Below are 57,671 nucleotides of genomic sequence, written 5' to 3'. Positions count from 1 at the left end.
GACGTGGTGCACGATCAGCACGCCCTGCTGGTGCAGGACCCCCAGGTAGACGCTCTCGCCGCTGGAGCGGGCCAGGTCGTCGGTCCACACCAGGGCGCGCGCCCGCAGCTCGTGCACGTCCAGATAGGTCGTGCCCAGGCGCAGCAGCTCCGCGCCCAGCTGGTAGCGCCCGGAGGCCTCGTCCTGCTCGACGAACCCCTCGTGCTGGAGGGTGCGCAGGATGCCGTGCGCGGTGCCCTTGGCGAGCCCCAGCGAGGAGGCGATGTCGGACAGGCCGAGCCGGCGCTCGCCGCCCGCGAGCAGCCGCAGCATCGCCGCCGCCCGTTCGAGCGACTGGATGTTCCGTGCCATCGCCGTCCTGCCTCCGTCCCCTCGACCGCCGACCTCGACGATGCCGTTGTTCGGCAATGTCGAACACTACCGGTCCATGCCGACCAACCGCCAATGGTTCGCAGCGATCCGTTGTGCCACCCGCATCCCGCGGGCGGCCCGCCGACATCATCGTCCGTCCCGTGGACGCCCTGACCATCAGGTCCCGGTCCCGGCTACCCTGACGGCGTGCGCCCACCGCGGAGCAGACCGCAAGGGCGCAAAGCCGACAGCCGTCGCACCTCAGGGAGCCCTTTCATGGCCTCGTTGCCGCAGACCCCTTCCGCCGACAGCCGGACCCGCGTGTCCGCCCTCCGCGAGGCGCTCGCCACCCGCGTGGTGGTGGCCGACGGAGCCATGGGCACCATGCTCCAGGCCCAGGACCCCACGCTCGAGGACTTCGAGAACCTCGAGGGCTGCAACGAGATCCTGAACGTCACCCGGCCCGACATCGTCCGCTCCGTCCACGACGCGTACTTCGCGGTGGGCGTCGACTGCGTCGAGACCAACACCTTCGGGGCCAACCACACGGCGGCGGCGGAGTACGAAATCGCCGACCGCGTGCACGAGCTGTCCGAGTCCGGCGCCCGCATCGCCCGCGAGGTGGCCGACGAGTACGCCGCCCGCGACGGCCGTACCCGCTGGGTGCTCGGCTCGATCGGCCCCGGCACCAAGCTGCCCACCCTCGGCCACGTCGGCTACGCCACGATCCGCGACGGCTACCAGGCGAACGCCGAGGGCCTGCTGGCCGGCGGCGCCGACGCCCTGATCGTGGAGACCACCCAGGACCTCCTGCAGACCAAGGCCTCCGTGCTGGGCGCCCGCCGCGCCATGGAGGCGACCGGCGTCGAGGTGCCCCTGCTGGCCTCCATGGCCTTCGAGACCACCGGCACCATGCTGCTCGGCTCCGAGATCGGCGCCGCGCTCACCGCGCTGGAGCCGCTCGGCATCGACATGATCGGCCTGAACTGCTCGACCGGCCCCGCCGAGATGAGCGAGCACCTGCGCTACCTCACCCGGCACTCCCGCATCCCCCTGCTGTGCATGCCGAACGCGGGCCTGCCGATCCTCACCAAGGACGGCGCCCACTTCCCGCTCGGCCCCGAGGGCCTGGCGGACGCCCAGGAGAACTTCGTCCGCGACTACGGCCTCAGCCTCATCGGCGGCTGCTGCGGCACCACCCCCGAGCACCTGCGCCAGGTCGTCGAGCGCGCCCGCACCCTCACTCCCGGCGAGCGCAACCCGCGCCCCGAGCCGGGCGCCGCCTCCCTCTACCAGACCGTCCCGTTCCGGCAGGACACCTCCTACCTGGCGATCGGCGAGCGAACGAACGCCAACGGCTCCAAGAAGTTCCGCGAGGCCATGCTGGACGCCCGCTGGGACGACTGCGTGGAGATCGCCCGCGAGCAGATCCGCGAGGGCGCGCACATGCTCGACCTGTGCGTGGACTACGTCGGCCGGGACGGCGTCGCCGACATGGCGGAGCTGGCCGGCCGCTTCGCCACCGCCTCCACGCTGCCGATCGTGCTGGACTCCACCGAGGTCGCCGTCATCCGGGCCGGCCTGGAGAAGCTCGGCGGGCGCGCCGTCATCAACTCCGTCAACTACGAGGACGGCGACGGCCCCGAGTCCCGGTTCGCGCAGGTCACCCAGCTCGCCCGCGAGCACGGCGCCGCGCTGATCGCGCTCACCATCGACGAGGAGGGCCAGGCCCGCACCCCGGAGAAGAAGGTCGAGATCGCCGAGCGGCTGATCGCCGACCTGACCGGCAACTGGGGCATCCACGAGTCGGACATCCTCATCGACACCCTGACCTTCACCATCTGCACCGGCCAGGAGGAGTCCCGCAAGGACGGCGTCGCCACCATCGAGGCGATCCGCGAGCTCAAGCGCCGCCACCCCGACGTGCAGACCACGCTGGGCCTGTCGAACATCTCCTTCGGCCTGAACCCGGCCGCCCGCGTCCTGCTGAACTCCGTCTTCCTCGACGAGTGCGTCAAGGCGGGCCTGGACTCGGCGATCGTGCACGCCTCCAAGATCCTGCCGATCGCCCGGTTCACCGAGGAGGAGGTGCAGACGGCCCTGGACCTGATCCACGACCGTCGCGCCGAGGGCTACGACCCGCTGCAGAAGCTGATGGCCCTGTTCGAGGGGGCCACCACCAAGTCCCTCAAGGCCGGCCGGGCCGAGGAGCTGGCCGCGCTGCCGCTGGAGGAGCGCCTCAAGCGCCGCATCATCGACGGCGAGCGCAACGGCCTGGAGGCCGACCTCGACGAGGCCCTGGAGACCCGCAAGGCCCTCGACATCGTCAACGAGATCCTGCTGGACGGCATGAAGGTGGTCGGCGAGCTCTTCGGCTCCGGCCAGATGCAGCTGCCCTTCGTGCTCCAGTCCGCGGAGGTCATGAAGGCCGCCGTCGCCCACCTCGAACCGCACATGGAGAAGGTCGAGGGCGACGAGGCCGGCAAGGGCACGATCGTGCTGGCCACCGTCCGCGGCGACGTGCACGACATCGGCAAGAACCTCGTCGACATCATCCTGTCCAACAACGGCTACAACGTCGTCAACCTCGGCATCAAGCAGCCGGTCTCCGCGATCCTGGACGCCGCCGAGGAGCACAAGGCCGACGTCATCGGCATGTCCGGGCTCCTGGTCAAGTCCACGGTGATCATGAAGGAGAACCTGGAGGAGCTCAACCAGCGCGGCATGGCGGCGGACTACCCCGTCATCCTCGGCGGCGCCGCCCTCACCCGGGCCTACGTCGAGCAGGACCTGCACGAGATCTACGAGGGCGAAGTCCGCTACGCCCGCGACGCGTTCGAGGGACTGCGCCTGATGGACGCCCTCATCGGCGTCAAGCGCGGTGTGCCCGGCGCGAAGCTGCCCGAGCTCAAGCAGCGCCGGGTCAGGGCCACCGCCCAGACGGTCGTCGAGGAACGCCCGGAGGAGGGGCACGTCCGCTCCGACGTCGCCACCGACAACCCCGTGCCCACGCCGCCCTTCTGGGACACCCGCGTCATCAAGGGCATCCAGCTCAAGGAGTACGCCTCCTGGCTGGACGAGGGCGCCCTGTTCAAGGGGCAGTGGGGCCTCAAGCAGGCCCGCACCGGCGACGGCCCGACCTACGAGGAGCTCGTCGAGACCGAGGGCCGCCCGAGGCTGCGCGGTCTGCTGGACCGGCTGCAGACCGAGAACCTCCTGGAAGCGGCCGTCGTCTACGGCTACTTCCCCTGCGTGTCCAAGGACGACGACCTGATCATCCTGGACGACCAGGGCAACGAGCGGACCCGCTTCACCTTCCCCCGCCAGCGCCGCGGCCGGCGGCTGTGCCTGGCCGACTTCTTCCGCCCCGAGGAGTCGGGCGAGACCGATGTCGTCGGCCTCCAGGTCGTCACCGTCGGCTCCCGCATCGGCGAGGAGACGGCCAAGCTCTTCGAGTCCAACTCCTACCGCGACTACCTCGAACTGCACGGCCTGTCCGTGCAGTTGGCCGAGGCCCTGGCCGAGTACTGGCACGCGCGCGTCCGTTCCGAGCTGGGCTTCTCCGGCGAGGACCCCAGCGACGTCGAGGACATGTTCGCCCTGAAGTACCGGGGCGCCCGCTTCTCGCTGGGCTACGGCGCCTGCCCCGACCTGGAGGACCGCGCGAAGATCGCCGAACTGCTCCAGCCCGAGCGGATCGGCGTGCACCTCTCCGAGGAGTTCCAGCTGCACCCCGAGCAGTCCACGGACGCCATCGTCATCCACCACCCGGAGGCGAAGTACTTCAACGCCCGCTGACCCACGCCGGCCCCCCCCGGCGCCGAGGCGCCCTCGACCGCGGCTCCGGTGCGCCCCGGGCCACCTCGGTTAAACAGGGCATCCCAGCGACGCACGACGTACACTGGTCGGTCCATTGCAGGCCGGTTCCCCGCGCGGGAACCGGCCTGATCGTCCCTCAAGGAGGTGCGCCCGGATGACCAGCACGATCCCCGCGCCAGTAACCCGTACGGCGGAGGGCTCGGCCCTCCAGGCCGTACTCCTCGACATGGACGGCACCCTCGTGGACACCGAGGGATTCTGGTGGGACGTCGAGGCCGAGGTCTTCGCCGGTCTCGGCCACACCCTCGACGACTCCTGGCGCCATGTCGTCGTCGGCGGTCCCATGAGCCGCAGCGCGGGGTTCCTGATCGAGGCCACCGGTGCCGACATCACCCTCGCGGAACTCACGGTGCTCCTCAACCAGGGCTTCGAGGAGCGCATCGGACGCTCCCTGCCGCTGATGCCGGGCGCCACCCGGCTGCTGGCCGAGCTGGCCGCGCACGAGATCCCCACCGCCCTGGTCTCCGCCTCGCACCGGCGCATCATCGACCGCGTCCTGACCTCCCTCGGCCCCCAGTACTTCGCCCTGACGGTGGCCGGTGACGAGGTGCCGCGCACCAAGCCGCACCCCGACCCCTATCTGGCCGCCGCGGCCGGCCTCGGCGTGGATCCGGCCAGATGCGCGGTCGTCGAGGACACCGCGACCGGTGTCGCGGCGGCAGAGGCGGCCGGCTGCCAGGTCGTCGTGGTGCCCTCGGTGGCCACCATCTCCCCGGCCCCACGCCGGACGGTGGTCGGCTCGCTGGAAGAGGTGGACCTGGCTTTTCTGCGCGGCCTGATGACACAAATGCGCTAGCCGTTCACCGAGCGTGCAGCCGCGATACAAGGAAATTCCAGCGCGGCGTCGGGACCCCTGAACTGCCGCGCGGATCAAGGAATTCGGGCCCGCCGGATGGCCGAATTCCGCCGGGCGCACGGGCCGCCCGGGGGTGTGACGTTCACCACCCCGGTCGGCCTCGACAGGCCGCACCCCGTGTGCTGTTCACCCCCTTTCGGGCGTCATCGGCGTGCCCTTGTGTCCCGATTGGGATGACGCTGCACTAATCCTTCCGCTGTCGGCTTTTCGGTGCGTCCACACCCGGTTTCGCTGCGTGATGGGGGCTCAACTCCGGTGGGCGCGAGGCGTCCTCGGGACGCCGACTAATCTCATCGCGAGAACATCGCCCTTATCGCCGTGATCCGCCGCGACACCCCTGCATGCCGGGTACACGGACGTAACAGCTCTGGAGAAACTCGAGCATGAACCGCAAGACTTTGGTGCTGCCGGCCGTCATCGGTCTGCTGGCCCCGGTCCTTGCCGCCTGCGGCGGATCGGACAGCGGCAGCGGCGGTGGGGACGCGATCGTCGTCGGTACCACGGACGAGTTCACGGCCACGAGCGAGGCACCCGCGCCGCTGGATCCGGCGTACGCCTACGACGTCGGCACCTGGAACATCCTGCGCCAGACCGTGCAGACCCTGATGATCCAGCCGCGTGGCGAGGGCGAGCCGGTCCCCGAGGCGGCCGAGCGCTGCGGCTTCACCGACGCCGGCAACGAGCGCTACGCCTGCACCCTGCGCGAGGGGCTGAAGTTCGCAGGCGGCGACACCGTCACCGCGGCCGATGTGAAGTACTCCATCGAGCGCGCCCTCAAGCTCAAGGCGGACAGCGGGGTCTCCGCCCTGCTGTCGACCGTCGACACGGTCGAGACCAAGGGCGAGCGCGAGGTCATCTTCCACCTCAACACCGCCGACGCCACCTTCCCGTACAAGCTGTCCACGCCCGTCGCGGGCATCGTGGACCAGGACGACTACGAGGCCGGCAAGCTCCGCGACGGCTTCCAGGTCGACGGCTCGGGGCCGTACACCTTCGACGCCGAGGAGGAGGACGGCAAGCTGGTCAAGGCCGTCTTCACCAGGAACCCCTCCTACAAGGGCGCCCTGACGGTGAACAACGACGAGGTCGAGCTGCGCTCCTTCGCCGACGCCGACGCCATGAGCAGCGCCATCGAGCAGGGCGACATCCACCTGATGTCCCGCACGATGGCGCCGGAGCAGATCCAGCGGCTGTCCACGGCCTCCGACAGCGAAGTCGACCTGGTCGAGATGTCCGGTCTGGAGATCCGCTACCTCGCCTTCAACACCGACGCCCCCGCCGTCGAGACCAAGGCGGTCCGCCAGGCGATGGCCCAGGTCATCAACCGCGGCGAACTGGTCAGCAAGGTCTACGGCACCCAGGCCGAGCCGCTGTACTCGCTGGTCCCGGCCAGCCTGACCGGCCACTCCAACGCGTTCTTCAACAGGTACGGCGAGCCCAGCACCGCCAAGGCCAAGGCGCTGCTGGCCAAGGCGAACGTCAGCACCCCGGTCTCGATGACCCTGCACTACACCACCGACCACTACGGCTCGGCCACCAAGAAGGAGTTCGAGCTGCTGAAGGAGCAGCTGAACTCCAGCGGCCTGTTCGACGTGAAGATCAAGGGCACCCCCTGGGAGACCTTCCGCCCCGCCGAGCAGAAGGGCGAGTACGAGGTCTACGGCATGGGCTGGTTCCCCGACTTCCCCGACGCCGACAACTACATCGCGCCGTTCCTCGACAAGGACAACTTCCTCGGCTCGCCGTACGCGAACAGCGAGATCCGCAACTCCCTCATCCCGGAGTCCCGTCGGGAGGCCGACCGCCAGTCCGCGGTCGACAGCCTGACGAGCATTCAGGACATCGTCGCCGAGGATGTCCCCGTGCTCCCGCTGTGGCAGGGCAAGCAGTACGTCGCCGCGCGCGACGACGTCACCGGCACCGCCTACGCGCTCAACTCCTCCTCCACTCTTCAGCTGTGGGAGCTCGGCCGCGGCGTGAGCGGCTGACGTCTCCCGTGCCGGGGCGCCGGGACGGCGGCCCGCGAATCCGACACGACGACAAGGCACCTGCAAGTGAACATGCGCAACCAGTGGCCGGTCCTGCCTGTGATGGCGGGGCTGGCCTCCGGCCTGCTGACCGGCTGCGGCACGGAGACCGGCGGCTCCGCGAGCGACAGCTCCTCCGTGGTGATAGGGATGTCCGACGACGTCCTGGCCACCGACCCGGCGTCCGGCTACGACCCGGGCTCCTGGCTGCTGTTCAACAACGTCTTCCAGTCCCTGCTCAGCTTCCCCAAGGGCGGCACCGACCCCGAGCCCGACGCCGCCGAGTCCTGCGCCTTCACGGACACCCGGACCAAGGTCTACAAGTGCACGCTGAGGGACGGGCTGAAGTTCAGCAACGGTGACTCGCTCACCTCGGAGGACGTCAAGTTCTCCTTCGACCGCATGCTGAAGATCAACGACGACGCCGGTCCGGCGATCATGTTCCCGATGCTGGACAAGGTCGAGACGCCGGACGAGAAGACGGTCGTCTTCCGGCTGAACACCCCGGACGCCACCTTCCCGAGCAAGATCGCCTCGGGCGCCGGCTCCATCGTCGACCACCGCCAGTACGACGCCGGCGGACTGCGCGAGGACGGCGAGGCCGTCGGCTCCGGCCCCTACAAGCTGGACTCCTTCAGCGACGACGAGGCCGTCTTCTCCGTCAACGAGCACTACACGGGCAACGCCGAGACCAAGAACTCCGGCGTCACCATGAAGTTCTTCCACGGCGACCGGACCGCCCTGCGGACCGCGCTGCGCGACAAGCGGATCGACATCGCCTACCGAGGTCTCAGCGCCGCCGACATCGCCGAGATCGAGAAGGCCGACGACAGCTCCAGCTCCGGCGTCGAGATCGTCGACGGCACCGGCGCCGAGGTCCAGCACCTGGTCTTCAACATGGACGACCCGGTCGCCGGACAGCTCGGCGTCCGCAAGGCCATGGCCTACCTGCTCGACCGCGAGGCCCTCGTCGAGGACGTCTACCAGGGCACCGCGACCCCGCTGTACTCGATCATCCCCGCGGGCATCGGCGGCCACAACACCGCCTTCTTCGACACCTACGGCGCCCGCCCCTCCAAGGCCAGGGCCGCGGCGGCGCTGCAGGCCGACGGCATCACCGGCAAGGTGAAGCTGACGCTCTGGTCGACCCCGTCGCGCTACGGCCCGGCCACCGACGAGGAGCTGAAGGCGATCGCCGGCCAGCTCAACGCCAGCGGCCTGTTCGACGCCGATGTGAAGTCCGTCGAGTACGACCAGTACGAGAAGGACATCGCCGCCGGCAAGTACGGCGTGTACGTGAAGGGCTGGGTGCCGGACTACCCCGACGCCGACAACTTCACCTCGCCCTTCTTCGGCAAGGGCAACGTGCTGGACAACAACTACAGCAACGACACCATCACCGGCACGCTGATCCCGCGCACCGGCGCCCAGAGCGACCGCACCGCGACGGAGGACGACTACGGCCGGCTCCAGGACATCGTGGCCGAGGAGCTCCCCATCCTGCCCGTCTGGCAGGCCAAGCAGTACGCGGTCGTCCACGACGGCGTGTACGGCCTGGAGTACTGCCTGGACGCCTCCACGGTGTTCCGCTTCTGGGAGCTCAGCAAGAGCTGAGCCCGCACATGCGCGAGGGCGCCCGCTTCCTTCCGGGGAAGCGGGCGCCCTCGCGTCGTTCCTGCTGCGCCTACTGCGCGCCGGGGCGCACCAGCCCGCTCTCGTACGCGTACACGGCGGCCTGCACCCGGTCGCGCAGGCCCAGCTTGGTGAGCACGTGCCCGACATGCGTCTTGACCGTGGTCTCGCTGACGAACAGGTCGGCGGCGATCTCGGCGTTGGACAGCCCGCGCGCCACCAGCTTCAGCACCTCCACCTCGCGGTCGGTGAGGGTGTGCAGGGTGTCCGGGACGGGCTCCTCACCGGACGGCAGATGCGTGGCGTACTTGTCGAGCAGCCGGCGCGTGATGCTCGGTGCCAGCATCGCCTCGCCCGCGGCCACCACCCGGATGGCCTGCACCAGCTCATTGGCGGGGGCGTCCTTCAGCAGGAAGCCGCTGGCGCCCGCCTTCAGCGCCTCCACCACGTACTCGTCGAGGTCGAAGGTGGTCAGCACCAGCACCTTCGCCGGGCCGTCCCGCCCGGGACCGGTGATCTGCCGGGTCGCCTCCACCCCGTCCATCCGCGGCATGCGGATGTCCATCAGAACCACATCGGGCTGCAGGGCCCGCACCTGGTCGAGTGCCTGGAGGCCGTCTCCGGCCTCGCCCACGACCGCGAGATCCTGCTCCGCTTCCAGGATCATCCGGAAGCCGGTACGCAGCAGCGGCTGGTCGTCGACCAGTAGGACGCGGATGGCCACGTAAGTCTCCTTCGCTAGTCCGGCCCCATTCTGCCCTGCGCACCCACGACCGACTCGGCCGCCCTGTCCGCCAGAGGCCGCGCCGCCCGGGGGAGGCTGTTCTCCACGACGGCGGCGCCGCGGTCCGCCCCGGCCGAATCCCCGTCAGATCACTCGCCCAGCAACGAACCGCGCCTGCTGCGCCACGGCCTCCGGCCCCCCGTCGGCCCCATGACCGGCAGCCCGCTGTGCCCGCCGTGGGACGGCCCCCGGACCCCCGTCAGCTCCCTGACAAGTGCGGTCGTGCCCGCCCGGGGACGCTGTTCTCCACGGCGCCTGCGCCGCGGGCCGCCCCCCGTCAGCCGCCCTGCCCTGCAGCAGACTCCGCCTGCCGAGGCACAGCCTCCGGCTCCCCGTCAGCTCCCTGACCGGCCCCGGGCTCCGCCTGCCGTGGGACGGCCTCCGTGCCCCCGTCACCCCTCTGCTGTGTCTCCGGGGGGACCGCCTCCGGGGCCTCGGCCGGGCCCGGGTCCGCTCCCTTGACCGGCAGGGGATAGGGCGGGGGAGTGCCGCCGAATTCCGGGCAGTGCTCCTGGTGGTCGCACCAGCCGCACAGCTTGGTCGGCCGCGGCCGCCAGTCGCCCGTCTCGGTCGCGGTGCGGATCGCCTCCCACAGGGCCAGCAGCTTGCGCTCCACCCGCTCCAGGTCGGCGAGGACCGGGTCGTACGTCAGGACGTCACCGCTGCCGAGGTACACCAGCTGCAGCCGGCGCGGCACGACGTTCTTCAGCCGCCACACCACCAGGGCGTAGAACTTCATCTGGAACAGCGCGCCCTCGGCGTACTCGGGCCGGGGCGCCTTGCCCGTCTTGTAGTCGACGATCCGCACCTCACCGGTCGGCGCCACGTCCACCCGGTCGATGATCCCGCGCAGCCGCAGCCCGGACTCCAGCTCGGCCTCGACGAACAGCTCACGCTCGGCCGGTTCCAGACGGGTCGGATCCTCCAGCGTGAACCACCGCTCGACCAGCTGCTCGGCCTGGCCGAGCCACCGCGCGAGCCGCTCACCCTCGGGATCCTCGGCGAACAGCTCCTGGACCTCCGGCCGGGACTCGCGCAGCCGGTCCCACTGCCCCGGGATCAGCGACTTGGCGCGGGGCGCGGTCCGCTCGGCGGCCGGGGCGTCGAAGAGCCGCTCCAGCACCGCGTGCACCAAGGTGCCCCGGGTCGCCGCCTCGCTGGGCTTCTCGGGCAGCCGGTCGATCACCCGGAACCGGTACAGCAACGGGCACTGCATGAAGTCACCCGCACGCGAGGGCGACAGCGAGGCGGGCACTATGGCGAGCGGCACGGCCCGCCCACCGTCCGCCACGCCCTGTGCCTGCGCCGCCGCCGGGGCCTCGGCCGCCACCGACGGCTCCCCGTCCTCCGTGCTCGTCTCCATGCCCACAGACCTTACGGCCCGGCACTGACAGTCACCCAAGCGGCGCCGGGCGAACACAGGGGGTGCCGGGGCCTATGGCATCGCGACGGACGCATACCATCGACCCGAGACCCTTCCGCCCGGCAGGCGCGGAAGACGCTTCGAACGAGGGGACACCGTGGACGAGAGCGGCGGGAGCGGGCAGCCGCGGTCCGGCACCGAGGAGCCGGCCAGCCACCACGCAACACCGACGGCCCCGTCCGCGAACCCGGCATCCCAGGAGCCCTCGGACCCGTCCCCGGCCCCCGAGGCGGCGACACCGCACAAGGACGAGGACCCGCACCCGCGAACCCCCGCCGACACCCCGCCCCCCGGCGAGCAGCCCCCCGCCGCGGGCGACCGCCCCCTCGCCCGCTCCGGCGCCGCCAAGCCCCCCAAGCCGCCCAAGCCCCCCGCGCCCCGCGGCGGCCTCCTGATGGGCCGCCCCTTCGGCGTGCCGGTGTACGTCGCGCCCAGCTGGTTCCTCGTCGCCGCCCTGATCACCTGGGTCTTCGGCGGCCAGCTCGACCGCGTGCTGCCCGAACTCGGCGCCGCCCGCTACCTCGTCTCCCTCTTCTTCGCGGTCGCCTTCTACGCCTCCGTGCTCGTGCACGAACTCGCGCACACCGTCGCCGCCCTCCGCTTCAAACTCCCGGTCCGCCGCATCCAGCTCCAGTTCTTCGGCGGCGTCTCCGAGATCGAGAAGGAGTCCGACACCCCCGGCCGCGAGTTCGTCCTGGCCTTCGTCGGCCCCCTGCTCTCCCTGGTCCTCGCGGGCGTCTTCTACGGCGCCATGCAGGCCGTCGAGCCCGGCACCGTGCCCGGTGTCCTGCTGGCCGGCCTGATGATCTCCAACCTCATCGTGGCCGCCTTCAACCTCCTGCCCGGCCTCCCCCTCGACGGCGGCCGGATGCTCCGCGCCGTCGTCTGGAAGATCACCGGCAAGCCGATGAGCGGCACCGTCGCCGCCGCCTGGGTCGGCCGCGCGCTCGCCGTCTCCGTACTGATCGGGCTCCCGCTGCTCACCCAGTCCGGAGCGCTCGGTTCCAACGCCGAGGACAACGTCGGCATGGACACCGTCATGGACGCCCTGCTGGCCGCGATCCTCGCCGCGATCATCTGGACCGGCGCCGGGAACAGCCTCCGCATGGCGCGGCTGCGCGAGCACCTGCCCGAGCTCCGCGCCCGCTCGCTGACCCGCCGCGCGGTCCCCGTGGAGGGGGACACCCCCCTCTCGGAGGCCCTGCGCCGCGCGAACGCCGCCGGCGCCCGCGCCCTCGTCGTGGTCGACGCCGACGGCACCCCGCTCTCCCTCGTCCGCGAGACCGCCATCGTCGGCGTCCCCGAACACCGCCGCCCCTGGGTCGCCGTCAGCGGCCTCGCCCAGGACCTCACCGAGGGCATGCGGGTCTCCGCGGAGCTGGCGGGGGAGGAGCTGCTCGAGGCCCTCCGGGCGGCTCCGGCCACCGAGTATCTGGTGGTCGAGGAGACGGGCGAGATCTACGGCGTGCTGTCGGCGGCGGACGTGGAGCGGGCCTTCGTGAAGGCGATGGCCCGGCCCTCCTGATGGTCGGCGGGCCCGGTAAACCCCGGTAGTCTGTTCACATGTCCGAACCGACCGGTGCCGCCCGCAGGCGCGGGCCCTTCAAGGTCGGGGACCAGGTTCAGCTGACCGACCCCAAGGGCCGCCACTACACGTTCACGCTCGAGGCCGGGAAGAATTTCCACACCCACAAGGGTTCCTTCCCGCACGACGAACTGATCGGCGCTCCCGAGGGCAGCGTTGTCCGCACCACCGGGAACGTCGCCTACCTCGCGCTGCGCCCCCTGCTCCCCGACTACGTCCTGTCCATGCCCCGCGGGGCAGCCGTCGTCTACCCGAAGGACGCGGGGCAGATCCTCGCCTTCGCCGACATCTTCCCCGGCGCCCGCGTCGTCGAGGCCGGCGTCGGCTCCGGCTCGCTCAGCAGCTTCCTGCTGCGCGCCATCGGCGACCAGGGCATGCTGCACTCCTACGAGCGCCGCGAGGACTTCGCGGAGATCGCCCAGCAGAACGTGGAGCGCTACTTCGGCGGCCCCCACCCCGCCTGGCGGCTCACCGTCGGCGACCTCCAGGACAACCTGTCCGACACCGACGTCGACCGTGTCATCCTCGACATGCTCGCCCCCTGGGAGTGCCTGGACGTCGTCAAAAAGGCGCTCGTCCCCGGCGGCATCCTGTGCTGCTACGTGGCCACCACCACCCAGCTCGCCCGGACCGTCGAGTCCATCCGCGAGATCGGCTGCTTCAACGAGCCGACCGCCTGGGAGTCGATGATCCGCAACTGGCACATCGAGGGCCTGGCCGTCCGCCCGGACCACCGGATGATCGGCCACACCGGCTTCCTCCTCACCGCCCGCCGCCTCGCCGACGGTGTCGAGCCGCCCATGCGCCGCCGCCGTCCCGCCAAGGGCGCCTACGGCGAGGACTACGCGGGACCCAACGCCGACGGCGGCTCCGGCCGCTGAGGCGGCCCCTGCCGCGTACAACGCGACGGCCCGCAACCCGTGGCCCCGCTTCGTCACCGGAACGGAACACCCCCGCCATTCCCCCGCGGTGTGACGTGTGGCACCATGCCTGGCACCCCCCACCGGCACAGCCCTCACGGGAGACACTCCTAGTGCAGCACTCCGCCGTCCCGGAACTGGCACACACGCACACCCGTCCGATCCACTGGCTCGCGACCGCCACCGCCCTGGCCGGCGTCGTCGCGCTCTCCTCGGTCCTGCAACCGGACGCGGCCAACGCCGTCCAGGCGTCGGGCCCGCAGTCCAGGACCGCACCCGCCGCGGTCGCGGCACCCGACCCCGAAGGCGTCGACTTCCCGCTCGAATGCGGCCCGGTGAAGGCGATCGTGGTCAAGAAGGCATCGGGGGACCTCGACGGCGACGGCCGCCCCGAGACCGTGGTCGTCGTGCACTGCGACGCCCCCATGGGCACCCCGCCGGACGGCGTCTACGTCCTCACGCGCGGGACCGACGACAAGCAGCCCCGTGTGGTGGCGACCCTCGTCGACCCGAAGGACCGCCAGACCGTCAGCGAGTTCGCCGTACGCGAGGGGGCCGTCGTCGCCACCCTGCTCGGCTACTCGGCGGCCGACGTGCCCAGTTGCTGCCCCGACGTCACCGACCGCGCGAAATGGAAGTGGGACAACGGCGCGTTCGTCCGCTCCACCCCCGCCGGAGCACAGAGCGTCTGACGACCCTCCGCGCCCGGCGCGTCACGCCGCGTCGGGCCCGTACACCTCGACCCGGTCCGCGACCCGGCGCACATGGATGCACTCACCGGGGCACTCCTTGGCCGAGTCCACGACATCCGTGAGCAGCGGCAGCGGCACCCGGGTCGTGGCGCCCTTGTCCTGGAGGAGCTCGTCGTCCGCGCTCTTCACATAGGCGAGCCCGTCGATGTCCAGTTCGAACACCTCGGGCGCGTACTGGGCACAGATGCCGTCGCCGGTACAGAGGTCCTGATCGATCCAGACCTCCAGCGCCTCGCCGACTTCGGCCTCCTGCTCCACGTCCATCTCTCCTGCCGTTTCCCACGCCGTCCGACCGGCCCCCTGCGGGACGGGCCCGCACCGGCGGCCGTTGACCGACTTCGACCCTACCTCCGCCCCACCGTCCCGCGACTTCGGCCCGAGGGTGACCCAGACCGCCCGGACGGGCACCCAGGGTCACGGCTCCGGGCTGCCGGATCCGGCCCCGGCATATGCGGCCCCGACCGGCCCCGCGACGCCTCGTACCCCGCCTGCAGCCCGCAACTCCAGCCAAACTTGACGGTGTTTGACCACTCCGGCCCGGAACAGGCTGCTTCCGGAAGACGTTGAGTGGGTATCCACACGGCGTGAGAACAGCTCAGGGTGTGGCCGACGACACACCTTGACAGTCTTTGTGATCTAGGGGTTTCAATCGACACCCACCCAGGTAGGGTCTGGAAGCGTCCAGCTCCCCTTGGAGGAGGTGAGGACCGTGGCAGCCCACGACGACGACATGAACCGCGGCATCCGCCCGGGACGAGGGTCCGAAGACCCTGCCGGGCAGATCGCCTACCTTGAGCAGGAGATCGCCGTCCTGCGACGTAAGCTCGCCGACTCTCCGCGACACACGAGGATTCTCGAAGAGCGGATCGTCGAGCTGCAGACCAACCTGGCCGGCGTGTCCGCCCAGAACGAGCGACTCGCCAACACACTCCGTGAGGCCCGCGACCAGATCGTGGCCCTCAAGGAGGAAGTCGACCGGCTCGCACAGCCGCCGGCCGGCTTCGGTGTCTTCCTCACGGCGAACGAGGACGGCACCGCCGACATCTTCACCGGAGGACGCAAACTCCGGGTGAACGTCAGCCCAAGCGTCGAACTCGACGACCTGCGCCGCGGCCAGGAAGTCATGCTGAACGAAGCGCTCAACGTGGTCGAGGCCATGGAGTACGAGCGCGTCGGGGACATCGTCACCCTCAAGGAGATCCTGGAGGACGGCGAGCGCGCCCTGGTGCTGGGGCACACCGACGAGGAGCGGGTGGTGCGGCTCGCGGAGCCGCTGCTGGACGTCACCATCCGTCCCGGCGACGCCCTGCTGCTCGAACCCCGCTCCGGCTACGTCTACGAGGTCGTGCCCAAGAGCGAGGTCGAGGAACTCGTCCTCGAAGAGGTCCCGGACATCGGCTACGAGCAGATCGGCGGTCTGGGCAACCAGATCGAGATGATCCGCGACGCGGTCGAGCTCCCGTACCTCTACCCGGACCTGTTCAAGGAGCACGAACTGCGCCCGCCCAAGGGCGTTCTGCTCTACGGGCCCCCCGGATGCGGCAAGACGCTCATCGCCAAGGCGGTCGCCAACTCGCTGGCCAAGAAGGTCGCCGAGGTGACCGGCCAGGCCACCGGCAAGAGCTTCTTCCTCAACATCAAGGGCCCCGAACTCCTCAACAAGTACGTCGGCGAGACCGAGCGGCAGATCCGCCTGGTCTTCCAGCGTGCCCGTGAGAAGGCCAGCGAGGGCACCCCCGTCATCGTCTTCTTCGACGAGATGGAATCCCTCTTCCGCACCCGCGGCTCCGGTGTCAGCTCGGACGTGGAGAACACCATCGTCCCGCAGCTCCTCGCCGAGATCGACGGTGTGGAAGGCCTCCAGAACGTGGTCGTCATCGGTGCCTCCAACCGCGAGGACATGATCGACCCCGCCATCCTGCGCCCCGGCCGACTCGATGTGAAGATCAAGATCGAGCGTCCGGACGCCGAAGCGGCCAAGGACATCTTCCAGAAGTACCTCACCGAGCGCCTCCCGCTGCACCCCGACGACGTCGGAGAGCACGCAGGCGACCGGGGTGCCACGGTCCAGGGCATGATCCAGACCGCCGTGGAACAGATGTACGCCGAATCCGAGGAAAACCGCTTCCTGGAAGTCACCTACGCCAACGGAGACAAGGAAGTCCTCTATTTCAAGGACTTCAACTCCGGCGCCATGATCGAGAACATCGTCGGGCGCGCCAAAAAAATGGCGATCAAGGACTTCCTGGAGCACAACCAGAAGGGCCTGCGCGTCTCCCACCTCCTCCAGGCCTGCGTGGACGAGTTCAAGGAGAACGAGGACCTGCCCAACACCACCAACCCGGACGACTGGGCCCGCATCTCCGGCAAGAAGGGCGAGCGGATCGTGTACATCCGCACCCTGATCACCGGAAAGCAGGGCGCGGACACCGGTCGCTCCATCGACACGGTGGCGAACACCGGTCAGTACCTGTAAAAGACAGGGCGGCTGCGGGTGCCCTCAGCGGGTACCCGCAGCCGACTGTTTTTGGGGCCACGACCGGAGCAAGCAATGACGCAAATGATCTCCCCACCAGCGCAAAGGCGTTCTAGGCTCTTCCGTACCGCCGAGTCGCGCAGTGCGGGGACGGGCACCGCACACGCACCGGAGCACCAGCGGTACTTGAGCAGCGCCCCCGACCGAGGGCGCCGCCGGGCAAGGAGGGCCGCATGACCGTACGGCGAGTAATGGGCATCGAGACGGAGTACGGGATCTCCGTCCCCGGTCACCCCAACGCCAATGCCATGCTCACCTCATCCCAGATCGTCAACGCCTACGCGGCGGCGATGCACCGGGCCCGCCGGGCCCGCTGGGACTTCGAGGAGGAGAATCCGCTGCGCGACGCGCGAGGCTTCGACCTCGCCCGCGAGGCCGCCGACTCCACCCAGCTCACGGACGAGGACATCGGCCTGGCCAATGTCATCCTCACCAACGGCGCGCGGCTCTACGTCGACCACGCCCACCCCGAGTACAGCGCCCCCGAGGTCACCAATCCGCGGGACGCCGTGCTCTGGGACAAGGCGGGCGAGCGGATCATGGCCGAGGCCGCGGAGCGCGCCGCACAGCTGCCGGGCGCCCAGCCGATCCACCTCTACAAGAACAACACCGACAACAAGGGCGCCTCCTACGGCACGCACGAGAACTACCTGATGAAGCGGGAGACCCCCTTCTCGGACATCGTGCGCCACCTCACGCCCTTCTTCGTCTCCCGCCAGGTCTTCGCCGGCGCGGGCCGCGTCGGCATCGGCCAGGACGGCCACGAGCACGGCTTCCAGCTCAGCCAGCGGGCGGACTACTTCGAGGTCGAGGTGGGCCTGGAGACGACGCTGAAGCGCCCGATCATCAACACCCGCGACGAGCCGCACGCCGACGCCGAGAAGTACCGCCGGCTGCACGTGATCATCGGGGACGCGAACCTCTCCGAGATCTCCACGTACCTCAAGCTGGGCACGACGGCGCTGGTGCTGTCCATGATCGAGGACGGCTTCATCGCCGTCGACCTCGCCGTGGACCAGCCGGTGCGCACCCTCCACCAGGTCTCCCACGACGCCACCCTGAAGCGTCTGGTCACGCTCCGCAGCGGCCGCACACTCACCGCGGTGCAGCTCCAGATGGAGTACTACGAGCTGTCCCGCAAGTACGTCGAGGAGCGCTTCGGGGCCGACGCCGACGACCAGACCAAGGACGTCCTTGCCCGCTGGGAGGACACCCTCAACCGCCTGGAGAACGACCCCATGAGCCTGGCCGGCGAGCTGGACTGGGTCGCCAAGCGGGAGCTGATGGAGGGCTACCGGCGCCGGGACGCCCTCGACTGGGACGCCGCCCGGCTCCACCTCGTCGACCTCCAGTACGCCGACGTACGCCCCGAGAAGGGCCTCTACAACCGCCTCGTCGCCCGCGGGCGGATGAAGCGGCTCCTGGACGAGGCCGACGTCGAGAGGGCCCGCACCAAGCCGCCGGAGGACACGCGCGCCTACTTCCGGGGTCGCTGTCTGGAGCAGTACGCCGACGACGTCGCCGCGGCCTCCTGGGACTCGGTGATCTTCGATCTGCCGGGCCGGGACTCCCTGCAGCGGGTCCCAACCCTCGAACCGCTTCGCGGAACGCGTAATCACGTCAAGGAGCTCCTGGACCGCTGCCGCACCGCGGAAGACCTGGTCAGGGTGCTGTCCGGCGGCTGAGCGGGTACCCGGGGCGAGGCAGCCGGACAGGGTGGAAATCCCGCCGTCCGGGAATCATCGAGGTGGCCCCCGCACGTTGTGGAAAGTGCGGGGCCGATGTCAGACCGGGCTTGTAGGGTCTGATCATCACCGATCGGCAGGAATGTCGACCTGGCGACCATGTCGGGCGAACTGAGCGGGGTGAGGGTTATGGCAACCAAGGACACCGGCGGCGGACAGCAGAAGGCCACACGCTCCAACGAGGAGGTCGAGGAGCAGGCCACAGAGGCCCAGGCTTCCGAGGACCTCAAGGAGCGTCAGGAGAAGCTGAGCGACGACGTCGACTCGGTCTTGGACGAGATCGACGACGTACTCGAGGAAAATGCCGAGGATTTCGTGCGAAGCTTCGTGCAAAAAGGTGGGCAGTAAAGGTCGTTTGGCGGCCTTGCCTTCGAATTGAAAGTGGCGGGGGTTCGAGGTGGAGGACGAGCCGAACGCGAAGGAGTGCAGAAAGTGCCGACGGGATCGGCCGCTTGATGCATTCTCGCGCGACAGGAATAGGAGAGATGGCCTCCAGGTGCACTGCAGGGAGTGCGTGGCGGAGTACAGCGCCGCGCACTACCGGCGGCGCCGGGAGGCCATGGGCAAGCCGGTTCGGGAGAAAGCCGAGGTGCCGGCCGGGCACAAGCTCTGCCGGACGTGCGGCGAGATCAAGCCGCACTCTGCATGGCACCGCAATGCAACCGCCTCCGATGGTCTGTCCACGCGCTGCAAAGCGTGCCGGGCGATCCAGGGCCGGCAAGGCCATCTGAAGCGGCAGTACGGCATCACCGAAGCCGAGCGTGATGAGTTGATCGGCTCTCAAGGCGGGGTGTGTTGCGTATGTTTGGCTGCTCTGCCTGAGCATGTGGATCACTGCCATGAGACGGGTAGGGTCCGTGGCGTACTGTGCTTCAGCTGCAACGCTGCACTGGGGCAGTTCAAGGATCGGCCCGACGTCATGAGGCGGGCTGCTGCTTACGTGGAAGGAATCGCGTGGAAGCCAACACTCGTAGCACCGGGCGTCTACCAGCTGCCTTCCTGACGCCCGGGTCCTCGTCCTTCATGGACTTTCTCTCCGAGCATCAGCCCGAAATGCTGCCCGGCAAGCGGCAACTGCCGCCCGTGCAGGGCGTGATCGAGGCGCCGCACGGGACGACCATTGTGGCCGCGACGTTCCCCGGGGGCGTCGTGCTCGCCGGTGACCGGCGGGCGACGATGGGCAATGTCATCGCCCAGCGGGACATCGAGAAGGTCTTCCCCGCCGACGAGTACTCGGCCGTCGGCATCGCCGGCACCGCCGGTCTCGCCGTCGAGATGGTGAAGCTGTTCCAGCTGGAGCTGGAGCACTTCGAAAAGGTCGAGGGCGCCCAGCTGTCGCTGGAGGGCAAGGCGAACCGGCTGTCGACCATGATCCGCTCCAACTTGGGCATGGCCATGCAGGGTCTGGCCGTCGTCCCGCTCTTCGCGGGCTACGACGTGGACCGCGGCAAGGGCCGCATCTTCTCCTACGACGTGACCGGCGGCCGTTCCGAGGAGCACGGCTACGCGTCCACCGGCTCCGGTTCGATCTTCGCGCGCGGCGCCATGAAGAAGCTCTACCGGGACGACCTGGCCGAGGACCAGGCGACCACCCTGGTGGTGCAGGCCCTGTACGACGCGGCTGACGACGACTCGGCGACCGGTGGTCCCGATGTCGCCCGCCGGATCTACCCGATCGTCACCGTGATCACCGAGGACGGCTTCCGCCGGCTGACCGACCAGGAGTCCTCCGAGATCGCCCGCTCGATCCTGGAGCGGCGCCTGGAGCAGCCCGACGGCCCGCGGGCCGCGCTGCTGTAGGCGGCGGTCCGGTCTTATCAAGGTGATCCTGTGACTCCGACAGAAAGGGACGGATAACCGGTGTCGACGCCGTTCTATGTCTCCCCCCAGCAGGCCATGGCCGACCGGGCGGAGTACGCCCGCAAGGGCATCGCACGCGGTCGCAGCCTGGTCGTGCTGCAGTATGCCGACGGCATCGTGTTCGTCGGTGAGAACCCGTCCCGCGCGCTGCACAAGTTCAGCGAGATCTACGACCGGATCGGCTTCGCGGCCGCCGGCAAGTACAACGAGTACGAGAACCTGCGGATCGGCGGTGTGCGCTACGCCGACCTGCGGGGCTACACCTACGACCGGGACGACGTGACGGCGCGCGGTCTGGCGAACGTCTACGCGCAGACGCTGGGCACGATCTTCTCCTCCGCGGCGGAGAAGCCGTACGAGGTGGAGCTCGTCGTCGCGGAGGTCGGGGAGACGCCCGAGGGCGACCAGATCTACCGGCTGCCGCACGACGGCTCGATCGTCGACGAGCACGGTTCGGTGGCCGTCGGTGGCAACGCCGAGCTGATCAGCACCTACCTGGACCAGCGGCACCAGGACGGCATGACGCTGGCGGAGGCGCTGAAGCTGGCCGTGCAGGCGCTGTCCCGGGAGTCCAACGGCTCGCAGCGGGAGATCCCCACGGAGCGGCTCGAGGTGGCGGTGCTGGACCGGACGCGTCCGCAGAAGCGCAAGTTCAAGCGCATCGTCGGCCGTCAGCTCGGCCGGCTGCTGGAGGTCGGCGGCGCGTCCACCGAGGCCGAGAGCGCGGACGGCCCGGACGACTCCGACGAGGAGTGATTCCGCCCGGCTGATCCCTCCTGCCTGACCCGCAGTACCTGCCCCGGCCGATCCCTCGGCCGGGGCAGGGGTGTCTCAGGAGGCGCGCGGCGGGGCCGTGGAGCCCCGTACGACCAGTTCCACGGGGATGTCGCCCGCCTCGGGTTCCCGGCCGTCCAGGACGGCGAGGAGGGCTTGCATGCCGCGTTCCCCGAAGAGCTCGGCGTCCAGCCGGACGGTCGTCAGCTCCGGGTCGATGGCGGTGGCGAGGGCGAGGTCGTCCAGGCCGGTGACCGAGAGGTCCTCGGGGATGCGCAGGCCGAGGCGTCGGGCCGCCTTGTAGGCGCCGGCGGCGAGTTTGTCGTCGTCGCAGACCAGGGCGGTGGGGCGGGGGCCGGGCGCGGCGAGGGCGGTCTCGGCGGCGCGCTGGGCGCCCTCGATCGAGATGGGCGCGGGTGCCGTCGTCAGTGCGGCGCCCGGGACGGCGGCCACGCGGGCGTGCAGTTCGCGGGCGCGGACCTCGAAGGTCCAGGAGGGCACGTCCGCAGCGAGGTGCAGGAAGCGGCGGTGGCCGAGGCCCAGCAGGTGGTCGGCGATCTGGCGCACGCCGTCGGCGATGTCGAGGTTGACGGTGGCCGCGCCGAGGCTGCCGGCCGGGTCGCTGTCGAGCATGACCAGGGGCAGCTGGTCGCCGCGGATGTCGGTGAGGGCGTCGGCGGCCATGGAGGAGGCGATGACGCCGTCGAGGGCGGCCTGGGCGGAGGCGAAGGGGTCGCGGGCGGGGCCGATGCCTTCGGGGGAGGGGTACAGGACGACGCCGAAGCCGTGGGCGGCGGCGACGCGGGCGGCGCCGGTGTAGACACCGGCGAAGAACTCGGTGGTGAGCGCCGGGACGACCAGCAGGACCGTGCGGGTGCGGCCGAGGCGGAGATTGCGGGCGGCGAGGTTGGGCCGGTAGCCGAGCTCGCGGGCGGCCTGGCGGACCCGTTCGGCGGTGGCTTCGGAGACCCGGCCGCGCCATTTGTCGCCGAGCACGAGGGAGACCGCGGCCTGCGAGACGCCCGCGGCGTGGGCGACGTCACGGCTCGTGGGGCGCGTACTGCCTCGTACCACCGTGGGCCTGCGCTTTCGTCTGGACGTGTGAACAGCGCACATGGTACGTATGACGAAGGACGTTATACGTAAAACCTCATGGGTCACGGCGAGGAGTGGGCGAACATGGCCGCGGGATACCTGGAGATCCTCAGGGCGAGGCACGCCACGCGGCTGCTCGTCGGCACGCTGGTGGGCCGGCTGCCGAACGCCACCGCCGCCATCGCGATCGTGCTGTTCGTGCGCGCCGAGGGCGGCAGCTACAGCCTCGCCGGGGCGCTGGCCGCGGTCTACGGCGTCGCCAACGCCGTGGGGCAGCCGCTGCTCGGCAGGCTGGTCGACCTGCACGGGCAGCCGCGGGTGCAGCTGCCGTCCGCGGTCGTGTCGGCGCTCGCGATGGCCGCATTCGCCTTCGCGGGCATCGGGCCGCTGCCGCTCGCCTACGCGGCGGTCGCCGCCGCCGGTCTGTTCACGCCGCCGCTGGAGGGCGGACTGCGGGCGCTGTGGCCCTCGGTCCTGCCCAAGGAGGGGCAGGTGCACACGGCGTACGCCATGGACGCCGTGGCGCAGGAAGTGATGTTCACCGTCGGACCGTTGCTGGTGACGCTGTGCACGGCGCTGTGGTCCGCGCAGGCGGCGCTGCTCGTGCTGAACGTGATCGGTGTCCTCGGCGCGCTCTCCGTGGTCGTCTCGCCGCCCTCGCGCGCGTGGCGTTCGGCGCCGCGCGAGGCGCACTGGCTGGGCGCGCTGCGCTCGCCCGGACTGCTGGCGCTGCTGGCCGCGTTCCTGTTCGTCGGCATCGCGCTGGGCTCCATCACGGTCGCTTCGGTGCCGTACGCGGACGATCACGGCGGTGACGCGGTGTACGGCTGGCTGATGGCGGCGCTGGGGCTGGGCGCGCTGATCGGCGGCACCGTGTACGGGGCCCGGCAGTGGGCGGGGGAACCCGCGCGGCGACTGGCGGTCCTGACGGCCCTTCTGGCGGTGTGCTACCTGCCGCTGTTGCTGATGCCGGACACGGTTCCCATGGTGCTGCTGACGCTGCTGTCGGGTGTGTTCCTCGCGCCCTGTATCGCTTGTGCGTTTGTGCTCGTCGACCGGCACGCTCCCCGCGGGACGGTCACCGAGGCCTTCTCCTGGCTCGTGACCACGTTCACCGTCGGCGCGTCGGTCGGAACAGGGCTCACCGGCCCGGTCGTCGAGGCCGGTGGGGCCCTGTGGGGCTTCGCCGTTCCGGGGGCCGCGGGAGGCGTGTCCCTGCTGGTCCTGCTGGCCACCGGGCGGGTCCTGGCAGCGTCCGGGCAGGGGGCGGTGATTGCGGCTTCATCGGAAAATGATCCAAACCGTGCCGTCGAACCCCGTTTCAGCACAGGGGATCGGGCGTAATGTTCAGTCATGGACCGCCGCATTTTCGGGCTGGAGAACGAGTACGGCGTCACGTGCACGTTCAGGGGACAGCGCCGCCTGTCGCCTGACGAGGTGGCGCGGTACCTCTTCCGCCGTGTCGTGTCATGGGGCCGCAGCAGCAATGTCTTCCTGCGGAACGGCGCCCGCCTCTATCTCGACGTGGGCTCACATCCGGAATACGCGACACCCGAATGTGACAACGTGACCGAGCTGGTCACCCACGACAAGGCCGGCGAACGCATTCTGGAAGGGCTACTGGTAGACGCGGAACGACGCCTGCACGAGGAAGGAATCGCGGGCGACGTCTACCTCTTCAAGAACAACACCGACTCGGCCGGCAACTCCTACGGGTGCCACGAGAACTATCTCGTCGCCCGGCACGGGGAGTTCTCCCGGCTCGCGGACATCCTCATTCCGTTCCTGGTCACGCGCCAGCTGCTGTGCGGGGCGGGCAAGGTGCTGCAGACCCCGCGCGGGGCCGTGTACTGCGTGAGCCAGCGCGCCGAGCACATCTGGGAGGGTGTCTCCTCGGCGACGACCCGCTCCCGGCCCATCATCAACACCCGCGACGAACCGCACGCCGACGCCGAGCGCTACCGCCGGCTGCACGTCATCGTGGGCGACTCGAACATGTCCGAGACGACCATGCTGCTCAAGGTCGGCGCCACCGACCTGGTGCTGCGCATGATCGAGGCGGGCACGGTGATGCGGGACCTGACCCTGGAGAACCCGATCCGGGCGATCCGCGAGGTCAGCCATGACATCACCGGCCGCCGCAAGGTGCGGCTGGCCAGCGGCCGGGAGGCCTCCGCGCTGGAGGTGCAGCGGGAGTACTACGAGAAGGCCGTGGACTTCTGCGAGCGCCGCGGGATCCGCACCGGCACCGTCGAGCAGGTGCTGGAGCTGTGGGGCCGCACGCTGGACTCGATCGAGTCCGAGGACCTCGACCGCATCGGCACCGAGATCGACTGGGTCATGAAGTACCAGCTCATCGAGCGCTACCGCGCCAAGAACAACATGACCATGTCGCATCCGCGGGTCGCGCAGATAGACCTCGCCTACCACGACATCCACCGCCGTCGTGGCCTGTACTACCTGCTGGAGAAGAAGGGTCAAGCAGCCCGGATCTGCAACGACTTGAAGATCTTCGAAGGCAAGTCCGTTCCGCCGCAGACCACTCGGGCCCGGTTGCGCGGCGACTTCATCCGCAGGGCCCAGGAACAGCGCCGGGACTTCACCGTCGACTGGGTCCACCTCAAGCTCAACGACCAGGCTCAGCGGACCGTGTTGTGCAAGGACCCGTTCCGTTCCGTGGACGACCGGGTGGAGAAACTGATCGCCGGTATGTGAGCGACGCGTTCCGGCCGCTGTGCCGGAACGCAACGCGGGCGCCGTACGTTTCCCGTACGGCGCCCTTCTCACGCCGTAGAGTTGCGCGCACGCCATCTACAAGATCGACCGATTACGAGGCCCCCACCGTGCGCCGACGCTCACTTCTCATTGCCGTACCCGCCGGACTCGCCACGCTCGCCGCATGCGGGGACGAGGATTCCGGATCGAGCGAGGCGAGCGACAGCCCGTCACCCTCGGCCTCCCAGCCGTCGGCCGCGCCGTCGCCGAAGATCGTGGACGGCCCGTTGCCGGCGATCACCGCGGGCACGAAGCTCGGCGAGAAGCCGACCATCGCCAAGGGCAGCGGCGACCCGTCGAAGGACCTCGCCGTCAAGACGGTGATCGCGGGCAACGGCGGCACCGTCGCGGAGAACGACTACGTCCAGGCCAACTACCTCGGCCAGGTCTGGGCCACGGCGAAGGTCTTCGACAACTCCTACGACCGCAAGACCCCGCTGGTCATCCAGCTCGCCCAGGGCAGCATCATCGACGGCTGGCGCTACGCCCTGGCCGGCAAGAAGGTCGGCAGCCGCGTGCAGATGGCCGTCCCCCCGACCTGGGGCTACGGCACGCAGGGCAACAGCCAGGCGGGCATCAAGGGCACCGACACGCTGGTCTTCGTGGTGGACGTGCAGGGCACCTTCAACGCCAAGAGCTCCGCCAAGGGCACCGAGGTCGCCCAGGACAGCGTGGACCTGCCCAAGGTCGGCACCAACACCGACGGCAAGGCGCCCTCCATCGAGGTCCCGGACACCGACGCGCCGACGAAGCTGGTGGCGAGCTACGTCCTGGAAGGCGACGGCGAGAAGGTCGGCGCCGAGGACAGCGTGCTGGTGCAGTACAAGGGCGTGCTGTGGGACGGCGGCAAGGAGTTCGACGCCACCTACACCAACAAGCAGCTCGCCTCCTTCTCGCTCCAGCAGGTCGTCAAGGGCTGGGCGCAGGGTCTGACCGGCAAGAAGGTCGGCAGCCGTGTCCTCGTCGTCATCCCGCCGGACCTCGGTTACGGCGACAACCCCCCGCAGGGCAGCGGCATCAAGAAGGACTCCACGCTGGTCTTCTCGGTCGACATCCTGGCGAAGATGTGACCCCTTGGGGGATGTAAGACTGTGACCGTTGTCTCTACACCACAAGCATGGAGCTGAACACGTGAGCATCGACAAGCCGGAGATCGACTTCCCGGGTGGCGAGCCGCCGGCGGACCTCGAGATCAAGGACATCTGGGAGGGCGACGGCGAGGTGGCCCAGGCCGGCCAGACCGTCACCGTGCACTACGTCGGTGTCGCCTTCAGCACGGGCGAGGAGTTCGACGCCAGCTGGAACCGCGGTACCCCGTTCCGCTTCCCGCTCGGTGGCGGCCGCGTCATCAAGGGCTGGGACCAGGGCGTGCAGGGCATGAAGGTCGGCGGCCGCCGCCAGCTGACCATCCCGGCGCACCTCGCCTACGGCAACCAGAGCCCGACCCCGGCGATCAAGCCGGGCGAGACCCTGATCTTCGTGGTCGACCTCCTCGGGGTCTGATCACCCGGGTCTGATCACCCGGGTCCGGTCACTCCGGTCCGATCACTTGGGTCTGATCGTCGTACGACCGGACCCGATCACCTGGGGCCCATGCCTGTCCGGGCATGGGCCCTCGGCTTTTGCCGCGCCACCTGGGAGCGGTACGGTCATCGGTCGTAAGCACCATAGGGAAGGCGAAGGGCATCGATGGCCATTGCCAAGGCCGAGCGGCTCATGAATCTGGCGCTGTGTCTGCTCGGGACGCGGCGGCCGCTGAGCAAGCGCGAGCTGCGCGAGTCCATCGAGGCCTACCTGGAAGCCGGCTCCGACGACTCCTTCAACCGCATGTTCGAGCGGGACAAGGACGATCTGCGTGAGCTTGGTCTGGTCATCGAGACCGTGGAGAGCCTGGACGGCGAGATCGGCTATCTGGCCCGCCGGGACAGCAACCGGCTGCCGCCCATCACCCTGGACGCCGAGGAGGCCGCCGCCCTCGGTCTCGCCGCCAAGGTGTGGCAGCAGGTCCGGCTCGCCGGAGCGGCCAGCGGCGCCCTGCAGAAGCTGCGCGCGGCGGGACTGCCCGAGGACGTCGATCCCTACGAGGCTCATGGCGCGCTGGAGCCGCGGATCCCCGTGCACGAGGCCGCCTTCGAGCCGCTGATGCTGGCCTGCCGCGACCGCCGCCCGGTCGCCTTCGAGTACCGCAAGGCCACCGCCGCGCGCCCCGAGCCCCGGCATGTCGAGCCCTGGGCGCTGGAGTGCTGGCGCGGCCACTGGTACCTGGCGGGCTGGGACCGGGACCGGGGCGCCGAGCGGGTGTTCCGGCTCTCCCGGATCACCGGCAAGGTGCGCTCGCGCGGCGGCAAGTTCACCGTGCCGGTGCCGGATGTCGTCACCGTGCGGGAGACCGTCGCCGGATGGGCGGGGGAGACCGCGGACCGTTCCGCGGTGATCCGGCTGCGGACCGGCGCCGGGTACCCCTTGCGGGCGAAAGCCAGCCGGGTCCGGGAACTCGGCGACGGCTGGGACGAGTTGGAGATTCCGTACGGGCACGGCCTGGACGCCTGGCTGGTGGAGTTCGGTCCCGATGTCGTCGTGCTGGAGCCCGCCGAACTGCGGGCCGACGTGATGGACCGGCTGCGTGCCGTGGCCAAGGGCTGAGGGGGAGCGGACGAGGACTGTGGCAGGCAAACCGGTCAGGCACGTGAACGCCATCGACCAGACGCGGCGGATGCTCTCCCTGGTGACCTATCTCAGGGAGCGGCCCGGCGCCCGGGTCGAGGATGTCGCGCGCGCCTTCGGCATCACCGAGGACGAGCTGGTCTCGGACCTCGACGTGCTGCCCATGTGCGGCACCAGCTTCCGCGGCGGCGATCTGCTGGACATCGACACCGACGGCGAGCGCATCTGGTGGCACAACCCCGACGATGTCGCCGAGCCCCTGCGGCTCGCCTCCGACGAGGCGACCGCGCTGCTGGTCGCCGCCCGCGCGGTGTCCACGCTGCCCGGTCTGCGCGAGGGCGACCGGCAGGCGCTGCTGCGGGCCACCGCCAAGGTGGAGACCGCGGCCGGAGAGGCCGCCGGGGCCAGCGCCCGTCTCTCGGTGACCTTCGAGTCCGAGGGCGGTGTCTTCGCCGACGTGGACCGGGCGATCTCCGAGCGCCGCAGGCTGTGGATCCGCTATTACTCCCCGGCCCGCGACGAGGTCACCGAGCGCGAGATCGACCCGGTCCGCCTGGTCAGCGTCGGGCACACCTATGTGGAGGCCTGGTGCCGCCGCTCCGAGGCGCGCCGCACCTTCCGGCTCGACCGGGTCGCCGAGATCAGGATCCTCGACGAGCCGTCCGCGCCGCCCGAGGTGGAGCTGCGGGACCTCTCCGAGGGGCTGGTGCAGCCCGCCGCCGAGGACCCGGAGGTCATCGTCGAGGTCGGCCCGGGCGGGCGCTGGGTGGCGGAGTACTACCCGCACGACAGTGCGGATGAGCTGCCGGACGGCGGGCTGCGTATCTGTCTGCGGACGCCCGACCCCGCGTCGCTGAAGCGTCTCGCGCTCCGGCTCGGCCGGGAGGGCCGTATCGTCGCGCCGCCCGAGCTGGCCGAGAGCGCCCGCCGGGCGGCCCAGGAGGCGCTGGCGGCGTACGACGGGGTCGAGGCGCAGAGCACGCAGGACAACGGCATCCGGGAGTGAGCCGGAGGGGCGCCCCGGCACCGGCCGGGGGCGTCCCGGAGGCGGACGACCAGTCATGAGGGGTGGATGGGCTTGAGTGATTCCGTGGTGCCCGGTGCGTCGGTGGCGTCCGCGTTCGCGGGGATGCGGGGTGTGAGCCCCGTGCGGTTCCGGGCCGGCTGTCCGGACTGCCGCGGGCGGTTCGAACTCGCCGCGAGCGCGCTGCGGCTGGCCATCGGTGCCACCAGCCGCACCACCTTCTACTCCTTCACCTGCCCGGAGTGCGGGGCGTCCGTGCGCAAGCCGGCCGGGGAGCGGATCGTCGAGCTGCTCACCGGCGGTGGGGTCCGTACCCTGCGGCTGCACTCGACCCTCTAGGCTCGGCGTCATGTTCTGGCCGATGTTCGCGATCGCTGTGGGTTTCCTGGGTCTTGCCGTTCTCGGTGTGCTCGCGGTGCGGGTCTTCCTGGAGGCGCAGCGCCTCGGCAGGCAGGTCTCGGACTCCGCACGGCGCATCAACAGGGCGGCGGAGGATCTGGAGCGGGCCGCGGTGAGCACGGCGCGGGCCGCGGACGCCCTGTGAGTCCGGCTCGGAACCGGCTGTGAGTCCTGCGCCGCATGCGTTTTGGGCCGCTTCGCCCTGTCAACTTGCCGCCTGCGGCAGGTACGCTGCTGGTCGCGGCTCGGAGAACGAGGCCCGGACCGCGGACCGGGAGTACGCACAGGGATTGCCTCACGTTCACCCCTGAGCGTTACGATCGCTGTCGGCACCATCGTTCGGACATGTGTCCGACCGGTCGGACAGCTCCCCACCCAAGCCGCCTCGGTGAGAAGGTAAAGACTTATGTTCGGAAGGCTCGGAGCTCCCGAGATCATTCTCATCCTCGTCGTCATCATCCTGCTGTTCGGCGCGAAGAAGCTTCCGGACATGGCTCGGTCGCTCGGCAAGTCCGCCCGCATCCTCAAGAGCGAGGCCAAGGCGATGAAGGACGAGGGCAAGACCCCCGCCCCGGCCGACCCGCCGAACAACGACGAGCAGCCCCCGGCTCAGCGCGTCATCCAGGCCTCGCCCGGCGACGTGACCAGCTCGCGCCCGGTCACCGAGCCGACGGACACGACCAAGCGCTGACGCAGGGCCGGTGACCTCCGGCCCGCTGCACGAGATGGGAACGTGGGTTGCTGAAGCCTGCCCGCAACAAGGAGAAGGATCCCGAGGGGCGGATGCCCCTCGCGGAACACCTTCGTGAGCTCCGCAACCGGCTCGCGAAGGCGCTGCTGGCCATCGTCGCCGTGACGATCGCCGCCGCCTTCTTCTACATGGACATCATCAGCTTCTTCACCAAGCCGATCCTCGAGTCGGTCGGCTGTGCGAAGAGCTTCGAGGAACTGGCCAGGACCAGCACCGAGGAGCAGTGCGCGCAGATCACCATCAACGGTCTGCTCACCCCCTTCACGCTGGCGCTGAAGGTGTCGCTGATGGCCGGCGTCGTGCTGGCCTCGCCGATCTGGCTCTACCAGCTCTGGGCCTTCGTCGCCCCGGGCCTGCACCGGCACGAGAAGAAGTACGCGTACGCCTTCGTCGCCACCGGCTTCCCGCTCTTCCTGATGGGCGCCTTCTTCGCCTACAAGGTGCTGCCCACCACCGCGAAGGTGCTGATCGAGTTCACCCCGTTCGGCGTCGAGAACCTGCTGCCGCTCGACGATCTGCTCGACCTCGTCACGCGCATGGTGGTCGTCTTCGGCCTCTCCTTCGAGCTGCCGCTGCTGCTGGTCATGCTCAACTTCAGCGGCGCGATCACCGGCAAGCGCATGCTCGGCTGGTGGCGCGGGATGATCATGGGCATCACCGTGTTCGCGGCCGTCGCGACCCCGAGCACCGACCCGCTGACCATGCTGGCGCTCGCCGGGCCCATCTGGATCCTGTACTTCGCGGCCGTCGCCGTCTCCCTGCTCAACGACCGTCGCAGGCGCCGCCGCGACGCGCTGGGCCCCGCCGACGACGAGGCCTCCGAGCTCGATCTCACGCCCGAGGCGGTCGGCGAGGTCGAGCCCGTCTCCGCCGGCCGGGCGCTGCCCGAGCAGGCGACCGCCGAGCGCATCAACGGTTATGACGACGTGACCTGAGGAGCGCGGGGCAGCTCATAGGGTCTGATCCGTGAGCAGCGAGATCACTCTCTTCGTCAATCCCACCGCGGGCCGCGGCCGGGGCGCCCGTGCGGCGCAGCCGGCCGCCGCCGCTTTTCAGGACGCGGGATTCACCGTACGGACGGTCATCGGGACGGACGCCGGGGACGCCCTGGCACGCGCGCGTGCGGCCGTCGAGGACGGCACCGGGGCGCTGGTCGCGGTCGGCGGTGACGGGATGGCCAACCTCGCGCTCCAGGCCGTCGCCGGCACGCGCACCCCGCTCGGCCTGGTCGCGGTCGGCACCGGCAACGACCTCGCCCGCGCGCTGGGCCTGCCGGTGCGGGACCCGGCCGCCGCGGGCCGGGTGATCGCCGAGGGGCTCAAGGGCGCGCGGCTGCGCGACATCGACCTCGGACGGGTCGGCGACCGCTGGTTCGGCACCGTCCTCGCCTCCGGCTTCGACTCCCGGGTCAACGACCGCGGCAACCGGATGCGCCGCCCGTCCGGCCGCCTGAAGTACGACCTCGCGATGCTCGCCGAGCTGGCCGCCTTCCGGCCCTTCCCGTACCGGGTCACCCTCGACGGCGGCGAGGTACGCGAGATCGAGGCCACGCTGGTGGCGGTCGGGAACGGTCCGTCGTACGGCGGCGGCATGCGGATCTGTCCCGGCGCCGACCTCACCGACGGGCTTTTCGACATCACCATCGTCGGGGACTGCTCCCGCGCCACCCTGCTGAGGGTCTTCCCGAGCGTCTACCGGGGCGGGCACGTCACCCATCCCAAGGTCACCGTGGTGCGGGCCGCGCAGGTCGAGATCGCCGCCCGTGACATCACCGGGTACGCGGACGGGGAGCCGCTCGGGCCGCTGCCGCTGATCGCGCGCTGCATACCGGGGGCGGTGCGGGTCGTAGGGCCGTGAGCTGCGCGGATCCGGGGTTCACGGAACCCGGATCCGGATAATGATCGTCCTGTTGTCAGTGGGGCCCGGTACGCTCGAAAGCACGATGACAGAGGACCTCTCACCGGCCGAGCGGTATGCGGCTGCCCGTCTGCGGGCCGCCGAGCAGGCCACCGCGCTCGCCTCCTTCCGCGAGATGTACGACTTCGGCCTCGACCCCTTCCAGATCGAGGCCTGCCAGGCGCTCGAAGCGGGGAAGGGCGTGCTGGTGGCCGCCCCCACCGGTTCCGGCAAGACGATCGTGGGCGAGTTCGCCGTCCACCTCGCCCTGCAGCAGGGCAAGAAGTGCTTCTACACGACGCCCATCAAGGCGCTGTCGAACCAGAAGTACGCCGACCTGTGCCGCCGTTACGGCGCGGACAAGGTCGGCCTGCTCACCGGCGACAACAGCGTCAACTCCGGCGCCCCCGTGGTCGTGATGACCACCGAGGTGCTGCGGAACATGCTGTACGCGGGCTCGCAAACCCTCATCGGCCTCGGGTACGTGGTCATGGACGAGGTGCACTACCTTTCCGACCGCTTCCGCGGTGCCGTATGGGAAGAGGTGATCATCCACCTGCCCGAGTCGGTGACCCTGGTGTCCCTCTCGGCCACCGTGTCCAACGCCGAGGAGTTCGGCGACTGGCTGGACACCGTCCGCGGTGACACCGAGGTGATCGTCTCCGAGCACCGGCCCGTGCCGCTGTTCCAGCATGTGCTGGCCGGCCGCCGGATGTACGACCTGTTCGAGGAGGGCGAGGGGCACAAGAAGGCCGTCAACCCCGATCTGGCGCGGCTGGCGCGCATGGAGGCGACCCGGCCGTCGTACCAGGACCGCAGACGCGGGCGCGCGATGCGCGAGGCCGACCGCGAGCGGGAGCGCAGGCAGCGCTCGCGGGTGTGGACACCGAGCCGGCCCGAGGTCATCGAACGCCTCGACGCCGAGGGGCTGCTGCCCGCCATCACCTTCATCTTCAGCCGCGCCGCCTGCGAGGCCGCCGTGCAGCAGTGTCTGTACGCCGGACTCCGGCTCAACGACGACGATGCGCGGGCGAGGGTGCGCGCCCTGGTCGAGGAGCGCACGGCGTCCATCCCGACCGAGGATCTGCACGTCCTCGGCTACTACGAATGGCTGGAGGGCCTGGAGCGCGGTATCGCCGCCCACCACGCGGGCATGCTGCCGACCTTCAAGGAGGTCGTGGAGGAGCTGTTCGTCCGCGGTCTGGTGAAGGCCGTCTTCGCCACCGAGACGCTGGCGCTCGGCATCAACATGCCCGCGCGCTCGGTGGTGCTGGAGAAGCTCGTCAAGTGGAACGGCGAGCAGCACGCCGACATCACCCCGGGTGAGTACACCCAGCTCACCGGGCGTGCGGGGCGGCGTGGCATCGACGTCGAGGGCCATGCGGTCGTGCTGTGGCAGCGGGGGATGAGCCCGGAGCACCTCGCGGGGCTCGCCGGCACGCGTACGTATCCGCTGCGCTCCAGCTTCAAGCCGTCGTACAACATGGCGGTCAACCTCGTCGAGCAGTTCGGGCGGCATCGCTCGCGCGAGCTGCTGGAGACGTCGTTCGCGCAGTTCCAGGCCGACAAGTCGGTCGTCGGGATCTCCCGGCAGGTGCAGCGCAACGAGGAGGGCCTGGAGGGCTACAAGGCCTCCATGACCTGCCACCTCGGCGACTTCGAGGAGTACGCGCGGCTGCGCCGCGAGCTGAAGGACCGGGAGACGGAGCTGGCCCGCCAGGGCGTGGCCCAGCGCCGCGCCGAGGCCGCGGTGGCGCTGGAGAAGCTCAAGCCGGGTGACGTCATCCATGTCCCGACCGGCAAGTACGCCGGGCTCGCGCTGGTGCTGGACCCGGGGCTGCCCGCCGGGCGGTCCAACGGCCACCGGGGCTTCGAGCACCACGACGGGCCGCGCCCGCTGGTGCTCACCGCCGAGCGGCAGGTCAAGCGGCTGGCGTCGATGGACTTCCCGGTGCCGGTGGAGGCGCTGGAGCGGATGCGGATCCCCAAGTCCTTCAACCCGCGCTCCCCGCAGTCCCGCCGGGACCTGGCGTCGGCGCTGCGCACCAAGGCCGGGCACATCCCGCCGGAGCGGGCCCGCAAGAAGCGCTCGGAGGCCGCCGACGACCGGGAGATCGCCCGGCTGCGCACCGCGCTGCGCGCGCACCCCTGTCACGGGTGCGACGACCGTGAGGACCACGCCCGCTGGGCCGAGCGCTACCACCGGCTGATGCGGGACACCTCGCAGCTGGAGCGGCGGATCGAGGGACGCACCAACACCATCGCGCGGACCTTCGACCGGATCGTCGCGCTCCTGACCGAGCTGGACTACCTGCGGGGCAACGAGGTCACCGAGCACGGCAAGCGGCTCGCGCGGCTGTACGGCGAGCTCGATCTGCTGGCCAGTGAGTGCCTGCGGGCGGGCGTCTGGGAAGGGCTCGCCCCCGCCGAACTCGCCGCGTGCGTCTCCGCCCTGGTGTACGAGGCCCGGGTCGGCGACGACGCGATGGCGCCGAAGGTGCCGTCCGGGAAGGCGAAGGCCGCGCTCGGCGAGATGGTCCGGATCTGGGGGCGCCTGGACGCCCTCGAGGAGGACTTCCGGATCAGTCAGACCGAGGGCGTCGGACAGCGGGAGCCGGATCTCGGGTTCGCCTGGGCCGCGTACGAGTGGGCCGGCGGCAAGGGCCTGGACGAGGTGCTGCGCGAGGCGGAGATGCCCGCGGGTGACTTCGTGCGCTGGTGCAAGCAGGTGATCGACGTGCTGGGCCAGATCGCGGCGGCGGCGCCGGGGGAGGGGTCGACCGTGGCGAAGGCCGCCCGCAAGGCGGTCGACCAGTTGCTGCGGGGAGTCGTGGCGTACTCCTCGGTGGGGTGACGGCACGGCCGCACAGGGCCGGACGAAGGGCGGGGCGGGACACGGGATGCCGTGTCCCGCCCCGCCCTTCGTGTGCCACGGGAGCGGCGTTCACCCGTCACGGTGAGTGTTTTCGCACCGGCGTACGCCGTGACGCGGAGTGTGCGATTGATTCCCCAGCGTGCAAATGGAGTTGAGAGTACTCCTGCCGCGGGGGTGATTTCAGGTGCTTGCTGAATATGACACGGCGATGATCCGGTCGGACTAAGCTCGCCCGCAGCGCACCGAGTTGAGGCGTATTCGTGCGCTTGTTCCCCAAACCTCCCGTAGATGCAGAACGTTCCATGACGTACCCCCCTGCAAGTTCCCCCGACTCCGAGCCGATTCCTTTCAGAGGGCCCACATGGTGAGTGTTCAACCCCCTCCCGCCTCCCAGCCGCGGCGGCGTGAACTGCCCTACGCGCGCGTGCTGTTGCCGCCGGCCATACTGATGGCCGCGGCGACCGGAGCCGCCGCCGCCCTGGTGACGGGGCCGGCCCGGGCGGCCGTCGGCTGGTGCGGCGCCGTCGCCACGGTCCTGGTGATCGCCACGGCGGCCGAAGTCGTGCGCCGCGGCCGCGCCCTGCGCAGCGTGCGCGAGGAGCACGCCCGTGACACCGCGTACCTGGAGCGGCGGGTGGCCGCCCACGAGTACCAGATGGACCGGCTCGCCCGGGAGATCGTGCCTGTCGCGATCGACTACATGCACCGCGGGAATTCCCCCGCAGAGGTGATTCAGCACCTGGGCGAGCTCGACCCGTCCTACCGTGAACTCACCCCGCCGGAACTGTCGTTGATCGAGCGGGTGCTCTACATCATCGACCACGAGGAACAGCTGCGGGACTCCACCCAGCGCTCCTTCGTCAACATCGCCCGCCGCGTCCAGGCGATCGTGCACCAGCAGAACAAGGAACTCCTCGAGATGGAGGAGGACCACGGCCGCAACCCCGAGGTCTTCGACGACCTGCTGCGCATCGACCACGGCACCGCGCTGATCGGCCGGCTCGCCGACTCCATCTCCGTCCTCGGCGGCGGCCGCCCGGGCCGTCAGTGGCCCGAACCCGTCGCGCTCTACAGCGTGCTGCGCGGCGCCATGTCGCGCATCCTGGAGTACCGGCGCATCTCGCTGGACAACATCGCCAAGGTCAACATCCGCGGCATCTCCGTCGAGCCGGTCATCCACGCCGCCGCCGAACTCCTCGACAACGCCACCCGCTACTCGCCGCCGCAGACCAAGGTGCACGTCACGGCCAGCGAGGTGCAGACCGGCGTCGCCATCGAGATCGAGGACGCCGGCGTCAGCCTCAGCGAGGAGGCCCGCGCCAAGGTCGAGGGCATGCTGGAAGCCGCCAAGGCCGGCATCGACCTCCAGGAGCTCGGCGACACCCCCCGCCTCGGCCTCGCCGTCGTCGGCCGGCTGTGCACCGCCTTCGACATGCAGGTGTCGCTGCGCACGTCGGCGTACGGCGGCGTCCGCGCCGTCCTCATCGTGCCGCGCGAGATGATCACCAGCGAGCCCGCGCCCGGCTACGCCCACGGCATCGGCGCCACCGCCGCCCCGCTGCCGGAACTCGGCGCGCTCGAAGGTCCCAAGCGCAAGCCCAAGAAGCGCCGCCCCACCAACCCGCGCATCCCCGCCGGGCTCTCCCTGGAGGACGACGTCCCGGTCGTCACCGAGTGGACACCGGGCGGCCTGCCGCAACGCCGCAGCCGGGTCAAGACCCCGCTCAGCGAGCGGATCGCCCAGCAGGCCAAGCTCGAACGCGAGGACCAGGAACGGATCGCCCGCGGCGAGAAGCCCGTGTGGGGCGACGCCATCAAGCCGCCCGCCCCCGAGCCGGCGCCGGAGGACGACACCCCGCCCGGACTGTGGGTGGAGGCCTTCTGGGAGGGCCTCAAGCGCGACCCCGATCCCAACGCATTCCGCCAGCCGACCAATGAACCGGCCCACGCCCCGGCCGATGACGAGGGGGACCTCAAGTGATCCAGCAACGAGCCAACTTCGACTGGATGCTCAAGGATCTGGCCGACGGCGTACCCGGCATCGAGATGATCGTCGTGCTCTCCGCCGACGGCCTGCGCATCGCCCGGCACGGCGGCGACACCGACGCCGCCGACCGGGTCGCCGCGGCCTGCGCGGGCCTGCAGAGCCTGGCGAGCGCCGTCGCGCACGAGATCCCGGACAGCGACGGCAAGATGAAGCTGGTCATCATCGAGATCAACCGCGGCTACTTCTATCTGATGGCCGCGGGCCCCAACGCCTATCTCGCGGTGCTCTCCGACACGTTCGCCGAACCCGGTCTGATGAGCAACCGCATGCGGGACCTGGTGGACCGGATCGGACCGCATCTGACCAGCCCGCCCCGGCACAATGGGCAGACCGTATGACTCCTCCGCAACGCCAGCGGCGGTCCCCGAAGGCACCGCCCGTCGCGCAGCCGGCCAAAGAGGGCGAGCGCAGGAATCCCGAGCGGATGTTCGTGGTCGGCGGCGACGGCGAGTTGCGCGCCGACCTCGACCTGGTCACCTTAATCACGGCGCGCGCCGATCCACCGCCCTCCGCGACGCCCGAGCAGACGGCGCTGCTCCGGCTCTGCACGGCCCCCCTGTCGGTGGCCGAGCTGTCCGCCTATCTCAACCTCCCGTTCAGCGTGGTGACCGTGGTGCTCACCGACATGCTGGCGGACGAACTGGTGCAGGCGCACAAGCCGCTGGTGCGGCAGTCGGTCGCCGACCGTTCCCTCCTCGAAGCGGTGATGCATGGACTTCAAAAGCTCTGACACCATCCCGGGACCACGCGCCGAGGACCGGCTGCCGCAGACGGCACAGGCCGCGGTGAAGATCGTGATCGTGGGCGGTTTCGGCGTCGGCAAGACGACCATGGTCGGTTCGGTCAGCGAGATCAGGCCGCTGACCACCGAGGAGACCATGACGCAGGCCGGGATCGGCGTCGACGACAACTTCGGTTCCGACACCAAGACCGCCACCACCGTCGCCATGGACTTCGGCCGCATCAGCATCACCGAGAAGCTGGTCCTCTACCTCTTCGGCACCCCCGGCCAGGAGCGCTTCTGGTTCCTGTGGAACGGCCTGTTCGAGGGCGCCCTGGGCGCGGTCGTGCTGATCGACACGCGCCGGCTGGAGGTCAGCTTCGACGTCATAGGGCGACTCGAGGAGCGCGGGGTGCCCTTCGTGGTCGCCGTCAACTCCTTCCCGGACGCGCCCCGTTACCCCGTCGAGGAGCTGCGCCAGGCGCTCGACCTGCCCCCGGAGATCCCCATCGTGGACTGCGACGCCCGCCGCCGCGCCTCCAGCCGGGACACCCTCATGACCCTGATGCGCTTCCTGCACTCGCTCGCCATGACGGGCGCGCTGACCTGACCGATGTACCCCGAACCCCCCGACACCGGATCCACTTCGGAGCGACCACGTGACGCCTGAATCCCACTCCCTCACCGGCACGGACGACCCGCGCTCCGGCCCGCCGCCCGGTTGCCCCGCCCATCGCCTCGGGCCCGGGGGACTGCGCCGGCTCTACGGTCCCGACGCGGAGGACCTGGACGAGCTGTACGAGGAACTGCGCGAGGAGCACGGGCCGGTGGCGCCGGTGCTGCTCCACGACGACGTGCCGATGTGGGTGGTGCTCGGCCACGCCGAGAACATGCACATGGTCCGCACCCCCTCGCAGTTCTGCCGGGACAGCCGCATCTGGACCCCGCTGCTGGAGGGGATGGTCAAGCCCGACCATCCCCTGATGCCGCACATCGCCTGGGAGCCGATCTGCTCCTACGCCGAGGGCGACGAGCACCTCAGGCTGCGCGGGGCGGTCACCGGCGCCATGTCCACCATCGACCACCGCGGCATCCGGCGGTACATCAACCGGTCCACCCAGCGCCTGGTCAACCAGTTCTGCGAGCAGGGCAGGGCGGATCTGGTCGGCCAGTTCGCCGAGCATCTGCCGATGGCGGTGATGTGCGAGATCCTCGGCATGCCCGAGGAGTACAACGACCGGATCGTGCAGGCCACCCGGGACATGCTGCGCGGCACCGAGACCGCCATCGCCAGCCACGGCTACGTCATGGGCGCGCTGCAGCGGCTCACCGAGCGCCGCCGGGTCGAGCCCGCCGACGACTTCGCCAGCCAGCTGATGAGCCACCCGGCCCGGCTGACCGACGACGAGGTCACCAAGCACCTCTGGGTCGTGCTGATGGCGGCCTACGAGGCCACGGCCAACCTGATCGCCAATGTGCTGCGCATGGTCCTCACCGACCCCGGCTTCCGTGCCCAGTTGAACGGCGGCCAGATGACGGTGCCCGAGGCGGTCGAGCAGTCCCTGTGGGACGAGCCGCCGTTCAGCACCGTCTTCGCCTATTACGCCAAGCACGACACGGAGTTGGGCGGCCAGCGCATCCGCAAGGGCGACGGCCTCCTCTTCGGCATCGCGCCGGGCAACGTCGACCCCCGGGTCCGGCCCGACCTCGCCGCCAACATGCAGGGCAACCGCTCCCACCTCGCCTTCGGCGGCGGTCCGCACGAATGTCCCGGCCAGGACATCGCCCGTGGCATCGCCGACGTCGGCGTCGACGCGCTGCTGATGCGCCTGCCGGACGTCCGGCTCGACTGCCCCGAGGAGGAGCTGTCCTGGCGTCAGTCGATCTCCTCCCGGCACCTGGTGGAGCTCCCGGTCCGCTTCGAGCCGAAGCCGCAGCAGGACGTGACGATGAAGCCGAGCCTGAACCAGATGCCGGCCCCGCGGCCGGCGTGGCAGATCAGCACGGCTCCGCGCCCGCAGCCGGGATCCGCGGGCCGGCCGGCGCCCGTGCCCCAGCCGGCGCCCGCTGTCCCGCCGCCGGTCCCCACGCCCGAACCGCCGCGCAGGCCGGGCGCATGGCGCCGCCTGGTCAGCTGGTGGAGGGGTTACTGACCGGCCCAGCCGGCGTACGACGTCCAGGCACCGAGCGCCCGTCCGCTGCGGAAGCGGTGCTCCGCCCCCGTGACCGGATCGGTGAACTCCAGTGCCCGCGCGAGCAGTTGCAGCGGTCGCCGGAAGTCACCGGCCGGGGCGGGGGCGGCCACCGCCGGATAGAGCGGATCGCCGAGGATGGGGACCCCGAGGGCGTTCATGTGGACCCGCAGCTGATGGGTCTGGCCGGTGGCGGGTAGCAGCCGGTACCGTCCGAGCCCGTCGCCCCGGTGCTCGATCAGCTCGACCCGGCTGACGGCGTTGATCTCGCCCGCCACCTCCCGGGCGGCGAGTTCCCCGCGCTCCTTGGTGATCCGGCTGCGCACGGTCGTGGGCAGGGCGAGAAAGGAGTCGTACGGGGCGACGGCCTCGTACTCCTTGTGGACCCGCCTGTCGCGGAACAGTGTCTGGTAGGCGCCCCGCTCCGTGGGGCGGACGGTGAACAGCACGAGTCCGGCGGTGAGCCGGTCGAGCCGGTGCGCGGCGCCGAGGGTCGGCAGCTCCAGCTCGCGTCGCAGCCGGGCCAGCGCGGTCTCCCTGATGTGGCTGCCGCGCGGGGTGGTGGCGAGGAAGTGCGGCTTGTCGACGACGACGATGTGTTCGTCGCGGTGGACGATCTCCAGCGGGAACGGCACGGGCACCTCGTCCGGCGGCTCGCGGTGGAACCACACGAACGCCCCCGGCACATAGGCGGCGTCGCCCTCGACGGGCCGCCCGTCGGCCCCGACGAACAGCCCGGCCTCGAACATGCGGTCGATGACCCCGTCCCCGGCGGCGAGCCGCTCCACCAGATGCTCCCGCACGGTGGCCCAGTCACCCCCGCCCGGCAACCGCACCCGCACCGGATCGACCCCGTCGCGCTGGGGCAACGGGGAGGGCGGGGGAGAGGTCCTGCGGCGCATGGGGACCAAGGGTAGGGGGACCAGGGGTGCGGCGGGGGTGCGTGGGCGGTCCCGCGGAGGCTCCGGTGACGTTCCCCGTCCGGCTCAGGCGGCCGGCTTGCCTTCCTGTTCCGCTTCGATGCGGGCGTTCCACTCCCGCTTCGACGCCTGCCAGCCGTCCTCGTTGTGGCCGAGGCGCCAGTAGCCGGAGATCGAAAGGTCCTCGCGGGGGACCTCGCGCTCGACGCGCAGCAGGCGGCGCAGCTCCTTCACGAAAGCGGCCTCGCCGTGCACGAAGGCGTGCACCCGGCCCTCCGGGAAGGGCAGCGCGCGGACGGCCTCGGTGACGGCCGCGCCGACCGGGCGGTCCCCGCGGTGCAGCCAGGTCACGGGCACATCGGAGTCGATCTTCTGCTCCTCCTCCGGTCCCGCGATCTCCACGAAGGCGTGCGCCGTGGCGCCGGCCGGCAGTGCTTCCATGGCGCAGGCGATGGCCGGCAGGGCGCTCTCGTCGCCGACGAAGAGATGCCAGTCGGCGGTGGCGTCCGGGGCGTACGCGCCGCCCGGTCCCATGAACCGCACGGTCTCGCCGGGCCGGGCGCGCAGTGCCCAGGGCCCCGCGAGGCCCTCGTCGCCGTGGATCACGAAGTCCAGCGTCAGCTCACGGTGCTCGGGGTCCCAGGCGCGCACGGTGTAGGTGCGCGTCACCGGCCACTGCTCGCGGGGGAACTCCGCCCGGATCCGCTCCAGGTCGAAGGGCTCCGGATAGGTCACCCCGTCGGGGCCGAAGAGGAGTTTCACATAGTGGTCCGTGCAGGTGTCGGCCGAGAAGTCCGCCAGGCCCTCCCCGCCGAGCACCACGCGCTGCATGTGCGGGGTCAGCCGTTCGGTACGGACGACCTGCGCGGAATGGGGCTTGCGCGGCTTGCGGGCAGGGCGTTCTGCCATGACGGCCTCCCTCGAATAAGCTTAGGGTTACCTAAGTTAGCACCTTCGTCCGCCGAATGGTTCCTGCGGCAAAGCGTGTGAAGGAGAATTTAAGGGACGAATTCCCAGCCCAGCGAACCTCATTCACTCGATGGGGAACGCCCTTCACGCCCCCAGCGTCGTCAGCAGACGCCCCAGGGATCCCCCGAGCCCCCAGCGCTCCGCCAGCCCCTGAAGTGCGGCCTCATCACGCGGTGCGCGCGGCAGTGCGGTGTCCACGTCCGGCAGCGGGACGTCGTTTGCGACCCGCACGACCGTCGGCGCCACCGCGACGTACGGCCGCGCCTCGTCGAGCCGCTTGCGCTGCGACGGGGTGAGCTTCGCCTTCGGGTCGTCCAGCGCCGCCATGATCCCCGCCAGATCCCCGAACTCGGTGAGCAGCTTGGCCGCCGTCTTCTCCCCGATGCCCGGCACGCCGGGCAGCCCGTCGCTCGGGTCGCCGCGCAGCAGCGCCAGATCCACGTACCCGCGGCCGTCGACGCCGTACTTCTCGCGCAGCCATGCCTCGTCGGTGAGCTGGAGCGTGCCCACGCCCTTGAGCGGGTAGAGCACCCGGACCCCCCGCTCGTCGTCCACCAGCTGGTACAGGTCGCGGTCCCCGGTGACGATGTCCACCGGGCCCTTCGCCCGCGCGGTGAACGTGCCGATCACATCGTCCGCCTCGTACCCGGCGACCCCCACGCGCGCGATGCCGAGCGCGTCCAGGACCGCCTCGATCACCGGCACCTGCGGCGAGAGCGTGTCCGGCACGACCTCCTCGTCGGGGCCGGCCTCATGCTCCTCGGCCACCCGGTGCGCCTTGTACGAGGGGATCAGGTCCACCCGCCACTGCGGCCGCCAGTCGGCATCCATGCAGGCCACCAGCGCGTCCGGGTGGTGGTCCTTCACCAGGCGGTCGATGAAGTCCAGCAGCCCGCGCACGGCGTTCACCGGGGTGCCGTCCGGGGCCTTCACGGAGTCCGGCACGCCGAAGTAGGCGCGGAAATAGAGCGAGGCGGTGTCGAGGAGCATCAGTCGTCCGGTCACGCCACGCATCATGCCGTACCCCACTGACAAGGGCCTGACCGGCGCATCGGGTCACGTCAGGCTCGTCCACTGTGGGCTGGACCACTTGTGCGTTTGGGTCCGGGCGAGAAGGGCAGGCGCGGGCTCGGAGCGAAGCCGCCACGTGTGCCGCGTCGCTCCCTCTTTATTGAGCTCTTTGCCGTCGAGGACGAGAAGGTAAGCGTGTCAGCCAGGCTGGAAGCCGAACATCTGTACAAGGTGTTCGGTAGACGACAGGACGAGGCAGTGGAGCGGCTCCGAGCCGGGGCCGACCGGGAGGAACTGCGCGCCGACGGCACCACTGCGGCCGTCATCGACGCCTCCTTCACCGTGGAACCGGGCCAGATCTTCGTCGTCATGGGCCTGTCCGGCTCCGGCAAGTCCACGCTGCTGCGGATGCTCAACGGCCTGCTGGAACCGACCGCGGGACAGGTCCGCTTCGACGGCCAGGACCTGACCGCGCTCAGCGCCCGCGCACTGCGCGAGGTCCGGGCCAGGAAGATCAGCATGGTCTTCCAGCACTTCGCGCTCTTCCCGCACCGCAGCGTCGTCGAGAACGCCGCGTACGGCCTGGAGGTCCAGGGCGTCCCCAAGGCGGAGCGGCTCGCACGGGCCACCGAAGCCTTGGAGCTGTGCGGCCTGGCGGGCTGGGAGAAGTCCTGGCCCGACGAGCTGTCCGGCGGCATGCAGCAGCGCGTCGGCCTCGCCCGCGCACTCGCCACCGACGCCGACCTGCTGCTGATGGACGAGTCCTTCAGCGCGCTGGACCCGCTGATCCGCCGTGACATGCAGGACCAGCTGCTGGAGCTGCAGACCGAGCTGAAGAAGACCATCGTCTTCATCACCCACGACCTCAACGAGGCCATGCGCCTGGGCGACCGCATCGCCGTCATGCGCGACGGCCGCATCGTCCAGACCGGCACCGCCGAGGACATCCTGGTGCGCCCCGCCGACGACTACGTCGCCTCCTTCACCCAGGACGTCGACCGCTCCCGCGTGCTCACCGCCTCCTCCGTCATGAACCGCGACGTCCGCGGCGACGAGGCCGACTGCGCCTGCGCCACCGCGACGCCCGACACCCCCTTCCACGACCTGTGCGCCCTCAGCGCCCGCCTCTCCCACCCGGTCGCGGTGCTGGACGACGAGGAACAGCTGGTCGGCGTCGTGCCCCGGCAGCGGCTCGTCGGCTTCCTCGGCGACGAGACCGCCGAACCGGAGCCGTGCCCGGCCCCCCGGGACAAGGGCGGAGAGAAGGTGACCGCCCGTGCCTAGGATCCAGTTCGGTTCATGGGTCAACGACGCGGTCGAGTGGCTCACCACTCACATGGGCTGGCTGTTCGACTTCCTGGAGCAGGTCTTCCGCGGCGCCTACGAGGGTGTCGACGCCGTCCTCCAGGCGCCCGAGCCGCTGCTGCTCACGGGCATCTTCGCGGTGATCGCCTGCTGGCTGCGCGGCACCCTCGCCGGTGTCCTCACCTTCGTCGGCTTCGCCTTCGTGATCTCCCTCGATCTGTGGGAGGACGCGATGGTGACCCTGTCCCTGGTCCTCGTCGCCACCCTCATCGCGCTGGTGATCTCGGTGCCGCTCGGCATCTGGGCGGCACGCTCCAACCGGGTCAGCGCGATCGTGCGGCCCGGCCTGGACCTGATGCAGACGCTCCCGGCGATGGTCTACCTGATCCCGGCGATCCTCTTCTTCGGCAGCGGCGCCGCCGCGGGCATCGTCGCCACCCTCGTCTTCGCGCTCGCCCCCGGTGTGCGCATGACCGAACTCGGCATCCGCCAGGTCGACAAGGAACTCGTCGAGGCCGCCGAGGCGTTCGGCACCACCCCGCGCGACACCCTGCTGCGCGTCCAGCTCCCGCTGGCCCTGCCCACCGTGATGGCCGGCGTCAACCAGGTCATCATGCTCGGCCTGTCCATGGCGGCCATCGCCGGCATGGTCGGCACCGGCGGCCTCGGCGGTGACGTCAACGAGGCCATCGGCCAGCTCAACATCGGCCTCGGCGCCGAGGCGGGCATCGCCATCGTCATCCTCGCCATCTACCTGGACCGGATGACCAGCGCGCTGGGCACCCAGGTCTCCCCTCTCGGCCGCCGCGCCGCCGCCCGGGTGCGCGCCGCCCAGGGCCTGAAGATCTGGTCTTACCGCCCCCGCGCCTCCGTCGCCGTGGTCGGCGTCGTGGTGCTCGCGCTGGTCGCGGGCGGCATGGGTGTCTTCGGCGGCACCGACAAGGCCGAGCCGGTCGCGGGCGGCGACAACGTCGGCCAGGGCAAGAAGATCAGCATCGGCTACATCCCCTGGGACGAGGGCGTCGCCTCCACCTTCCTGTGGAAGGAGATCCTGGAGCAGCGCGGCTACGAGGTCGAGGCCAAGCAGTTCGACGCGGGCCCCCTCTACACCTCCCTCGCCCAGGGCGACATCGACTTCCAGACGGACGCCTGGCTGCCGACGACCCACGAGCAGTACTGGAAGAAGTACGGCTCCCGGCTCGACGACCTGGGCTCCTGGTACGGCCCGACCTCCCTCGAACTGAGCGTGCCCGCCTACATGAAGGGCATCGACTCGCTGGAGGACCTCAAGGGCAAGGCCGGGCAGTTCGACGGCAGGATCACCGGCATCGAGTCCAGCGCCGGGATGATGAGCCTGCTCAAGAGCAAGGTGCTCGGCGCATACGGCCTGGACGAGGAGTTCAAGGTCGTCGACAGCTCGACGCCCGCCATGCTGGCCGAGCTCAAGCGGGCGTACGCCAAGAAGGAGCCGATCGCCGTCACGCTCTGGTCGCCGCACTGGGCGTACAGCGACTACAAGCTGAAGAAGCTCAAGGACCCGAAGGGCGCCTGGGGCAAGGGCGACGGAGTGCACACGCTGTCCCGCAAGGGCTTCGCCGAGGAGAACCCGGTCGTCGGCAAGTGGCTGAAGGACTTCGAGCTCACCGAGGAGCAGCTCACCGGCCTGGAGTCGGAGATCAACAAGGCAGGCAAGGGCCGGCAGCAGGACGCCGTACAGGCCTGGCTGAAGACTCAGCCGGGGCTCGTCGACAAGCTCGCGCCGGTCAAGAACGCCGGGACCCCGGCCGAGGCGAAGCGGCCGCTGGACGTGGCCTGGTTCCCCTGGGACGAGGACATCGCCGTCACCTACCTGTGGAAGAACGTCCTGGAGCGGCGCGGCTACCGGCTGAACCTCAAGCAGATGGACGTCGGCCCCGTCTACACCGGCCTCGCCTCCGGCGACCTCGATCTCAACTTCGACGCCTGGCTGCCGTACGCGCAGAAGAACTACTGGGACAAGAGCAAGGACAACCTCCACGACCTGGGGACCTGGTACGAACCGACCTCGCTGGAGCTCGCCGTGCCGTCCTATGTCAAGGGCATCGACTCGCTGGAGGACCTCAAGGGCAAGGCCGGGCAGTTCGACGGGAAGATCGTCGGCATCGAGCCCGGCACCGGGGAGATGAACCTGCTCAAGACGAAGGTGCTCCCCGGGTACGGACTGGACGACGAGTACGAGGTCGTCGACGGCTCCACGCCCGCGATGCTGGCCGAGCTCAAGCGCGCCTACGCCAAGAAGGAGCCCATCGCCGTCGTGCTGTGGTCCCCGCACTGGGCGTACAGCGAGTACGAGCTGACCAAGCTCGAGGACCCGCGGAAGTTCTTCGGCGAGGGCAACACCATCCGCACGATCTCCAGCAAGGACTTCCCCGAGCAGTACCCGCAGCTAACGAAGTGGATCAAGAACTTCACGATGAGCGAGGACGAGCTCGGCACCCTCGAGCAGGAGATCAAGGACCGCGGCCAGGGGCATGAGGAGGAGGCCGTCGCCGCGTGGCTCAAGGAGCACCCGGAGATGGTCGACCGGATGACTCCCGCGGCCTGACCCCCGCATACGGCGGGCGTCCGGCACACCTGACGGTGCCGGACGCCCGCCTCCTCTTTGTCCGCGAAATCCGGCCAAGTAGGGTGAGGGGACGTCGTTCACCGGGCCGACCTGGCACTTCGCCCGGACCCGGGCGCCGGTGCGGCGGGCGAGCGCCCGCAGCCGCGGGCCGGCCCGGGTCGGACGATGGCGCGAACTGTGAGGTCGGGGCTCCCGCCGTATGACGTCGATGTGACGGGCGCATGAAACGGTTTGCCGAACATGCGTAGGGTGCAGAGAACTCACCAGAGGAGTCGGCACCGGACGACGGGTGAAGGAGGGAGCCGGAGCGATGGGCGACCACAAAGAACAGCCCCTGCGGGTGGGCGCGGCCGTACGGCGGCGGCGTCGCGCGCTGGAGCTCACCCTCGCCGTCGTGGCCGAGCGCAGCGGTCTGTCGGTGCCCTTCCTGAGCCAGGTGGAGAACGACCGCGCCCGCCCGAGCAGAAGCTCCCTGGAGAAGCTCGCCGACGCCCTGCGCACCACGGCCGTCGAACTCCTCGCCGCGGCCGATCCGGCGTGCAGCGTGGACGTGGTCCGCTCGGAGTGCGCCGAGGTGGCCCCCGAGCCGCGGACGCGGTCCCTGGTGCGCGGTCACCATCAGATGCACGCCTCGGAGTTCACCGGGGACCATGAGGCGGGACGCGAGTTCCAGTACCGCAACGACCAGTTGATGTACGTCGCCGACGGCGCGGTGGAGATCGAGGCGGAGGGACGCGCCTACCGGCTCGGCCGCGGCGACACCCTGTACCTCACCGGCGGGGTCCGCCATCGCTGGCGGGCCACGGTGGCGGAGACCCGGGTGGTGGTCGTCGCGGTGGCCGAACACATCGAGGCGGTCCAGGACCGGCCGCGCTGATGCGCGTCGTCTCCCTGGTGCCGTCCCTGACGGAGGCGGTGGCCCTCTCGGCCCCCGGCGTCCTGGTCGGCGCCACGGACTGGTGCACGCACCCGGCCGGCCTCGGCGTGGCCCGGATCGGCGGCACCAAGAACCCCGACATCGAGCGGATCGCCGGACTCGCCCCCGACCTGGTGATCGCCAACGAGGAGGAGAACCGCGCCCCGGACCTCGCGGCCCTGCGGACGGCCGGGATCGAGGTGCTCGTGACCGAGATCCGCGACGTGCCGGGGGCCTTGCGGGAACTGGACCGGGTGCTCACCGCCTGCGGCACCGGATCCCGGCCCCGCTGGCTCGATGAGGCCGAGCGGACCTGGTCGGCGCTGCGGCCCCCCGACCGCCGTACGACCGCGGTGGTGCCGATCTGGCGGCGCCCCTGGATGGTGCTGGGCCGCGACACCTTCGCCGGTGACGTCCTGGCCCGCCTCGGCGTGGACCACCTCTACGCGGGGCACGCGGACCGCTATCCGCGCGTCCCGCTGGAGGAACTGCGGGCCGCTGCCCCCGACGTGGTCGTCCTCCCGGACGAGCCCTACCGCTTCACCCCCGACGACGGCCCCGAGGCCTTCCCCGGCCTGCCCTGCGCCCTGCTCAGCGGCCGGCACCTGACCTGGTACGGGCCGTCTCTGACCGAGGCGCCGGACGTGCTGGGCGCGGCCCTGGGAGCGGCAGCGCGCCGGTGACGACCGGCGCTGTCGCAGAGGCGGCTCCTGACCCGGCAGGGGCCATCGGTCGCCGCGGCCCCGCGAGCAGTGCGCCGGTGAGGAGGCCGCGTGCCGTACACGCCGTGGCGGTGAGCCAGGCGATGACGAGGACGGCGTAGAGCGCGGCGGCCAGGCCGTCGTAGACCGTCAGGCCGGTGTGCCGGGCCAGGGACTCGGCGCCGGTGACGCAGGTGCCGACCGGGAAGGTGAAGGCCCACCAGGTCATCGCGAACCGCATCCCCTGCCGGCGGGCGCGGACGACGTGGGCGGTGGCGAAACCGAGCCAGAGCAGCGCGAAGCCCATGACCGGTACCCCGTACAGCACGGCCAGCACATCGAAGCCCTGGCTGTAGAGGGCCGGTACGACACCGGGGGCGTGGTCCGCGAAGGTGCCGGCCGCGGTGGTGGACTGGCCGAGCGGACCCAGCACCAGGAACAGGGTCGGGGTCAGCGCGAGCGGCAGCGGACCGGAGGTGACCAGGCGGGCGAAGACGAGCGGCAGCATCAGCAGGGTCGCCAGCAGGCTCAGCCCGAACATCGCCAGGCAGGCCAGCAGCAGTGTCTCCCGGGCCTGTCCGGCGGGCAGATACGGCACCAGCGACGGGCCGAGGGCCGCCGACACCATGGGCGCGACGAGCGGCAGCAGCCAGACCGGCGTGGCCTGCCGGGCCTCCACCCGATGCCGTACGGCCATCAGGTACGGCACGGCCACCGCCGCGGCGAGTCCGACAGCCGTACCGGCCGTGAACAGCACGGCGTCCAGCGCGACCGCCGCCTCTACGCCGATCCAGTCCCGGCCGACGGTCAGGGCGCCGCCCCCGACGGCCAGCAGCGCCATGGCGAGGCAGCCGTAGAAGGGAGCCGTCGCCGGGTCCAGGAGGTGGGCGCGGGCCTGGTCCCGGTGGTGGGCCCAGTGCAGGGCGCGGGCGGCGAGCAGCGTGGCCAGCAGGAGCGCGGAGAGCGCCCACACGGCGGCGCACAGCGGCCGGGGCACGGGAAGCCCGGCGCCGGCGGTGGCGACGATGGCGGTTCCCATGACGCAGGCGTACCAGTTCGGTCCGAGGTGACGGACGGACCCGGCACGGGGGAGGGGCGGGGCGGCGGTGACCATGCTCCGACGGTCCCGCCCCGGGACCTCCGCCACCAGGGATCACGTCTCTATGAGGGCATAAGCTGGCTTTATGAGTAGCGCGGTGACGACCTCCCTGGCCCATCGAGTCCCGGATCTCGGCGCCCTCGAACTGCTGCTGGCGGTGGCCCGGCTGGGCAGCCTGGGCGGGGCGGCCCGGGAGATGGGCATCACCCAGCCCGCGGCCAGCAGCCGGATCCGGTCCATGGAACGGCAGCTCGGAGTGGCGCTGGTGGACCGCTCACCGCGGGGCTCACGGCTGACGGACGCCGGTGCGCTGGTGACGGACTGGGCGCGGCGGATCGTGGAGGCGGCGGAGGCCTTCGACGTGGGCGCGCAGGCGCTGCGGGACCGGCGGGACTCCCGGCTGCGGGTGGCGGCGAGCATGACGATCGCCGAGTACCTGCTGCCGGGCTGGCTGCTGGCGCTGCGCGCGGGCCGCCCGGACACGGCGGTGTCGCTGCTCGCGGGCAACTCGGCCGCGGTGGCCGAACGGCTGCTCGCCGACGAGGCGGACCTGGGCTTCGTGGAGGGCCTGACGGTCCCCACCGGCCTGGACTCGGTGGTCATCGCCCATGACCGGCTGATCGTGGTCACCGCACCCGGCCACCCCTGGGCCCGCCGCCGGCGCCCCCTCACCCCCGAGGAACTGGCGGCCACCCCGCTGATCCTCCGCGAGAAGGGCTCGGGCACCCGTCAGGTCCTGGACACGGCCCTGGGCGGCCTGGCCCGGCCCCTGATCGAGCTCTCCTCCACCACCGCGGTGAAGGCGGCGGCGGTGAGCGGCGCGGGGCCCGCCGTGCTGAGCGAACTCGCCGTCCGCGAGGAGCTGTCGATGCGCCGCCTGGTGAGCATCCCGGTGGCGGACGTGTCGCTGGCCCGGGACCTGCGGGCGGTGTGGCCGACGGGACACCGGCCGGTGGGTCCGGCGCGGGACCTGCTGCAGCTGACGCGGAGCTGAGCCCCGCGCCGGTGCGGCTGGTCGCGCGGTTCCCCGCGCCCCTCAGGGCCTCGCGGCGCGGCTCGCTTCCACCAGCGCCTTCATCACCCGCACGTCCTCGCCCATCTCCGGGTGCCACTGCACGCCCAGCACCCAGTGTTCCCCGGGCAGTTCCACGGCCTCCAGGGTCCCGTCCTCCGCGTGGGCGCACGGGACGAGGCCCGCGCCGAGGCGGTCCACGGACTGGTGGTGGTACGTCGGCACGCTCGTCTCCTCCGGGGCGATACCGGCGTACAGCGTGCCGGGGACCGGCTTGACCGGGTGCCGGCCGAAGACGCCGACCACCTCGGCGTGGCCCTCCAGATGCTGGACCAGCGTGCCGCCGAGGGCGACGTTCAGCAGCTGCATGCCCCGGCAGATCCCGAGCAGCGGCACCCGCGCGGCCAACGCGGCCTCGATCAGGGCCAGTTCCCACGCGTCCCGCTCCCGCGCCGGAGGCCCCGTCCGCGGATCCCGCTCGGCGCCGTAGCGCACCGGCTCCACATCGGGTCCCCCCGCGATCACCAGCCCGTCGAGCCGGGCCACCGTCGCCGCCGCGTGCTCCGGCGCGTCCGGTGGGAGCATCGCCGCGAGCCCGCCCGCGCGCTGCGCCAGCCGCGGATATCCGGCCGGCAGCAGCGCGGCCTCCAGCTCCCAGGTGCCCCAGCGCGCGGCCACCTCCAGATACGTACTGACCCCGATCAGCGGTCTGTCCGGCATGCTCCGCCCCTCCAATGGACCTTCCCCATACCTTTCGCTCACGCCAGGAACCCCCTGAGCAGGGCTGCGGTCCCCGAGCAGTGCTCCCGCATGATCTCCCGCGCCGCGTCCGCGTCCTCGTCCAGCACCGCCTCCACCAGCGCCGCGTGCTGACGCTGCGAATGCTCCAGGTTGCGGACCAGGATCGGGATGCAGTCCAGCAGTTCGTTCACCGTCGCCCGCACCGCCGCGTACTGCGCGGTCAGCGTCGGGGAGCCGCACAGCTCGGCCAGCGTGAGGTGCAACAGGGTGTCCCGGCGCCGGTAGTCGCCGAGCGGCGCGTCCTGGGTGCGGGCCAGCGCCGCCCGCAGCCGCTCCCGCCGCTCCCCGGACAGCCCGTGCGCCGCGCACAGCCCGGCCGCGCCCACCTCCAGCACCTCCCGGAAGCGCAGCACGTCCTCGATGTCCACCGCGGCGATCCGGCGGCGCAGCTCGTCCTCGCCGCCGGCGTCCGCGCGCGGGAGCACGAACGTTCCGCCGTAGCGCCCCCGGCGGGACTCCACCAGGCCCTGGTCCTGGAGCACCTTCAGCACCTCGCGCAGCGTCACCCGGCTGATGCCGAGCCGCTCGGCCAGCTCCCGCTCCGCGGGCAGCCGCCCACCGGCCGGCACCAGGCCGAGCCGGACCACCTGGAGGATCTGCTCCAGCGCCTCCTCGAAGCCGTTGCCCGCCCGCACCGGCCGCAGCACCGGGGCGAGCCGGTCCTCCGGGCCCGGTTCCGTCTCCACCGACATCCGGCCGTGCCCCCTTCCCAAGCAATGGTTCTCCGCAATACCTTATGGCTCCGGAGCTGACCGAAGAAGCCTTAAGGAGGCTTTCCCGTGGCAGACCGCACACCGCCGCTCGGCGTCGAGGAGCTGCACGCCCTCGTCGCCGGCGGTGAGATCGACACCGTCGTCCTGGCCTTCCCGGACATGCAGGGGCGGCTCCAGGGCAAGCGGTTCGCCGCGCGCTTCTTCCTCGACGAGGTCCTGCACCACGGCACCGAGGGCTGCAACTACCTGCTGGCCGTCGACACCGAGATGAACACCGTGGACGGCTACGCCATGTCGTCCTGGGACCGCGGCTACGGCGACTTCGCGATGCACCCGGACCTGACCACCCTGCGCCGCGTCCCCTGGAACGACGGCACCGCCATGGTCATCGCCGACCTCGCCTGGGAAGACGGCTCCCCGGTCGTCGCCGCCCCCCGCCAGATCCTGCGGCGCCAACTGGAGCGCCTCGCCGGCCTCGGGCTCACCGCCCAGGTCGGCACCGAGCTGGAGTTCATCGTCTTCAAGGACACCTACGAACAGGCCTGGGACTCCGGCTACCGGGGCCTGACCCCGGCCAACCAGTACAACATCGACTACTCCGTCCTCGGCACCGGCCGCATCGAACCCCTGCTGCGCCGCATCCGCAACGAAATGGTCGGCGCCGGACTCACCGTCGAGTCCGCCAAGGGCGAGTGCAACCCCGGCCAGCACGAGATCGTGTTCCGCTACGACGAGGCCCTGGTCACCTGCGACCAGCACGCGATCTACAAGACCGGCGCCAAGGAGATCGCCGCCCAGGAGGGCATGTCACTGACCTTCATGGCCAAGTACAACGAGCGCGAGGGCAACTCCTGCCACATCCACCTCTCGCTCACGGACGAGTCCGGGAACAACGCCATGGCCGGACCCGACGGCATGTCCGAGGTGATGGGGCACTTCCTCGCCGGACAGCTGGCCGCGCTGCGCGACTTCTCCCTCCTCTACGCCCCCCACATCAACTCCTACAAGCGGTTCCAGCCCGGCTCCTTCGCGCCGACCGCCGTCGCCTGGGGCCACGACAACCGCACCTGCGCCCTGCGCGTGGTCGGCCACGGCCGCTCGCTGCGCTTCGAGAACCGTCTCCCCGGCGGCGACGTCAACCCGCATCTGGCGGTCGCGGGCATGGTGGCGGCGGGCCTGCACGGCATCGAGCACAAGCTCCAGCTGCCCGACGCCTGCCCCGGCAACGCCTACACCGCCGGGTACCAGCACGTCCCGACCACCCTGCGCGAGGCCGCCGAGCTCTGGGAGAACAGCCCCATCGCCCGGGCCGCCTTCGGCGACGAGGTCGTCGCGCACTACCGGAACATGGCGCGCGTCGAGACCGATGCCTACGACGCCGCGGTCACCGACTGGGAGCTGCGCCGCTCCTTCGAACGCATGTGAGGCCTGTCTTGTCCGAGCAGCTCCAGGTACTGAACCCGGCCACCGAGGAGGTCGTCGCCACGGTCCCGGCGGCGTCCGTGGCCGACGTCGACGCGGCCGTCGTACGGGCCGCCCGCGCCCAGACCGCCTGGGCGGCCCTGGCCCCCGCCGACCGGGCCCGGCTGCTGCGCCGGTTCGCCGTCACCGTCGACGACCACCGCGAGGAACTCGCGCAGCTGGAGGTCCGCGAGGCCGGTCACACCGTCGGCAACGCCCGCTGGGAGGCGGGCAACGTCCGCGATCTGCTCGACTACGCGGCCGGGGGCGTGGAGCGGCTGACCGGACGCCAGATCCCGGTGCCCGGCGGCCTCGACGTCACCGTCCTCGAACCGCTCGGCGTCGTCGGCGTCATCGCGCCCTGGAACTTCCCGATGCCCATCGCGGCCTGGGGCACGGCGCCCGCGCTCGCCGCCGGCAACGCCGTGCTCCTCAAGCCCGCCGAGACGACCCCGCTGACGGCCCTGCGACTCGCGGAGCTGGCGCTGGCAGCCGGACTCCCCGAGGGCCTCTTCCAGGTGCTGCCCGGTCACGGACCCGTCGCCGGGAACGCCCTGGTGGAACACCCCGGCGTCGCGAAGATCGTCTTCACCGGGTCGACGGCGGTGGGCAGACAGGTGTGGGCGAAGGGCGCCGCACAGCTCAAGCGGGTCACCCTCGAACTCGGCGGCAAGAGCCCCAACATCGTCTTCGCCGACGCCGACCTGGAAACCGCCGCCCGATCCACCCCGATGTCCTTCCTCGACAACTCCGGACAGGACTGCTGCGCCCGCACCCGCATCCTCGTCCAGCGGACCGTGTACGACCGCTTCCTGGAGCTGCTGGGCCCGGCCATCGAGGCGGTACGCGTGGGCGACCCCGCCGACGAGAGCACGGACATGGGCCCGCTGATCTCCAGGACCCAGCTGGAACGGGTCCGCTCCTACGTCGACCCGGACGCGGCCGGCATCCGCGGCAAGGCCCCCGAGGGCCCCGGCTTCTGGTTCCCGCCCACCGTCCTCACCGGCGTCGACCCGCACGCACGCGTGGCCGTCGAGGAGGTCTTCGGACCCGTCGCCGTCGTCCTCCCCTTCGAGGACGAGGCCGAGGCCGTCGCGCTCGCCAACGGCACCGACTACGGCCTGTCCGGCTCGATCTGGACCCGGGACGTCGGCCGCGCGCTGCGCGTCTCGGGAGCCGTCCGCGCGGGCAACCTGTCCGTCAACTCCCACTCCAGCGTCCGCTACTGGACCCCCTTCGGCGGCTTCAAGCAGTCCGGCGTCGGCCGCGAGCTCGGCCCGGACGCGCTGACCGCCTTCACCGAGACCAAGAACGTCTTCATCAGCACGGAAGGCCCCGCACAGTGACCTCAGCAACCGAAGAGAGCGTCTGCCGCCGCCTGGTCGGCCGTACCGCCGTCGTCACCGGAGCCGGCAGCGGCATCGGCCTCGCCACCGCCCGCCGCCTCGCCTCCGAGGGCGCCCATGTGGTCTGCGGCGACGTCGACGAACAGCGCGGCAAGGCGGCGGCGGACGACGTGGGCGGCATCTTCGTCAAGGTCGACGTCACCGACCCCGAGCAGGTGGAGGCGCTGTTCCGGACGGCCCACGACACCTACGGCAGCGTCGACATCGCCTTCAACAACGCCGGGATCTCGCCGCCCGACGACGACTCCATCCTGGAGACCGGACTGGAGGCCTGGAAGCGCGTCCAGGAGGTCAACCTCACCTCCGTCTACCTGTGCTGCAAGGCCGCGATCCCCTACATGCGGCGCCAGGGCAGGGGGTCGATCATCAACACCGCGTCCTTCGTGGCGCGGATGGGCGCGGCCACCTCCCAGATCTCCTACACGGCGTCCAAGGGTGGCGTCCTCGCGATGTCCCGTGAGCTGGGCGTGCAGTTCGCGCGCGAGGGCATCCGCGTCAACGCGCTGTGCCCCGGGCCGGTCAACACCCCGCTGCTGCAGGAGCTGTTCGCCAAGGACCCCGAGCGCGCCGCGCGCCGCCTGGTGCACATCCCGCTCGGCCGGTTCGCCGAGGCCGAGGAGATCGCCGCCGCGGTCGCCTTCCTGGCCAGCGACGACTCCTCCTTCGTCAACGCCACCGACTTCCTGGTGGACGGCGGGATCTCGGGGGCGTACGTCACCCCGCTGTAGGCCGCGTCCTACAGTGCCCGCATGAGCATGACGCCACCACCCGGCTGGTACCGCGACCCCAAGGCCCCGCATCTGGAGCGCTGGTGGGACGGAACGGCCTGGACCGAACACCGGCGCACACCCGAGGTGACGGCGCCGATGCCGGTCGCGGGGACCTCCGGACGGGCCCGGGCCGTCGCCGTCACCACGGCGGCGGTCGTGCTCGTGGCGGCGATCGTCACGGGCGCGGTGGTGCTGGGGCAGGGGGAGGACCAGGGCGGCGCGGAGATCGAGACGGCGCCCACGTACTACACGGAAGCCCCTCCTTCCCCCACCCCCACCCCGACTCCCACGGGGAGTGAGCCGTCCGCCGACGACCCGGCCGTGGTGACCGACGAACTCAACGGCATCACCCTGCCGTTGCTCGACGGCTGGGTCCGGCCGAAGTACGTCGCCGAGGACGACGTCGTCATGACCACGGACGGCACCTACGACTGCCCCGGCGACGACGGCGTCTGCCGCCACGGCCTGGTCATGTCCCGGACGGTCACGGAGAACGACGAGCGGTCCCCCCGGGCCCTGGCCGAGCAGGACATCAAGGAGGCCGCGGAGTCCGCGTACGACCGCGACACGATCGGCAGGCGGCCCTACGGCGGCATGGAGTCGCACGAGGTCGTGAAGTCGGGCCCGGTCGCGGTGGCGGGCCGCGCCGGCTGGTTCGTGCGCTGGCGGGTCACCACGGCCGAGGGCCCCGGCGGCTACGTCCAGTCGACGGTCTTCCCGTCCCGCGTCGGCACCGAGTCACCGGTCTGCGTGCGCTACGTCTTCGACGCGGGCCCGGACGGACCGCCCCTGGCCGACATGGAACGGATCACCAAGGGCATCCGCTCCTTCGCCGACCCGGACGGCGGCGGGGGAGTGGGCAGCAGCGTGGGCCCCGGCGAGGACTGACGCCGGGGCCGGCGTCCCGGCCTCAGAGGAAGGTGTGGCCTTCCCCTCGGTACGTGGGGACGGTCGCCGTCACCGTGTTGCCCTCGACGAGGTGCAACTGCTCGAAGCGTTCGCACAGCTCGCCCGCCTTGGCGTGGCGGAACCACACCTTGTCGCCGATGAGCAGGTCGTCGGCGGGGGAGCCGAGCAGCGGGGTCTGGACCTCGCCCGGGCCCTCCTGGGGGTCGTAGCGCAGCCCCTCCGGCAGGTACGGCACCGGGAGCCGGTCGGGTCCCGCGGCACCGGAGGCCGGGTAGCCGCCGCCGAGGACGGTCACGACGCCGACGCCGGGGCGCCGCACCACGGGCTGGGCGAACAGGGCGGCCGGACGTCCGCGGAAGGACGTGTAGTTGTCGAAGAGCCGCGGTACGTAGAGTCCCGACCCGGCGCCGATCTCGGTCACGCAGTCCTCGGCGGCGGTGTGCTGCACGCTGCCGGTGCCGCCGCCGTTGACGAAGGCCAGCTCCGGGGCCACCGCCCGCAAGGCCCGTACGACCTCGGCCCGGCGCACGGCGAGTTCCCGGCGCGCGGTGGCCTGCATCAGCCGGACGGCACGCGAGCGCAGGGGGTGCCCGGCGACGGAGTCGCCGACGCCGGCGACATGTCCCTCGTACGCCATGATCCCGACGACCTCGAACCCGGGCCGGCGGGCCACGAGGCGGGCCAGGTCGGCGACCTGGCCGGCGGTGTGCAGCGGGGAGCGGCGGGCGCCGACCCGGATCCGGCCGCCGAGCAGCTTCAGCGAGGTGTCCAACTCCAGGCAGACCCGGACGACTTCGCGGCCCCCGTCGCGGGCGTCGTCGATGAGCCGGAGCTGGGCGGGGTCGTCGATCAGCACGGTGACGGCGCCGGCGAGCTTGGGGTCGCCGGTGAGTTCGGCGAATCCGGCGCGGTCGGCGGACGGGTAGGCGAGCAGGATGTCGTCGAAGCCGGAGCGGGCCAGCCACAGGGACTCGGCGAGGGTGAAGGACATGATCCCCGCGAAGCCGTCGCGCGCGAGGACGCGTTCGAGCAGGGCACGGCAGCGTACGGACTTGCTGGCGACGCGGATGGGCTTTCCGGCGGCCCGGCGGACGAGATCGTCCGCGTTGGCGTCGAAGGCGTCCAGGTCCACGATCGCGAGAGGGGCGTCGAGATGGGCGGTGGCCCGGTCGTAACGGGCCCGGTCGGCGGCGCGCGCAGTCATGAACGAAGCCTGCCAGACTGGATTACCGCAGGGTAGGGGGACGTTCCGGGCTAAAGCCCCGGGCTCGCGGACTGGTTCCCGCGGCGCCGGGAGCAACCCGTAGAGTGACGCGCACGCACGTGAGGGCCGGGATGCCGGGCCCCGCGCGCGGGTAGATGGTGCCCGGGACACCGGGCTCGGGCGAACGGAACGGGGCCCGCGTACGACATCAGGCCCGGGTACGAGGAAACGGGGGCGCATGAACACGGAAGCGCAGCGCGCCGCCAAGCCGACGCCCGCGCCGGGGGAGGACGAGAGCGACACGGC

Annotated in this window: 51 protein-coding genes (1 of these 51 running past the window's edge); 39 read left to right on the top strand and 12 right to left on the bottom strand. The window is 70.9% G+C overall.

Annotated elements, in window-relative coordinates:
- Window positions 1-351: the 5' end (the start) of an IclR family transcriptional regulator gene (locus M8H82_RS26975; protein ID WP_250077643.1), read on the bottom strand. It extends 414 nt beyond the left edge of the window; the window shows 351 of its 765 coding nt (coding positions 1-351); the start codon lies at window positions 349-351; its stop codon lies beyond the left edge, outside the window.
- A 276-nt stretch (window positions 352-627) separates the two neighbouring features.
- Between M8H82_RS26975 and metH the strand changes: the two genes are divergently transcribed.
- From metH to M8H82_RS26955, 4 genes are all read left to right on the top strand, one after another.
- Entirely contained in the window at window positions 628-4,149 is a 3,522-nt protein-coding gene (gene metH / locus M8H82_RS26970; protein WP_250077642.1) for a methionine synthase, read from the top strand.
- Window positions 4,150-4,324: 175 nt separating this feature from the next.
- Window positions 4,325-5,026, top strand: coding sequence for an HAD family phosphatase (locus M8H82_RS26965; RefSeq protein ID WP_250077641.1), 702 nt, complete (start codon window positions 4,325-4,327; stop codon window positions 5,024-5,026).
- Between the two features lie 443 nt (window positions 5,027-5,469).
- On the top strand, window positions 5,470-7,074 hold the full coding sequence (locus M8H82_RS26960; RefSeq protein ID WP_250077640.1) for an ABC transporter substrate-binding protein: 1,605 nt from the start codon (window positions 5,470-5,472) through the stop codon (window positions 7,072-7,074).
- 66 nt (window positions 7,075-7,140) lie between these two features.
- Entirely contained in the window at window positions 7,141-8,727 is a 1,587-nt protein-coding gene (locus tag M8H82_RS26955; RefSeq protein WP_250077639.1) for an ABC transporter substrate-binding protein, read from the top strand.
- Between the two features lie 70 nt (window positions 8,728-8,797).
- On the opposite strand, the gene M8H82_RS26950 is transcribed toward M8H82_RS26955, so the two are convergent.
- Entirely contained in the window at window positions 8,798-9,469 is a 672-nt protein-coding gene (locus M8H82_RS26950; RefSeq protein WP_250077638.1) for a response regulator transcription factor, read from the bottom strand.
- 337 nt (window positions 9,470-9,806) lie between these two features.
- Window positions 9,807-10,892 (bottom strand): PD-(D/E)XK nuclease family protein, encoded by a 1,086-nt coding sequence (locus tag M8H82_RS26945; RefSeq protein ID WP_250077637.1) that lies wholly within the window; start codon window positions 10,890-10,892, stop codon window positions 9,807-9,809.
- Window positions 10,893-11,049: 157 nt separating this feature from the next.
- Here M8H82_RS26945 and M8H82_RS26940 point away from each other — a divergent pair, with 157 nt between their 5' ends.
- The 3 genes from M8H82_RS26940 to M8H82_RS26930 all read left to right on the top strand — a co-directional run bounded on the left by M8H82_RS26940 (window position 11,050) and on the right by M8H82_RS26930 (window position 14,149).
- Window positions 11,050-12,477 carry a site-2 protease family protein gene (locus M8H82_RS26940; RefSeq protein ID WP_250077636.1) on the top strand — a complete coding sequence of 476 codons (1,428 nt, stop codon included), beginning with the start codon at window positions 11,050-11,052 and terminating at the stop codon, window positions 12,475-12,477.
- Window positions 12,478-12,515: 38 nt separating this feature from the next.
- Window positions 12,516-13,418 (top strand): tRNA (adenine-N1)-methyltransferase, encoded by a 903-nt coding sequence (locus M8H82_RS26935; protein WP_250077635.1) that lies wholly within the window; start codon window positions 12,516-12,518, stop codon window positions 13,416-13,418.
- A gap of 152 nt (window positions 13,419-13,570) precedes the next feature.
- Entirely contained in the window at window positions 13,571-14,149 is a 579-nt protein-coding gene (locus M8H82_RS26930) for a hypothetical protein (RefSeq protein WP_250077634.1), read from the top strand.
- Between the two features lie 21 nt (window positions 14,150-14,170).
- On the opposite strand, the gene M8H82_RS26925 is transcribed toward M8H82_RS26930, so the two are convergent.
- Window positions 14,171-14,473 (bottom strand): ferredoxin, encoded by a 303-nt coding sequence (locus M8H82_RS26925; protein WP_250077633.1) that lies wholly within the window; start codon window positions 14,471-14,473, stop codon window positions 14,171-14,173.
- Window positions 14,474-14,918: 445 nt separating this feature from the next.
- Between M8H82_RS26925 and arc the strand changes: the two genes are divergently transcribed.
- The 6 genes from arc (at window position 14,919) to prcA (ending at window position 21,106) form a co-directional block, all read left to right on the top strand.
- Complete coding sequence (arc, locus tag M8H82_RS26920; RefSeq protein WP_250077632.1) at window positions 14,919-16,685, top strand: proteasome ATPase; 1,767 nt, start codon at window positions 14,919-14,921, stop codon at window positions 16,683-16,685.
- A gap of 233 nt (window positions 16,686-16,918) precedes the next feature.
- Window positions 16,919-18,430, top strand: coding sequence for a depupylase/deamidase Dop (gene dop / locus M8H82_RS26915; RefSeq protein ID WP_351981014.1), 1,512 nt, complete (start codon window positions 16,919-16,921; stop codon window positions 18,428-18,430).
- 189 nt (window positions 18,431-18,619) lie between these two features.
- A complete protein-coding gene (locus M8H82_RS26910; RefSeq protein ID WP_250077631.1) occupies window positions 18,620-18,838 on the top strand; it encodes a ubiquitin-like protein Pup in 219 nt (72 codons plus the stop codon).
- A gap of 166 nt (window positions 18,839-19,004) precedes the next feature.
- Window positions 19,005-19,493, top strand: a complete 489-nt coding sequence (locus M8H82_RS26905) for an endonuclease VII domain-containing protein (protein ID WP_250077630.1) — start codon at window positions 19,005-19,007, stop codon at window positions 19,491-19,493.
- The gene (gene prcB / locus M8H82_RS26900; protein ID WP_250077629.1) at window positions 19,445-20,290 is read left to right on the top strand and encodes a proteasome subunit beta; all 846 of its coding nucleotides are present in this window, start codon (window positions 19,445-19,447) and stop codon (window positions 20,288-20,290) included. Before M8H82_RS26905 ends, prcB begins: the two co-directional genes overlap by 49 nt.
- Before the next feature lie 60 nt (window positions 20,291-20,350).
- Window positions 20,351-21,106, top strand: a complete 756-nt coding sequence (gene prcA, locus M8H82_RS26895; protein ID WP_250077628.1) for a proteasome subunit alpha — start codon at window positions 20,351-20,353, stop codon at window positions 21,104-21,106.
- Window positions 21,107-21,181: 75 nt separating this feature from the next.
- Here prcA and M8H82_RS26890 read toward each other — a convergent pair whose 3' ends face one another.
- Complete coding sequence (locus M8H82_RS26890) at window positions 21,182-22,240, bottom strand: LacI family DNA-binding transcriptional regulator (protein ID WP_284049379.1); 1,059 nt, start codon at window positions 22,238-22,240, stop codon at window positions 21,182-21,184.
- A 63-nt stretch (window positions 22,241-22,303) separates the two neighbouring features.
- On the opposite strand from M8H82_RS26890, the gene M8H82_RS26885 reads away from it, so the two are divergent.
- The 17 genes from M8H82_RS26885 (at window position 22,304) to M8H82_RS26805 (ending at window position 39,524) form a co-directional block, all read left to right on the top strand.
- On the top strand, window positions 22,304-23,563 hold the full coding sequence (locus M8H82_RS26885) for an MFS transporter (protein ID WP_250077627.1): 1,260 nt from the start codon (window positions 22,304-22,306) through the stop codon (window positions 23,561-23,563).
- A gap of 9 nt (window positions 23,564-23,572) precedes the next feature.
- Window positions 23,573-24,934 carry a Pup--protein ligase gene (gene pafA, locus M8H82_RS26880; protein WP_250077626.1) on the top strand — a complete coding sequence of 454 codons (1,362 nt, stop codon included), beginning with the start codon at window positions 23,573-23,575 and terminating at the stop codon, window positions 24,932-24,934.
- 128 nt (window positions 24,935-25,062) lie between these two features.
- The gene (locus tag M8H82_RS26875) at window positions 25,063-26,064 is read left to right on the top strand and encodes an FKBP-type peptidyl-prolyl cis-trans isomerase (RefSeq protein ID WP_250077625.1); all 1,002 of its coding nucleotides are present in this window, start codon (window positions 25,063-25,065) and stop codon (window positions 26,062-26,064) included.
- A 61-nt stretch (window positions 26,065-26,125) separates the two neighbouring features.
- On the top strand, window positions 26,126-26,497 hold the full coding sequence (locus tag M8H82_RS26870) for an FKBP-type peptidyl-prolyl cis-trans isomerase (RefSeq protein WP_030835713.1): 372 nt from the start codon (window positions 26,126-26,128) through the stop codon (window positions 26,495-26,497).
- Window positions 26,498-26,683: 186 nt separating this feature from the next.
- A complete protein-coding gene (locus tag M8H82_RS26865; protein WP_250077624.1) occupies window positions 26,684-27,637 on the top strand; it encodes a YafY family protein in 954 nt (317 codons plus the stop codon).
- A gap of 19 nt (window positions 27,638-27,656) precedes the next feature.
- Window positions 27,657-28,664 carry a WYL domain-containing protein gene (locus tag M8H82_RS26860; RefSeq protein WP_250077623.1) on the top strand — a complete coding sequence of 336 codons (1,008 nt, stop codon included), beginning with the start codon at window positions 27,657-27,659 and terminating at the stop codon, window positions 28,662-28,664.
- A gap of 66 nt (window positions 28,665-28,730) precedes the next feature.
- The gene (locus M8H82_RS26855; RefSeq protein ID WP_374211700.1) at window positions 28,731-29,021 is read left to right on the top strand and encodes a hypothetical protein; all 291 of its coding nucleotides are present in this window, start codon (window positions 28,731-28,733) and stop codon (window positions 29,019-29,021) included.
- A 10-nt stretch (window positions 29,022-29,031) separates the two neighbouring features.
- Window positions 29,032-29,226, top strand: a complete 195-nt coding sequence (locus M8H82_RS26850) for a hypothetical protein (RefSeq protein WP_250077622.1) — start codon at window positions 29,032-29,034, stop codon at window positions 29,224-29,226.
- Window positions 29,227-29,487: 261 nt separating this feature from the next.
- Entirely contained in the window at window positions 29,488-29,772 is a 285-nt protein-coding gene (gene tatA / locus M8H82_RS26845) for a Sec-independent protein translocase subunit TatA (protein WP_250077621.1), read from the top strand.
- A 47-nt stretch (window positions 29,773-29,819) separates the two neighbouring features.
- Window positions 29,820-30,767, top strand: coding sequence for a twin-arginine translocase subunit TatC (gene tatC / locus M8H82_RS26840; protein ID WP_250077620.1), 948 nt, complete (start codon window positions 29,820-29,822; stop codon window positions 30,765-30,767).
- A 31-nt stretch (window positions 30,768-30,798) separates the two neighbouring features.
- Window positions 30,799-31,689: a diacylglycerol kinase gene (locus M8H82_RS26835; protein ID WP_250077619.1), complete on the top strand. Its 891-nt coding sequence runs from the start codon at window positions 30,799-30,801 to the stop codon at window positions 31,687-31,689.
- A gap of 40 nt (window positions 31,690-31,729) precedes the next feature.
- Complete coding sequence (locus tag M8H82_RS26830) at window positions 31,730-34,582, top strand: RNA helicase (RefSeq protein WP_250077618.1); 2,853 nt, start codon at window positions 31,730-31,732, stop codon at window positions 34,580-34,582.
- Between the two features lie 382 nt (window positions 34,583-34,964).
- Window positions 34,965-36,584 carry a sensor histidine kinase KdpD gene (locus M8H82_RS26825; protein ID WP_250077617.1) on the top strand — a complete coding sequence of 540 codons (1,620 nt, stop codon included), beginning with the start codon at window positions 34,965-34,967 and terminating at the stop codon, window positions 36,582-36,584.
- Complete coding sequence (locus tag M8H82_RS26820; RefSeq protein WP_250077616.1) at window positions 36,581-36,988, top strand: roadblock/LC7 domain-containing protein; 408 nt, start codon at window positions 36,581-36,583, stop codon at window positions 36,986-36,988. The genes M8H82_RS26825 and M8H82_RS26820 overlap by 4 nt, the downstream gene beginning before the upstream one ends.
- Window positions 36,985-37,380 (top strand): DUF742 domain-containing protein, encoded by a 396-nt coding sequence (locus M8H82_RS26815; RefSeq protein ID WP_250077615.1) that lies wholly within the window; start codon window positions 36,985-36,987, stop codon window positions 37,378-37,380. The genes M8H82_RS26820 and M8H82_RS26815 overlap by 4 nt, the downstream gene beginning before the upstream one ends.
- Window positions 37,361-37,981 (top strand): ATP/GTP-binding protein, encoded by a 621-nt coding sequence (locus M8H82_RS26810; protein ID WP_250077614.1) that lies wholly within the window; start codon window positions 37,361-37,363, stop codon window positions 37,979-37,981. The genes M8H82_RS26815 and M8H82_RS26810 overlap by 20 nt, the downstream gene beginning before the upstream one ends.
- Window positions 37,982-38,030: 49 nt before the next feature.
- Window positions 38,031-39,524, top strand: coding sequence for a cytochrome P450 (locus tag M8H82_RS26805; RefSeq protein ID WP_250077613.1), 1,494 nt, complete (start codon window positions 38,031-38,033; stop codon window positions 39,522-39,524).
- Here M8H82_RS26805 and M8H82_RS26800 read toward each other — a convergent pair.
- The 3 genes from M8H82_RS26800 to M8H82_RS26790 form a co-directional block, all read right to left on the bottom strand.
- The gene (locus M8H82_RS26800; protein ID WP_250077612.1) at window positions 39,518-40,465 is read right to left on the bottom strand and encodes a pseudouridine synthase; all 948 of its coding nucleotides are present in this window, start codon (window positions 40,463-40,465) and stop codon (window positions 39,518-39,520) included. The two genes, M8H82_RS26805 and M8H82_RS26800, sit on opposite strands and share 7 nt — an antisense overlap.
- 84 nt (window positions 40,466-40,549) lie before the next feature.
- Window positions 40,550-41,392, bottom strand: coding sequence for a siderophore-interacting protein (locus M8H82_RS26795; RefSeq protein WP_250077611.1), 843 nt, complete (start codon window positions 41,390-41,392; stop codon window positions 40,550-40,552).
- 144 nt (window positions 41,393-41,536) lie between these two features.
- On the bottom strand, window positions 41,537-42,466 hold the full coding sequence (locus M8H82_RS26790; protein WP_250077702.1) for a 5'-3' exonuclease: 930 nt from the start codon (window positions 42,464-42,466) through the stop codon (window positions 41,537-41,539).
- Between the two features lie 192 nt (window positions 42,467-42,658).
- Between M8H82_RS26790 and M8H82_RS26785 the strand changes: the two genes are divergently transcribed.
- The 4 genes from M8H82_RS26785 (at window position 42,659) to M8H82_RS26770 (ending at window position 47,972) form a co-directional block, all read left to right on the top strand.
- Entirely contained in the window at window positions 42,659-43,747 is a 1,089-nt protein-coding gene (locus M8H82_RS26785; protein WP_250077610.1) for a glycine betaine/L-proline ABC transporter ATP-binding protein, read from the top strand.
- Entirely contained in the window at window positions 43,740-46,352 is a 2,613-nt protein-coding gene (locus M8H82_RS26780; protein ID WP_250077609.1) for an ABC transporter permease/substrate binding protein, read from the top strand. Before M8H82_RS26785 ends, M8H82_RS26780 begins: the two co-directional genes overlap by 8 nt.
- 331 nt (window positions 46,353-46,683) lie before the next feature.
- The gene (locus M8H82_RS26775; RefSeq protein ID WP_250077608.1) at window positions 46,684-47,250 is read left to right on the top strand and encodes a helix-turn-helix domain-containing protein; all 567 of its coding nucleotides are present in this window, start codon (window positions 46,684-46,686) and stop codon (window positions 47,248-47,250) included.
- Window positions 47,250-47,972 carry a helical backbone metal receptor gene (locus M8H82_RS26770; protein WP_250077607.1) on the top strand — a complete coding sequence of 241 codons (723 nt, stop codon included), beginning with the start codon at window positions 47,250-47,252 and terminating at the stop codon, window positions 47,970-47,972. Before M8H82_RS26775 ends, M8H82_RS26770 begins: the two co-directional genes overlap by 1 nt.
- Here M8H82_RS26770 and M8H82_RS26765 read toward each other — a convergent pair.
- Window positions 47,881-49,104, bottom strand: a complete 1,224-nt coding sequence (locus M8H82_RS26765; protein ID WP_250077606.1) for a TDT family transporter — start codon at window positions 49,102-49,104, stop codon at window positions 47,881-47,883. The genes M8H82_RS26770 and M8H82_RS26765 overlap by 92 nt on opposite strands.
- A gap of 70 nt (window positions 49,105-49,174) precedes the next feature.
- On the opposite strand from M8H82_RS26765, the gene M8H82_RS26760 reads away from it, so the two are divergent.
- Window positions 49,175-50,083: a LysR family transcriptional regulator gene (locus tag M8H82_RS26760; RefSeq protein WP_250077605.1), complete on the top strand. Its 909-nt coding sequence runs from the start codon at window positions 49,175-49,177 to the stop codon at window positions 50,081-50,083.
- A 42-nt stretch (window positions 50,084-50,125) separates the two neighbouring features.
- Here M8H82_RS26760 and M8H82_RS26755 read toward each other — a convergent pair whose 3' ends face one another.
- Complete coding sequence (locus tag M8H82_RS26755) at window positions 50,126-50,821, bottom strand: gamma-glutamyl-gamma-aminobutyrate hydrolase family protein (RefSeq protein WP_250077604.1); 696 nt, start codon at window positions 50,819-50,821, stop codon at window positions 50,126-50,128.
- Between the two features lie 38 nt (window positions 50,822-50,859).
- Window positions 50,860-51,594, bottom strand: coding sequence for a FadR/GntR family transcriptional regulator (locus tag M8H82_RS26750; RefSeq protein WP_250077603.1), 735 nt, complete (start codon window positions 51,592-51,594; stop codon window positions 50,860-50,862).
- An 87-nt stretch (window positions 51,595-51,681) separates the two neighbouring features.
- Between M8H82_RS26750 and M8H82_RS26745 the strand changes: the two genes are divergently transcribed.
- The 4 genes from M8H82_RS26745 to M8H82_RS26730 are packed head-to-tail and all read left to right on the top strand — an operon-like array spanning window position 51,682 to window position 56,140.
- Window positions 51,682-53,040, top strand: a complete 1,359-nt coding sequence (locus M8H82_RS26745) for a glutamine synthetase family protein (protein ID WP_250077602.1) — start codon at window positions 51,682-51,684, stop codon at window positions 53,038-53,040.
- An 8-nt stretch (window positions 53,041-53,048) separates the two neighbouring features.
- Window positions 53,049-54,422 carry an aldehyde dehydrogenase gene (locus M8H82_RS26740; protein ID WP_250077601.1) on the top strand — a complete coding sequence of 458 codons (1,374 nt, stop codon included), beginning with the start codon at window positions 53,049-53,051 and terminating at the stop codon, window positions 54,420-54,422.
- Window positions 54,419-55,210, top strand: a complete 792-nt coding sequence (locus M8H82_RS26735; RefSeq protein ID WP_250077600.1) for a 3-oxoacyl-ACP reductase — start codon at window positions 54,419-54,421, stop codon at window positions 55,208-55,210. The genes M8H82_RS26740 and M8H82_RS26735 overlap by 4 nt, the downstream gene beginning before the upstream one ends.
- A gap of 27 nt (window positions 55,211-55,237) precedes the next feature.
- On the top strand, window positions 55,238-56,140 hold the full coding sequence (locus tag M8H82_RS26730; protein ID WP_250077701.1) for a DUF2510 domain-containing protein: 903 nt from the start codon (window positions 55,238-55,240) through the stop codon (window positions 56,138-56,140).
- A gap of 22 nt (window positions 56,141-56,162) precedes the next feature.
- Here the strand turns inward: M8H82_RS26730 and M8H82_RS26725 are convergent, their stop codons facing one another.
- On the bottom strand, window positions 56,163-57,365 hold the full coding sequence (locus M8H82_RS26725) for an amino acid deaminase/aldolase (RefSeq protein WP_250077599.1): 1,203 nt from the start codon (window positions 57,363-57,365) through the stop codon (window positions 56,163-56,165).
- Window positions 57,366-57,671: the final 306 nt, after the last annotated feature.

This window comes from Streptomyces sp. YS415 (genome assembly GCF_023544665.1).
Lineage (GTDB): Bacteria > Actinomycetota > Actinomycetes > Streptomycetales > Streptomycetaceae > Streptomyces.
Note: the sequence above shows the minus strand (reverse complement) of the source record. Positions and strands in the feature narration are given on the sequence as shown.

What these genes read in the sequence shown, in the direction of transcription:
- metH (WP_250077642.1), top strand. Translation starts at nt 628, where the DNA reads ATGGCCTCGTTGCCGCAGACCCCTTCCGCCGACAGCCGGACCCGCGTG.
- M8H82_RS26965 (WP_250077641.1), top strand. Translation starts at nt 4,325, where the DNA reads ATGACCAGCACGATCCCCGCGCCAGTAACCCGTACGGCGGAGGGCTCG.
- M8H82_RS26960 (WP_250077640.1), top strand. Translation starts at nt 5,470, where the DNA reads ATGAACCGCAAGACTTTGGTGCTGCCGGCCGTCATCGGTCTGCTGGCC.
- M8H82_RS26945 (WP_250077637.1), bottom strand. Translation starts at nt 10,892, where the DNA reads ATGGAGACGAGCACGGAGGACGGGGAGCCGTCGGTGGCGGCCGAGGCC.
- M8H82_RS26935 (WP_250077635.1), top strand. Translation starts at nt 12,516, where the DNA reads ATGTCCGAACCGACCGGTGCCGCCCGCAGGCGCGGGCCCTTCAAGGTC.
- M8H82_RS26925 (WP_250077633.1), bottom strand. Translation starts at nt 14,473, where the DNA reads ATGGACGTGGAGCAGGAGGCCGAAGTCGGCGAGGCGCTGGAGGTCTGG.
- dop (WP_351981014.1), top strand. Translation starts at nt 16,919, where the DNA reads ATGACCGTACGGCGAGTAATGGGCATCGAGACGGAGTACGGGATCTCC.
- M8H82_RS26910 (WP_250077631.1), top strand. Translation starts at nt 18,620, where the DNA reads ATGGCAACCAAGGACACCGGCGGCGGACAGCAGAAGGCCACACGCTCC.
- M8H82_RS26890 (WP_284049379.1), bottom strand. Translation starts at nt 22,240, where the DNA reads ATGTGCGCTGTTCACACGTCCAGACGAAAGCGCAGGCCCACGGTGGTA.
- M8H82_RS26885 (WP_250077627.1), top strand. Translation starts at nt 22,304, where the DNA reads ATGGCCGCGGGATACCTGGAGATCCTCAGGGCGAGGCACGCCACGCGG.
- pafA (WP_250077626.1), top strand. Translation starts at nt 23,573, where the DNA reads ATGGACCGCCGCATTTTCGGGCTGGAGAACGAGTACGGCGTCACGTGC.
- M8H82_RS26865 (WP_250077624.1), top strand. Translation starts at nt 26,684, where the DNA reads ATGGCCATTGCCAAGGCCGAGCGGCTCATGAATCTGGCGCTGTGTCTG.
- M8H82_RS26855 (WP_374211700.1), top strand. Translation starts at nt 28,731, where the DNA reads ATGGGCTTGAGTGATTCCGTGGTGCCCGGTGCGTCGGTGGCGTCCGCG.
- M8H82_RS26850 (WP_250077622.1), top strand. Translation starts at nt 29,032, where the DNA reads ATGTTCTGGCCGATGTTCGCGATCGCTGTGGGTTTCCTGGGTCTTGCC.
- tatA (WP_250077621.1), top strand. Translation starts at nt 29,488, where the DNA reads ATGTTCGGAAGGCTCGGAGCTCCCGAGATCATTCTCATCCTCGTCGTC.
- M8H82_RS26830 (WP_250077618.1), top strand. Translation starts at nt 31,730, where the DNA reads ATGATCGTCCTGTTGTCAGTGGGGCCCGGTACGCTCGAAAGCACGATG.
- M8H82_RS26825 (WP_250077617.1), top strand. Translation starts at nt 34,965, where the DNA reads ATGGTGAGTGTTCAACCCCCTCCCGCCTCCCAGCCGCGGCGGCGTGAA.
- M8H82_RS26815 (WP_250077615.1), top strand. Translation starts at nt 36,985, where the DNA reads ATGACTCCTCCGCAACGCCAGCGGCGGTCCCCGAAGGCACCGCCCGTC.
- M8H82_RS26810 (WP_250077614.1), top strand. Translation starts at nt 37,361, where the DNA reads ATGGACTTCAAAAGCTCTGACACCATCCCGGGACCACGCGCCGAGGAC.
- M8H82_RS26800 (WP_250077612.1), bottom strand. Translation starts at nt 40,465, where the DNA reads ATGCGCCGCAGGACCTCTCCCCCGCCCTCCCCGTTGCCCCAGCGCGAC.
- M8H82_RS26795 (WP_250077611.1), bottom strand. Translation starts at nt 41,392, where the DNA reads ATGGCAGAACGCCCTGCCCGCAAGCCGCGCAAGCCCCATTCCGCGCAG.
- M8H82_RS26790 (WP_250077702.1), bottom strand. Translation starts at nt 42,466, where the DNA reads ATGCGTGGCGTGACCGGACGACTGATGCTCCTCGACACCGCCTCGCTC.
- M8H82_RS26775 (WP_250077608.1), top strand. Translation starts at nt 46,684, where the DNA reads ATGGGCGACCACAAAGAACAGCCCCTGCGGGTGGGCGCGGCCGTACGG.
- M8H82_RS26770 (WP_250077607.1), top strand. Translation starts at nt 47,250, where the DNA reads ATGCGCGTCGTCTCCCTGGTGCCGTCCCTGACGGAGGCGGTGGCCCTC.
- M8H82_RS26765 (WP_250077606.1), bottom strand. Translation starts at nt 49,104, where the DNA reads ATGGTCACCGCCGCCCCGCCCCTCCCCCGTGCCGGGTCCGTCCGTCAC.
- M8H82_RS26760 (WP_250077605.1), top strand. Translation starts at nt 49,175, where the DNA reads ATGAGTAGCGCGGTGACGACCTCCCTGGCCCATCGAGTCCCGGATCTC.
- M8H82_RS26755 (WP_250077604.1), bottom strand. Translation starts at nt 50,821, where the DNA reads ATGCCGGACAGACCGCTGATCGGGGTCAGTACGTATCTGGAGGTGGCC.
- M8H82_RS26750 (WP_250077603.1), bottom strand. Translation starts at nt 51,594, where the DNA reads ATGTCGGTGGAGACGGAACCGGGCCCGGAGGACCGGCTCGCCCCGGTG.
- M8H82_RS26730 (WP_250077701.1), top strand. Translation starts at nt 55,238, where the DNA reads ATGACGCCACCACCCGGCTGGTACCGCGACCCCAAGGCCCCGCATCTG.
- M8H82_RS26725 (WP_250077599.1), bottom strand. Translation starts at nt 57,365, where the DNA reads ATGACTGCGCGCGCCGCCGACCGGGCCCGTTACGACCGGGCCACCGCC.